This is a genomic window from Pedobacter sp. KBW06 (assembly GCF_003852525.1).
GTDB lineage: Bacteria > Bacteroidota > Bacteroidia > Sphingobacteriales > Sphingobacteriaceae > Pedobacter.
The window spans coordinates 1-57,671 of sequence record NZ_QAJL01000002.1; the positions used below are offsets into that span (position 1 = coordinate 1).

The window sequence follows — 57,671 nt, forward strand, 5'->3', positions numbered from 1 at the left end:
ACCATTATAATTGTATCACACCCATAACTGCATGATTTACAGTAAGAAATACTTAAAACTAAATACACAACAACAAAACCCAGCAATAAACAGCCAGTAAAACGCAAGGACAGGATAGAAATTAACCTATATAAAGCGAAAGACAGGACACAAATCCACCTTTATATAGTATATATAAAGAGCGAAACAATCCCAGCTGATGCAAAACCGGAAAAGGTATACTATAATATACTATATACGTCTTCAACAAAAAAGGGCTGCTAAACCAGCAACCCCAATAGTTCTTAATCCGGTTCAATATCCAAAATCCTATTTATTGATCCCCCTCAGCATTTCTCCACTCAATGTTACCGTTGCACTGTCTGATAGGTTATAATGAGTTTTAACAATTTTCGGATTCAGAAGTTCGATCTTATTCTTCCCCGGAAGACTAAAATCTGCAAAGGCGATCTGATTAGCAGCATCTACTGTCAAAGTTGCGCCTTCAGATCCAGCCTCCCCTACCCGGGCTTTTAAGGTTGCCAGCTTCACCCCGTCCATGTATATAGTTGTGAACTTTCCTATACCAAGGTTCAGCAAATCTCCCGCCAGGCCTTTAACCCTGATTTCTCCACTATTATAGAACCACTTTTTCTCCATTTGCTCTTTGTTAAAATAGGATGTCGTGTTAATGGTATTCAGGCTATTTGAAAAAAGAATAATGTCACCATCACTGGTATTAAAGCCGAGCTCCTTAGCCTCATCAGTCATGTCGATCGTTAGCCTACCTGCTACCTGAGTCACTTTAACCAATTTCCTGACCTTAGCTCTAATCCATAAACCTTCCTTTGGCCCTCTTTCCACGTTGATATTAAACCTGTTTGCGCAATTAACCTGCAGTTCCGTCAATTCTTTTACATTGCTAAACTCAAGTTCATTGAAACGATCCTTGTAACCACCTTTTTGGTAAGATGCTTTCAAAGAAAAGTTATAGGCAGTCAGCATTGCCAATGAGACAATTACCGCCGCAATAATAAATATAGTACTCAATTTCATCTTTTCTAATTTTATGTTTAGTAATTATTGCTGATAATGTTCCGACTTAAACTCCTCAAAGCGTTCTTCTATTTCTTTCATACTGATGTTCAGAAGAAATATGTTTCTAAAAAATTCCGGAAGTTCATTCTTAAGGAAGCGTTCTTTACTGTATGCCTTTATTTTTTCCTCAGCGTCGGCCGAAATAAAGAAACCTATCCCACGCTTATTCAGAATTACATCTTTATTCTGCAGGAATTCATAAGCCCTGACCACCGTATTCGGATTTACCTGTAAGTCCATTGCCAGCTCTCTAACAGAGGGAATCTTCTCATTAACCGGCCACTTACCCAGCATAATATTTTCTCCAACATACGCCGCAATCTGCAGGTATATCGCTTCATTCTCTCTAAATTCCATCTTAAACCTCTTTTTCTTTTAATTTAAAATAAGCTCCAATCCACAGCAACACCACAATAGTAAAAGATAAGCTCAACATCACCGGTCTAATGGAAGGCAATGGATCAACGTTATAATACCGACCTCCTTCTATAATACCTAGGCCTACAAAAGGCACAACTTTTTCCAGTTTTACATCAAATAATGCAAGTGCTATAGGTTGGTTAACTAAAAAGATCAACGCACTCAGCAAGAATACCACAAAGGCAGTTTTCATAAAATGAATCTTTTCGAAGAAGATAGCCCCCAGAAAAGCCAGGCTATGGAAAAGCATATAGAATAAAAAGCCGAACCTATACTCCCCTCTTGGCGAAAACACATTCAACAGCCTAAATTCCTGATCTCTCCAGGACTTACCAATCGTCAAAACAAGAAAGTCTACTACATAAAAACTCAGTAAAAAAACCAGCTGAAAGATTACAAAAGAGTAAAGCCAGGCCACCAGATACTTTTCAAAAGTAGAAACCGGCAGTGTAAGCATAGAAATTGATTTCCTTTTATCTCCAAAGTCTGCGAAAATTATACTGGTAAAAATAGAACCTGCGCCCAAAAAGGCAAGCAAAAAAACGGCAAACTGGCCTTTCTCCGAAATGCTCCCTCCGCTTTTATAACAAACAAATCCAAGACCCAAAGTGAGCAGAAAAAACAGCACTACTGCAGACAGCAAATAGGTCTTATAATATTCAGTAGTATGTTTACTAAAAAGAAGCGAAAATCTTCGAAAGCTAAATATATTGTTCATGGGGCGTTAGTTTAAAATGTCAGTTACTGATTTTTGACCGCTAATGATGGCATTGAAAAGCATTTCCATATCCACCTTACTAAAAGTTTCATTATGGTTTTCGCTAATGGTATTGATGCCTATCGCATTTGATTCCTCGTACAGGACCGCAGCTTTGTTGGCCTGCGCAGCCGTAGTAAACTGAAGGCGTTCGGCAATTTCATCCAGACTACGGTTCAGCACAATCTCCTGCTCGTGTAAAACCAGTACACTGTCGATCAGGCTATCCAGGTCACGGATCTGATGTGTAGAAATAATGATGCAGCGTTCATCGGTAAGTGCTCCTGCAATGATTTTTCTGAATTTAACCTTGGAAGGGATGTCCAGGCCATTGGTCGGCTCATCCATAATCAGCAAAGCTGTATTTGTAGCCAAACCAAAAGCAATCATTACCTTTTTCTGCTGGCCAAAAGACAGTTTACCCAATACGCTGGAAACCGGAACATCAAACTCCGCCAGCATTTTAATATACTGTTCTTCATTAAACTTAGGATAGAAATGTCCCGTGCTTCCCGCAAACTGACTGGCAGTAATGGATGGCAAGTGCATTTCCTCAGGAATAAAGAATAATTCCTGCAAAAAACCTGGTAAACGGTCTGCAGAATGATATCCTTTCAGAGAACAAAGTCCTTCCTGAGGAAAGACCAGGCCTGCAAGATTTTTAAGGAGGGTTGATTTTCCCGCTCCATTCTTACCCAGAAGACCATAGATATGGCCCATCTGAAGCTTCAGGTTTAGGTTTTTGAACAACAGGTTCTTTTTGCTGTATCCAAAAGTTAAGTTGGAGATTTCTATCATAGCGTTACAAGTTTAGTGTACCACATTACTAGTACACTACAAATGTATACAATAGAATTACTTCTCCAAATATTTTATGCTTTTTTTATTTTCCAGCCACCCAATTGCTGCTGAATTCCCCACAGGTGATGATATAAACCTTGCTTTTCCATCAGGTGCAAATGGGTTCCCTGTTCCGCTAAAGCACCCTCTTTAAGGACAAGAATCTGATCTGCGTTTCTGATAGTCGCCAGTTTATGTGCCACAACGATCACTGTTTTATTCTTTACCAGCTCCTGAATCGCCTTCTGAATGTGAATTTCATTTTCAGGATCCAGAGAAGCGGTTGCCTCATCCAGCAAAACAATTGGCGCATCCTTTAATAAGGCCCTTGCTATGCTGATGCGTTGCTTCTGTCCGCCTGAAAGTTGATTTCCCCCCTCGCCGGTTCTCGCCTGAAGCCCACCGGGCAATTCCCAGGCAAAATCAAGCACCTGCGCTAAATCTGCAGCCCGGATCACCTCTTCTTCAGTGGCATCCATTTTTCCAAAACGAATGTTGTTATAGATACTGTCGTCAAATAAATAAACGTCCTGAAAGACCTCACTGATGAGTTTATAAACCTCGCCCGGCTCCATATCCTTCACATCTACCCCACCAATTTTTACGGTTCCTTTTTGGCTGTCCCAGAAACGGGCGATCAGGGCCGTCACAGTGGTCTTCCCGGAACCGGAAGGCCCAACCAGTGCCATCATGCTATTTTCTTCTACACGGAAGGAAACCTGACGAAGGACCTCCTTACCTTCCTGATAAGCAAAAGAAACATCCTCAAAAGAGATCTCATATCCATCAGGCCTGCGTTTTGTTCCTGCACTTTGCTCCGGAATCTGAAGCACTTCTATTACCCTGCTCAAACTAATGTTCATATAACGGAGGACCACATAATCGACCAAAACGATTTTCAAAGGCTCATATAACCGGTAACCAATAATCAAAAAGGTAATCAGTGCAGGCGCAGCCAGACTTCCATGTGCAAAAAAGGTAACCGCAATTCCCAACATCAAGAGGAAGAACAGCTCCAGTACCAAACCACCGGTCAAAACAAAAGGCCCCGGAATGGCTTCTGTACGGATACTCGCTTTTCGAAAATCGTTGAGCGCTTTATCCAGACTACCAAAACGGACACCGGTCATTCCAAATGATTTGATGTGACGGATGCCTTGTACATACTCCAGGAAACGGGCACCAATTGCATTCCTCGCTTCTACATGTTTCCCACCCTCCTGAACGATCAGGTAATTAGAAATCCTGATCATTAACCAGCAAAGCGGAAGTGCGGCCAGTAAAACAAGCGCCAACCGCCAGTCCGTTAGAAATAAGAATACCGAAATGATGACTGTAGCAAAAAATGCGGCCGCCATATTCCCTATGGTATGTCCAAAAATCATCTCAAAATTAGCCACATCCTGAAGCACCACCGATGCCAGATCGCCAGGATCACGCTGTTTAAATGTCCCCATAGACAAACGCTGAAGGTGGTTGCCCAAACGGATGCGCAGGTTCGTCGACAAAGTATAGGTCATGGTATTCGTTCCCACAATTGTTTTTACCGAAACAAACAATTGCAGCAGCAGCAGGACCAGCATGATCCATATATAAGTCCACAGTCTCCCCTGATTTATTTCAGCCGAAAACAACTCCTGGACAATCAGCAACAAAAAGCCCGTAGGAACCGCAATAAACAGGCTGTGCAATAGCTCCAGCAGAATGTTCTTACGAACCATGGCCGGTGCCGTCTTAAAGACGAAGAAAATATTTTTTATCATTTTATTTTAGACTAGATACTTGTTCTGTAATCGTAAATTCTTTAGCGCGGGTATGCGCATTCCACATGTTAAGGTACAGCGGACAATCTTCCAGCAGGTCTTCATGTTTCCCGATCCCAACGGCCCTCCCTTGTTTCATCACCACAATCTGATCACAGCTCGTGATCGTGCTTAGCCTGTGGGCGATGACGATCACCGTTTTATTCCCGATCAGTTGATTAAAAGCCTGCTGGATGAGGTATTCATTTTCGGGATCACTAAAAGCAGTGGCTTCATCCAGAATAAGAATCGGCGAATCCTTGAGGATCGCCCTGGCCAGCTGAATCCGTTGCTGCTCTCCACCACTCAAATGCACTCCGTTTTCACCCCAAAGGGTCTCATAACCTTGTGGCATATTTTCAATAAAGCCATGACACCGGGCTGCAATGGCCGCATCCATGATTTCCTGTTTCGTCTTCTCCATTCCCATCCTGATGTTTTCATAAATTGTTTGCTGAAACATAAAACTATCCTGGAAGACAAACGAGACCTGTTTCATCAGTTCTTCGGGTTTCAGCGTTCTGATGTCCGTTCCCCCAATGAAAATACAACCATCCTGAGCATCCCAAAAACGGGCAACCAGTTGTGCCGCTGTAGATTTCCCCGAGCCCGAGGGGCCAACCAAGGCCGTAATACTTCCCTGCGGAACACAGAAACTGAGCCGGTCTACTGCTTTCCCCTGACCCTCATAGCTGAAGGAAACTTCATTAAATTCGATGTTAAAGTCGCCGGCCAGTTTTTCATTTCCCGGAGTTTCCTGTTCCTGACTAAACAGGATTTCATCAAGACGTTTCACGCCATGGTTAATCATCGACAATTGAGAACCCAGATTGCTCAATGCAAACAAAGGACGGATATAGCCCACGCCAAGGATCAGAAATAAAAACAAAACGGAAAGACTTACACCCCCTGCAAAATACAGGTAGAAGCCCAATGCCAGAACTGGCAGGGAAGCATTGCTGATAAAACTGATAAACACCCCAAAAGCCGGGGAAGAGCTCCGGATATAAGCCATTACCATTTCCCTGAAGCGATAAACAGAACCACTATATTTACCAAAGCTATCCGCGGTATGTCCGAAAATTTTAATCACCGGCATTGCCCTCACAAATTCCACAATCCCGGAATTCATTCCTTCCAGGGAATAGTGATAGTCAGACAGGACTTTGTTTCTTTTCTTATTGAACATGATGGGCATAATGATGGCCAGCAGCACCACAGGCAGACAACTGCTTAAAGCCAGAAGCCAGTTTACGCTAAACAAATAGATCAGTGTAACCAGGGGCAATGCAATGCCTTTTACAAAATCAGGAATGCTGTGTGCGATAAAGTTTTCTATCCGCTCCACGTCGTCGGCCATGATTTTCTTCAATGCCCCGGAATTGTTCTTATTGATAAAGCCCAATGGCAACCGGCCCAGCTTTTCGGCCATCTGCCTGCGCAGTTCATAGAGTATATTGAATGCAGCCACATGCGAGGCCATTCCTGAAGCATACAACAAAGCATAAGCAGCAATCAATGCGAACACCGCCTTCTGTAAATAGGAAATAACCAGCGCCGTATTTACCGGAGGGGCTAACATCGCCTGAATAATATAATATATCAATACATAAGGTATTACTGCCAATAAAACATGGATGACCGCAAGTACTGCGGATAACATCAGGAGTCTCTTTTCTTTCCCGGCAATTTGCAATAACCTGCCAATGCCGCTTTTAGGTGTTTTCGTTTTCATTCCAATCCTTTTAAACCTGTCAGCATTAAAGATTATTTATACTTCTTCTAAATAATACTAACTTTGTACAAAGATGGGCTCATCTTTAAAAGAACTTTTACACCAGGAGGATAACTTTTAACACAAAAAGGATTAATTATGGGAATGAGCGTATGTGATGAACATGGAAGATGGACTGACTTTGGCGGCACCATCCAGAACTTCGACCCCAGCACCCCTTCGATAACAGAATTAAGGGAGAAATACCAGCTTCCTTTCGGGGATGTGGAATTGGTTCATTTGTCTTTACCACACATTCATATTATATATGGCGACATGTCACTGAAGAAGCATCAGGTCCGTTTTCGTTCGGTAGACATGCCGGAGTATGTAGAACTACACTTTTCATTATCCGGCGGAAGCCTGATTGAAAACCATGCGAACGGCCGCAAATATGAATTCAGTGCCCTGCAACACAACATCGTCTATACCCAGGATTTTGACGGGGTCGGTCAGTATAAAAACAATCAACCCTATAAATTCTTTGAGGTACACTTCGCCCGGGAATACTTCCTACAGCTGGTCAAAGACAGTACCGGCGCTTTAAATGACTTTTGTGAAGATGTAGACCAGCAGAAATGCACCAACCTCTCCGAAAACAACCTGAGCATCACCTTCGCCATGCAGCAATGCATTTCTGACATTATGAACTCCACTGTTCAGGGGAGCCTGAAATTATTATTTCTACAATCCAAATGCATAGAGCTTCTTAGCCTGCAAGTTGAGACCTTTGAAAACGCTTCCACACGTTCGCAGCGGTCGGTACTCCGGTCTTCTTATGAGAAAGATTGTGTTCAGCAGGCAAAGGTTTACCTGAACCAAAATATTGATAAAACGCCAACATTATCGGAACTTTCAAAAATTGCGGGGATCAACGAATTCAAGCTTAAAAACGGATTTAAGGAACTCTTTGACACGACTGTTTTCGGATACCTGAGCGAGATCAGGTTACTCGAAGCAAAAGAACAACTGCGCTCAGGAAAAGCCATTAAAGTAATTTCAGACAACCTCGGCTATTCCTCAGTTCAACATTTCGGTACTGCTTTCCGGAAAAAATTCGGAATTTCACCAGGCAAAATGAAACTGAACTAAGGATGGAATATTCAGATAAAGCCATAGCAGATTTTCTGCAAAACAAATCAGCAGCGAGCATTGCCCTTTTCGAGGCACTGGTTGCTGCTTTCAAAGAAATCGGACCTGTGGAATTCCATGCAGCAAAAACCATGATTGCTTTTTCCGCGAAGATCAATTTCGCCTACGTGATACAAATGGGGAAAGATTTTATAGACATCGTACTCCCGTTTAAGCAGCCTTACGAGGACAACTTATGCTTTCGAAAGATCAAAGCTGTACCGGGCAGTGACGATTACAACCATCACCTGCGCATTTACCTGCCTGAGGACTTAAACGAAGAAGTACTCAGTTACCTCCGGATGGCCTATGAAAAGGGAAAATAAAAAGCCTGCCATCTAAGGCAGGATTTCAAATTCCTGTTTTAACTTAATGTCTTCGGAAGACTGACCGATCATGACCCTGAATTTTCCGGGTTCCACCCTCCAGTTCATGTCTTTATCCAAAATCGAGAGGTCGTCCGGATGGAGTATAAACCTCACTGTTTTCTCTTCTCCCGGGGGCAATGTCACCCGCTCAAATCCCCGAAGGTCGGAATCGTAAGTGGTCACACTGCTCACCAGATCTTTAAGATAAAGCTGCACTACATCATCTCCTTTACGTTTCCCGGTATTCTTCACCGTTACACTGACTTCAATATCAGAGCCAGCTTGCTGTGTTGGCTGTCTGACCTGCAAATTGCTATATTCAAAATCCGTGTAACTCAACCCATAGCCAAAAGGCAACAAGGCCCCGTTTACACTGGTTTTACCATAGCCATTGTTTCCGCTGCTTGGTTGTCCTGCCTGCGAAGCGGGCTTAAACGGAAAGTTATATTCCAGCTGACCAACAGATTTCGGGAAGGTGATTGGAAGTTTACCTCCGGGATTATAATCACCGAATAAAGTTTCCGCAATGATGTTTCCACTTTGCGGGCCGGGGAACCAGGCTTCCAGGATTGCCGGTAAATAGCGGTTTTCCCAATTGATCGTTAGCGGCTGTCCATTGATCATCACCATAACCACCGGTTTCCCCGTGGCATGAAGTGCCATTAACAACTGCAATTGTCTGCCGGGTAAGTTTAATCCGGTACGGGTAAGGCTTTCCCCTACCCTTTTCTCATCTTCTCCAACCACGGCAATGATCACATCGGCCAGTTTAGCCTGTGCAACAGCTTCGTCAATGCCTGCCTGTTCAGCTGCAGAAAGCGGACTGGGGATAATTTCACTTTCCGGCCAGTTGGGGTCGATGATGTCACAGCCTTTTACATAATTCACCTGCGCATTGCCGGCAGTATATTTTTTGATGCCATCCACTACCGAGGTAACCGGGTTGTTCGACGGCCCATACCTGCTCGTGGTATAGTTTACCTCAGCAGCCAAAGGCCCTGTTACCAGAATATTTTTCAATTTCTTCAATTCTAAAGGCAAGAGGTTTTGCTCATTTTTCAAGAGTACCAGCGACTGGCGACTGAGTTCCGCAGAAAAGGCTTCGCTCTTCGCCGTATGCACTACCTGATCCGAGTTTTTCGGATTCGGTACATAGGGCTGGTCAAAAAGCCCCAGCCTGAATTTAACCCGCAGTACATGAGCCACCCTTTCATCGATCGTTTTCATGGAAACTTTCCCTTCCCTGATCAGTTCCCTTAACGGCATAATGTATTGCTCCGGCATGGTAAAATTGGTCCGGACATCCAGTCCGGCTTCTACCACCTGTTTGATCGCGCCTTTATAATCATCCACTACATGGTGCTTGGAATAAAGGTATTCTACGGCCTCACTATCCGAAACAATATATCCTTTAAACCCATATTTTTCTCTCAGCAGTTCTGTCAGAAAGTAATGGCTTCCGGTAACCGGTACGCCGTCGTAATCATTATAGCTGCTCATCACCCCCATCGGTGAAGCCTCCTCAACCACCCTTCTAAACGGATAAAGGTGAATCTGGTGCAATTCTCTTAAGGCCACATGCGGATCAGTACGTGCATCGCCATCTCTTCCACCTTTAGGCACACTATATACCGCAAAATGTTTTAAGGTTGCTGCGACTCCGTTTTCCTGAATTCCCAGGACCATTTGTTTTCCCAGTTCGGCAATATGAAAAGGATTTTCTCCATAACATTCTACCACCCTTCCCCAGCGCTGGTCTCTGGCCGGATCTAAAATAGGGGCATAAACATTGGTATAACCCAATGCTTTGGCTTCGCGGCCAACAATGTCTCCTGCCTGCCTCACCATGGCTTTATTCCAGGTACTTCCAATATTTACAGGTGCAGGTAAAGGTGTTGCCCGGTCATGACAGAGCCCATGGATTCCCTCGTTGGTAAAATCAACCGGAATTCCCATTCTCGTTTCTTCAATAAACCATTTCTGAAGGGTATTGATGGCATCAGCATGTTTACTGAAGGGATAAGAATAAGCGGTTTGTGCTTTTTTATTGTAAGCGAGGCTGTTTAAAGCCTCATCAATATTGGCAATCCCGTCTTTCCAGACTTTCGTTTTCCATTCCGGGGTAGGCATTTCGTCTTTCAGGACTCTTCCATAGCCATACAGCGTTGCCATCTGACAGGTTTTCTCCTCCACTGTCATTTGAGAAAGCAGGTCTGCAATTCTTTTTTCTATTTCCTGTGATGGATCTTCGAAAACATCTTTCTTTCCGTTTTTATTAAAGTCAATCCAGTTCTTTTGATAGATATTTTTATGTTGGGCAAATGCAGCACTCTCCAAAGACAAGAGGGCTGCACAAAGCATCAGCGTCTTTTTCATTCGTATATATTGTTTTATTATGGTGATGAAACGGTCATGATCTTATGTTCACTTTATGATCTCAGCGCTAAGATCATCATGGTTTCATCATGATGGGCAATTGCAATTGTCCCGTTTTCTAAATCCCACTAAAATAAGGTAATTTAATGATTCCGGAATGGCATTTTCCTCAGTGATTTTAGCATTTCTTCTTTTCCCCTAATTGTCGGATTTAAACTTCCGCAGATTTGATCTGCCGGACATTATGAGCGGATAACCGGGCATCAGGAACAAGCTGTCTTTCGCAGGGCGATGCCTATCTCTGAAAAGGTATAAAGAATTGCATTCATATACGCGCATGGAAGTCTCCTAATACGCTCCTATCACGCTCCTAGGTTGAAAGGTAGTTGAGAGGTAGCTAGAAGGTGGTTGAGAGGTAGTTGAAAGGTTATTTAGCCTTTCAACTACCTCTCAACTACCTTTCAATCCCCTTCCAACCTAAGCGCATATACGGAGTATGTAAGGTGCCTTTAGGAATAAGAAAAAAACGACGCCATTTCGTTGTAAAGCTATATCCGGAATAAGCCGTAAAATAACACAGCCGGGACTGCCAAAAGACGGCTTCAGGACTGCTTTTTCCTATACAGGCTCTAACCACGCTCTATACTCGGTGCACACCCGCTTGAAAGCGGGTTAAAGGCGGGTAAGCAACGTATCAAAACCGGGCCAAAAACAAGATTTTCTGCAACCAGGGACCCACTTGCCATTTAGCTGCCGGATTCCGTATCTTTATCCCGCTTTTACGAACGGAAAAACGGGCCCGATAAACCCCGATTTGTTAAATTATGTTAAGGGTTTGACGGGATGAAACGCTTTACATAGCTTAGCGTCCTATTATTTTTAATTGACGTTATCGTATTATTAACTTATCTTTGCAGAATGTTTAAAATTAAACACGTATTACTATTAAGTTTCACCATCATAGCCCTGACGATCGCGGGTTGCAAAAGCCAGTTTGAAAAAATCAGATTGAGCAACGATGTAGCCAAGAAATATCAGGAGGCCATGAAGCTTTACAACAAGAAGAATTATAGCAAAGCTATCATTCTGTTTGAAGACCTTTCTCAAAAGTACAGGGGAAGAGCAGAAGCTGAAGACTTAAACTATTACTATGCCCTAACCTTATATAAATTAAGGGATTACACCACTGCAAGATATCAGTTCAAATCATTTGCTGATACTTATCCAACCAGTAAATATGCAGAAGAATGCAGATACCTGGGCGCTTATTGCTATTACCTGGAATCACCGAAATTTTCTTTAGATCAGGAGAATACTTATAAAGCAATTGATGCTTTACAATTGTTCATCAACTTCTATCCTAAGAGTGAGCGTGTGGCTGATGCCAGTAAATACATTGCCGATCTACGTGCGAAACTGGAAACTAAAGCATTTGAAAATGCGAAGTTATATTTCGACTTAGGCGGATGGGACATCAGCAATTATAAATCGGCAGTTATCGCTTTGAAAAATGCGCAGATTGATTTCCCTGATATTAAATATGCAGAAGAGATGGATCTTTTGATCGTTAAATCTCAATATTCATACGCAAAAAACAGTATTGAATTACGTCAGGAAGACAGGTACAACGAAGCCATCACATATGCTGATGAATTTTTAGAATCTCATCCTCAGAGTAAATTGGTTGATCAGGCTAAAGCTTTAAAGAAAGATAGTGAAGCCGGTATAGAACACGCAAAACGTGTAATTGCCGAATTCCAGAAGGACCAGGAAAAATATAAAGCAATGCTTGAAAAAGAAGCTAAAGCAGATAGTACCAATACCAAAATTAAAACCCCAATCAAATAATGAACACGAACAAACCTGCTGTACCGAATACTACGGTTACTAGAAATGTTAATGATTTAGATCAAAAAACTGAGAATATCTATGAGTCTTTAGTAATTATTTCTAAAAGGGCTAATCAGATTTCAAACAACATTAAAGAAGAATTACACGGTAAATTAGCTGAGTTTGCTTCTTCAAATGACAACCTGGAAGAGATCTTTGAAAACAGAGAACAAATCGAAATCAGTAAGCATTATGAGCGTATGCCTAAGCCTTCACTGATTGCTATCGATGAGTTCCTGAATGATAAAATTTATCACAGAAACCCTGCTAAAGAGCAACAATAAGATCAGGCATAGGTATTCAATTGCATTCTTGCATTAAAAAACCATGCTAGAAAATAAAAACATTATTCTTGGCGTTTGCGGCAGCATTGCAGCATATAAATCAGCGATACTGGTCAGGTTACTGGTAAAGGCTGGCGCAAACGTTAAAGTTATCCTTACGGCCGATGCGGCAAATTTCATTACCCCGCTCACACTGGCTACCCTATCAAAAAATCCTGTTTACACCCAATATTTCGACGCCGAAACCGGTGTCTGGAGTAACCATGTGGAGTTAGGCCTTTGGGCTGATTTTATGGTCATTGCCCCGGCAAGTGCCAACACACTGGCTAAAATGGCAACAGGCATTTGTGATAACCTTTTAACAGCAGTCTACTTATCGGCGAAATGTCCCGTTTTTGTTGCCCCGGCAATGGACCTGGATATGTGGAAGCACGAAAGTACACAGCAAAACATCGAAAAGATCTTATCCTACGAAAACGAGGTGATCCCTCCTGGAAAAGGAGAACTTGCCAGTGGTTTGTACGGGGAAGGCCGAATGGCTGAACCGGAAGAAATTGTTTCTTTCCTGAATGAAGCAGCCAGAAAAGGCCTGCCCTTGTTAGGTAAGAAAGTACTGGTTACTGCCGGCCCTACTTATGAAGCCATAGATCCTGTTCGTTTTATTGGAAATCACTCTTCCGGAAAAATGGGTTTTGCCATTGCCGGAGTCTTTGCTGGTTTAGGTGCAGAAGTAACCCTGATCAGCGGACCAACTGCGGAAAAAACGCTCCCACAAATCAAGAGGATCGACGTGGTCAGTGCAGCAGACATGTTGAAGGCCTGTAAGGCAGAATTCCCACAGTCGGACATCATGGTCATGAGCGCCGCCGTAGCAGACTATACCCCTGTTACCGCAGCCAGTCAGAAGATTAAAAAGACAAATCCGGAATTTAGCCTCGAGCTGAAAAAAACAGAAGATATCCTGGCTACTCTCGGACAAACAAAAACTGCACAGCAAATCCTTGTCGGCTTCGCCCTGGAAACAGAAAATGAAGAAGCTTATGCAAAAGCAAAGCTGAGCAAGAAAAACCTTGACCTGATTGTGCTCAATTCACTCAACGACAAAGGGGCCGGGTTTAAGGGAGATACCAATAAAATCACTATATTTAATAAAGCTGCTGAAAAAGTGGTTTTTGAAACAAAATCAAAAAATGAAGTTGCAAAAGACATTTGCAATGAAATATTAAAATTAGTTTTATAAGCTTCCTGACTGTAAAAAACGCTCCAAATGAAAAAACGCCTCTTTCTCTTTGTCCTCTCTTTCTTTCTTTGCCAGATTGATATTCATGCCCAGGAATTAAATGCAAGGGTTACGGTAATGGCACCAACGGTACCAAATATCAACAAGAGAAACATAGAGGTCTTACAAAATACCATCAGGGAGTTTTTAAATAACAACAAGTGGACCAACGAAACCTATACTCCTCAGGAACGTATAGAAACTAATTTCGTGATCACCGTGACCGCCTGGGATGGCAGTTCCGGCTATAAAGCAGAAGCACAGATCCAATCCAGCAGACCGGTATATGGAACGGCCTATAACAGCACCATTTTAAACATCAGCGACAAAGATTTCGACTTCAATTATAACGAAGGACAATCTTTGGACTACTCCGACCAGAACTTCATTTCCAACCTGAGCTCCCTGCTCGGATTTTATGCAAATACGATTATCGGACTGGATAAAGACAGCTTTAGTAATCTTGGTGGAACCCCTTTTTACAATAAAGCACAGAACATCCTCAATCTGGCACAGCAATCCGGCAATAAAGGCTGGAAAGCATCTGATGGTTTAAGAAACAGGTATTGGCTGAATGAAAACCTGCTCAACAAAAGCTTTGAGGACCTGAGGGAATTTATCTTCAGTTATCATTACAATGGCATGGACCGCCTTCAGGAAGATATGGACAAAGGTTCCAAAAAGATCATCTCCCTGCTCTCCGGACTCACAAAGATGGACCGTCAAAAATTAGGCTCGATCTTCCCCAACGTATACTTCGCTACCAAAGCTGATGAAATCGTGAACCTGCTCTCTATCGGAAATCCTCAGGACCGCTTAAAAGCGTTCAACCTCCTGGTAGACATTGACCCGGCAAACATCAACAAGTACGAAAGCTTAAAACCAGCCAAACAAGGCCTGTAATCCCCTTTTAGAAAAAAACAACTGTTTTTCAAACAAAATATTTTGTTTATACGAATAGATTCGTACATTTGATTACGAAACAATTCGTATATAAAGGATATGACAGCAGCGACACCCCTTAAACCTACCGAAAGTGAATTAGAAATCTTGCAGATACTATGGGAGAAAGGAAATTGTACGGTAAGAGAAGTCCATGAGATTTTAGAAAAGAATAAAGATGCAGGTTATACTACCACCCTGAAACTGATGCAGATCATGTCGGAAAAAGGCTTGGTGGTTCGTGATACTTCTTCCAAAACCCATATCTATAAAGCTCTCGTTAATCAACAGAAAACAGAACAACACCTGGTTAGTAAAATGATCGACAATGTGTTTAACGGTTCTGCTGCACGATTGGTGATGCAGGCACTCGGAAACCATAGTGCCAGTGCCGACGAAATAGATTCAATTAAAAAATACCTGGATAACCTAAGCAACAAATAAACCATGGAAGCAATTGTAAACAACCTGATCAAAGCCACGGGCTGGAGTATCTTTCACTCCTTATGGCAAGGCGCCATCATCTATGCCATTTTGTTCTTAACCGTATTGGTACTTCCAAAGCTGCGGTCTCAATTGAAGCACAATCTCGCTTACGGAGCCATGTGCCTGATCTTTGTTTCCTTCTGCGTTACCTTTTTCTCCATCTTTAAGCTCCCCGTAGCCAATGGAAGTACTGCTGGAGCAGAATTACAAATCAGTGCAGTTTATTATGAATACCTGAGAAGCCTGCCCCAGGAAATCAGCAGCAAAACAGAAACGTTGTTTCCTTATATCGTGACGGTCTACGGCATTGGTATCGTCTTCCAGCTCTTTATCCTGATCGCGGGATACCGAAAAATGAGCCAGCTTAAAAATGCCACGCAACTGGCAGTGCCCGCAGAATGGACCGCTGTATTTGAGGAGATGGTTTCCAAATTAAACCTCAAACAACAAATTGGCTTTTACCTGTCGGAAAAAGTAAATATTCCGCTGGTTATCGGATATTTTAAACCGGTAGTTTTATTTCCGGTTGCGCTGGCCACACAGCTTGACCTCAAACAGGTGGAAGCCATCCTGATCCATGAACTTTCACACATCCGTAGAAACGACTACCTCCTAAACCTCATCAAAACGGGGATAGAAACCATTTTGTTCTTTAATCCTTTCATCTGGCTTAGTGGCAGATTCATCAACATAGAACGTGAACATGCCTGCGATGACCTTGTGGTAGAACTGACCGGGACGCCGGTAACTTATGCCCATGCCTTGCTGAAGCTGGAAATCCTGAAAGATAAATCCACCCCTGCCCTTTCTATGGCGGCGACAGGGAAAAATCAACATTTATATCACCGTATTAAAAGAATCACAGACATGAAAACGAATTATATGAATGCAAAACAGCAGATTTTTGCAATCACACTCACGATTGCTACGGTAATTTCCTTAGCATGGGTTAAACCCTCTAAAGCGGAAAAAGTGACCGCTCCCGCTGTGCCACTGACTGAAGACATGGAAATTGCCGGTGTTGGCTTAAAATTCAAAGTGCAGGACTTAAAAGCGCTTAAATTAATCCAAAACACCCCATACAAGTATGCAGATACCACGAAGAAGAAACGCAAGTTTAAAATCATCACTGTGGATGCAAACGGCAACAAACATGAATACAATTCCATTAAAGAGGTTCCGGACAGTCTGAGAAGCGAGGTTTTTGACAAGACTTTCGTCAGCTTCCCAAAATCGGGTGAATTCAACGTTTTTGTAGACAGCGTCACCTCTGCAAGCCTTGCCTTTTTAAAATCCCCTGAGTGGAAAAAAAACATAGCAAACATTCAGAAACAAGGCGAAGTGATGAGCAAACATTTCAATTCTCCGGAATGGAAGAAGAATATAGCCGAAATCCAGAAAAACGGAGAAAAAATGAGCAAACACTTCAATTCTCCGGAATGGAAAAAACAACAGGAAGCCATTCAGAAAAATGCAGAAGAAATCAGCAAATATTACGACTCTCCGGAATGGAAAAAGCAGGAAGAAGGGATTAAGAAAAATGCAGAAGAAATGACCAGACATTTTGACTCTCCGGAATGGAAGAAAAACCTGGCTGAGATCCAAAAAGGCGCAGAGGAAACCGGTAAATATTTTAGCTCTCCGGAATGGAAAAAACAACTGGCCGAGATCCAGAAAGGTGCAGAAGAAACCGGTAAATACTTCAACTCTCCGGAATGGAAAAAGCAATTGGAAGAAATCCGCAAAAACGCTCCTGAAGGTGGGGTCTATTATGACCTGTCCGAACTCAAAAAAATGGGACAGGAAAACAAAGAAGTCCGTAACTCCGCTGAGTATAAAGCACTCAAACAGAAATTCGACCAGGAAGTAGAAGCCCTGAAAAAGAAAAAAGCAGCAGCTGCTGCAACAAAAACGAACAACTAAGGCATTAAAACCACAAATAAACGAAGATGGAGGCAGAGGATTTTTCTTCTGCCTTTTTTGTGGAAAAGTATGAACAGCCATTGATTAAGTTTTCATATTTTAGCAGCGTAATATGCTACAGAAACTTTCTATTCGTAACTACGCTTTAATAGACAGTGTTGAACTAAACCTCGACAAGGGTTTAAACATCATCACTGGAGAAACAGGTGCCGGTAAATCCATTATGCTGGGTGCCCTCTCGCTGATTTTAGGCCAGCGCGCAGAAACCAGATATTTCTTTAATCAGGAAAAGAAGTGCATTATTGAAGGTCAGTTTCTGCTGACAGACCATAACCTGCAGCACTTATTTGAAGACAATGATATTGACTTTAATGAGGAAACGATCTTAAGAAGGGAAATTTCTACCGACGGAAAATCAAGAGCTTTCATCAATGATACCCCTGTAACCCTCGTTGTGATGAAACAGGTTGGCGAGAAACTGATCGATATTCACTCTCAGCATGCGACTTTAGAAATTAATGACCCCGGATTCCAGCTTTCTGTGGTAGATACACTGGCAGACCATCAACTCTTGTTATCAGACTACCGCCAGGGTTACAAACAATATAAAAAACACCTGCAGCATTTATCGGCTCTGCAAACCGCAGCAGACGAAGCAAAAAGCAGACAGGATTACGAACAGTTCTTATTCAATGAGCTGGAAAGTGCCGATCTGAAAACGGATGAACAAACGCTTTTAGAAACAGAGCTCCAAACACTCAACAATGCGGAGAGCATTAAGAGAAGTCTGGTCAATGCCTATAACCTTTTGTCTGAAGAAGAAGCCTCAGCACTCCCGATTCTCAAAGAAGTGATCGTCCAGCTGCAGGGTATAGAACGCTTTAACGCGGACTATGCCAACTTAAATGAGCGCCTGCGCTCCGCATTAATCGAATTAAAAGACATCGCTGCAGAAACCATGAACCTGGAAGAAAGCATCATCTTTAATCCGGTGCGGATCGAAGAGATCAATGGCAGGTTAGATGTGATTTATACGCTTCAGCAAAAACATAAAGTCAACAGTGTAGCCGAATTGATTGGCATTCGTCAGCAATTGTCAGACAACCTGAATAACTTACTTAGCGGCGATGAAGAGATCGACCGCTTGAACAAAGAAATAGCGGCCTTAAAAGCCAGCTTACTGGAGATGGCGGAAACCCTTTCTGCCGACCGGAGTAAATCTATCATCAGTACCGAAAACCAGGTTGCCGCAGTCCTGCAGCAGGTAGGAATGCCTAAGGCCAGGATCAAAATAGAAAAGACAGTTCTCGAAGAACTGAATAAAGACGGAAAAGACAATATTGTATTGCTGTTCTCTGCCAACAGTGGCCAGCCACCTGCCCCGGTAGGAAAGGTCGCTTCGGGAGGAGAGCTTTCCAGACTGATGCTGGCCATCAAGTCCATCATGGCCAAACATACGGCTTTACCTACCCTTATCTTCGATGAAATTGATACTGGTATTTCCGGCGAAACCGCATTACGTGTAGGTGATGTGATCGGAGATCTGGAGAAAAACATGCAGGTGATCTGTATCACCCACCTTCCCCAGATTGCAGCCAAAGGAGAAGCACACTATTTCGTTTATAAAAATGAAAAAGGAGTCCGCCCTACTACGGGGATCCGCAGGTTAATTCCCGCAGAGCGAATCCAGGTGATCGCAGAAATGTTAAGCGGCAAGGATCCGGGTAACCCGGCCATCGCAAATGCAAAAGAACTTCTGGGCTATTAAAGATAGATTTTAGATAGTTATTCTTATCTCAGAAGTAAATAGAATTATCTCAAGAATACCACTAAATCTTACTTATCCTATGATTGGTAAGATTAGAGTCGCATCGATAAATTTTAACAAAAAAACCATTACACAAACAGTTAAGGTTAGTATAACTTATTTTTAATCAATAACCCCACCGAAATAATTAAAGCGGCGGATATTAAACACCCTCACAAGTCTACTTTCCTAAACTAGGAAAAATTCTCATCACAAATTAAACGCAAACATTTGATTTTCATTTATTTGTATTACATTTAATTTAATAACGAAGTTATCCTCGTTTAACAAACTCGCTCCAAACTAACAATAAATTTACGTTCATTTATCAAAATACATGAAGAAAGCTAGCTCTCTCTATTTACGAATATCGATAATTGGATTATTTTGCCTACTACAGTTGCTTACTGTAGTAAGCTGTAAAAAAAATGATCTGCCACAACCAATAACTCAGGGAGAGTTGGAAGACTGGTACAGCAAAAATAGATCAGTGAACGATGTATATTTTAAAGACATGATGCCCTTATGGGATTCAATCTATATAAATGACCAAACTGATCAGTGGGTATATGAATTAAATCTTTCGAATCCTAAAAATGTTCACCAAACATTAGGCTCTGTAAAATACAATAGTAATTCAAAGAACAATATTAGGTTACTCATATTTAAGAATAAAACAACGGGAAAAATTACAACTGGTTGCTACATGTCTGTTTTAAATGAAGAACCTGAATTGCAAAACTTAAAAGATATACATTACAAACATGCTGAGAATCTTAGCGGCAAGGTCATGTTTTTTAATATGAGGGGAAAGCTTGAGAATGGCTGGGAATATATTAAAGGTAGTATTGTAAAGAGAATCAATGGCAGTCTTGAAGGATATAATTATGGAACCAGAATCTATTATTCGCATTTAAAAAATGTGGGTAATACAAGACGTTTAGGCAATAGTAATACATTGATGATCTATCAAGATCCTCCATGCATATCGATGCAGCCTGACTACAAGACATCTTGTGTTGGAGTTGAGGGATATATGGAATGTACAACCTATGTATCTGGATATAGTTGTATGGTATACGCCCCGGGGGCCGGCTCTGGTGGTGGTGGCGGCGGTGATGGTGATGGTGGCGGATACACTCCATATCCTGGAGGAGGAGGTTCAGGCACTATTGATCCAGATCCAATCATTCCCGTCTGGGACATCATTGATTCATTAGTAAATTATCCATGTGCGCAAGACTTGTTAGCTCAAATGCCTTATTTGAAAAATGATATCGCGGAAAAGATAAACTCGACTTTTAACGGAAATTGCGATTTTCATATTAAATTTGTATCCTCGCCTTTTTCTTCGACTCCTAATATAGATGGAGATCATCAGGTCACTAATCTCGTAATGAAAAATGGATACAATTGGGATGCAGGATTTTCCATGGAATCACGCATTCGTATTAATGAAGAAGTGCTGAACCATGCGACTAAAGAATATATATTAGTTACGATGTACCACGAAGCTTTACATGCATATTTAAACGTCGAAAAAAGCAGACTGGGAGACCAGTTTACTACTGTTTATCCGGAAATCAATCCTGCGTATGCCAATAGTTTAACTGGAGGTATTGATGTAACAAAAGCTGTTTTTGTGAACCAACACACGGTAATGGGAAATAATTTTGTTAAGGAGTTATCTGCAGCTATCTGCAGCTTTAATACGAAACTACCAAAAATTACTGCAGACGCCCTTGCTTCATCGGGCATCCTTGCCATGGGCGCAGACGCAAAGCTTTTAAATCAAAATGAGCGTGATGTAAGAAAGAATAAGTTCACAGGGTCAAAATGTCCATAAAATGTCCCAATTACTATAATATAAGGTATTACAACAATTTGACAGATGAAAAAAACAACAATACTCTTTATACTTACCATCATATCTACAGCCTTGCTAGCTCATGATAAATATTTTGTCCTCGATTTGGATAGTAAGGATTATAAAGTCGTTGATATTAGTCTCCATGCAAATAAGGCTTATGGAAAATCTATAGACATTGAGCTCTATAACCTTAGGTACGACAAAAATACATTGATTTTGTTTTCTATTCTTCCCACAGTATCAAAAGAAAATTGGTCTGCAGTGAATGTTAAAGACCTAAAAGCCCAGATTATCGATTTTAGACAATTAAAACTGCTGTTTGAAGATGGCTTTAAGATGTTCCTGAACTCTAGTGGTTATGATTCCGATCACTTAAAAAGACAGGATATTATTTTAATTATCAAAAAGGGGGATAAATATTTCAGGTCCGAAAACTGTATTACCGAGTACTTTAAGATGATTGAACAACCAGTATTATTCCCAAATCTAATGGGCAATATATACATCAATACCAAATCACCCGACTTATCTGTTAAAGCATTTGAAACAAGACACAAAGAGATCTATAAGGACTTTTCTGTAAATGCTATTACCTCTAAAAATCAAACCGGTAGCTCAAGTTTAAAGAGACCTTTAGAACGGCCTTTAACTTTCTTTTCCGGTTCATTAGAGATACTGGGATATAAGTGTTATAAGTTTTGGCAATTCACAGACTGGCGGGTTGCAGACGGATTAAATCTGAGAAGGGGAATTGACCGCTTTTTGTATGTTCCAGAGTTAGGTATTATAGGTGGATCATTTGATTCTTGGTTTGAACCAATGGTTTCACAAACCGTCATTTTTGATCACTATATGAATGAAGTATTAATCATTCCTGAATCAGCAACTGATATTCATATTCACTAGATAACACAGCCCATTAGAAGCCCGGATCAAAAGCTTTATTGATGCCATACATTTTGCCCCACTGGCTCAAGGCCTTAATAAGGCTAACTAATTACAATTTTTATATGACCACTCAGAAAAAAGCTGCGTCTGACTAAATCCAAAAATATGTTAATTTTTATTACTTTCGACACGAAGTAATGTATAACAAAACAAGAAATTATGTACAACTTATTAAAAGGTAAACGCGGCATCATCACCGGTGCACTGGATCAGAATTCCATTGCATGGAAAGTGGCTGAAAAAGCGCATGAAGAAGGTGCCGAATTTGTTTTAACCAATGCCCCTATCGCCATGCGAATGGGAGAAATCAATGCTTTAGCCGAAAAAACAGGCTCAAAGATCATCCCTGCTGACGCAACCAGCGTGGAAGACCTCACTAACCTTTATACCCAATCACAAGAGATATTAGGTGGAAAAATAGATTTTGTACTCCACTCGATCGGAATGAGCGTAAACATTCGCAAAAAGATCCCTTATACAGAGTCTAACTACGATTATTTCATGAAAGGAATTGACGTGTCCGCGCTTTCTTTTCATAAAATGTTAGCAGTAGCTAAAAAATTAGATGCCATTAGTGAAGGTGGTAGTGTGGTCGCCCTGACCTACATGGCCGCACAAAGAACCTATCCTTTCTATACCGATATGGCAGACATTAAAGCCATGCTGGAATCTATTGCCAGAAGCTTTGGTTATCATTATGGCCTGGAGAAAAAAGTCCGTATCAATACGGTTTCACAATCTCCGACAAAAACAACCGCAGGTTCAGGAGTTAAAGGCTTCGGCGACTTCTTTGATTTTGCCAATTCTGTTGCCCCACTGGGCAATGCAGATGCAGAATCCTGCGCAGATTATTGCATCACCCTGTTCTCAGACCTTACCAGAATGGTAACAATGCAGAACCTGTTCCATGATGGAGGTTACTCTTCTACAGGAGTAAGTGACGATGTAATGAAAAGACTGGGAATTGAATCAGAATCCTGATCAACCACAGACAAGTAGTAAAAGCCCTGAAAAGGGCTTTTTTTATGCTTTTAAATCTATAAATGATTGGCTACATTAGCCAGATGATGAAATGGTACTCCTGTTGTGTTTTGCTTTTATTTTTCTCTTTTAACGGCTTCGGGCAAAATCTATTCAGTATTTCCGGAACGGTGAAGGATGGAGAAGGGAAACCTCTTCCGGGAGCAGGCATCTATCTGGCCGGATATAAAGCGGCCACGGTATCCGATGGCAACGGACAGTTTATATTGAGCAATGTGGCCGTGGGCAATTACGATGTCCTGATCCAGATGATGGGCTACCTTCCCCTGAGTAAAAACGTGCTGATCTCGGATAAATCCGTTAAAATTGAGGCTGTGTTAAAGGAAAACACGATTCAGCTGAAAGAGGTCGTCATCAAAGCGGACCCAAACCGGGCGCGTTACCTGGAAATGTTCAAAGACCATTTCATCGGGAAAACACCCAATTCCGAGAAATGTAAAATCCTCAATCCTCAGGTGATTCAAACGGAGTACGACAAAGAAAGAAAAATATTGAGGGTCACAGCCAATGAATTCCTCCTCATCGAAAATAAATCACTGGGTTACCGCATCAAATACCTTTTGGAGTATTTTGAAAGAGATTTCGTAGACAATGTGGTTTTCTATGCCGGCCACCCTTCTTTTGAAGAATTGCCTGCCTCCTCCTCAAAAAGAAAAAGCTGGCTGAAGAAAAGAGAAATCGCCTATGCAGGTTCTTCTCAGCATTTTTTCCGCTCCCTCTATCAGAATACGACGAAAACGGAAGGTTTTATCATTCATAAGATGAGGAGTGTTGCCAACCGCAACAGGCTTCCCGACAGCCTCATTAATGCCAGCATTAAGCGCTTGTACAAACCTGGAAATACCATTGTCCGCATTGGCCCGGGTTTTACCTCTCCGCTAAACGATTCCATCAGCTATTGGCTCAAACAAAGGGCAGTCGCAAAATCATTGAACGTCCTGGACAGGTCGGAAATCCTGACCGATACCCTGGCTACCCAATTGTATAAGGATGTCAAAACAATGAATTTCGACGGAGACCTGTATGTGATCAACACCAATGAACGCGAAACCGAAGATTATACCGCTTTTTCCGGTCATGCGGTTGCCAGACCACTCGATATCCCCAATTATCAGATTTCTACCCTTCACATCCTGAAAGGCCCTATCCATTTTTACCCTAACGGAGGGATTTTCAATCCGAAATCTGTCCTTCTGGGTGGATTCTGGGCTTATGAGAAAATCGCCGACATGGTTCCTATGGATTATATCCCCAATGTAAAAGAAGAATAATCATTTGCAAATTGCTAATATTATTAGTAATTTTAACTAATGATATTAGACGAAGAACCTAAGGACAATTACTTTAAAGGCAGGGGGGCACAGCTCAACCCGCACAACAGGTTTGCGAAGGATGATTATGTAAAAGAACATTCGGAAGGAATAGACGATTGGGAAGAAGCCGATCAAAAGACAACTTTCATCATCGGAAAAAGTAAATCTATTGTCAATAAGGTGGACAGTCCGGATGTAGGAATGGACTATTCCCTCAACCCTTATCAGGGATGTGAACATGGTTGTACCTATTGTTATGCCCGGAATGCCCATGAATATTGGGGATTTAGTGCAGGGCTTGATTTTGAAAGGAAGATCATCGTCAAGAAAGATGCACCACATTTGTTCAAAAAATTCCTGGAGCGTAAGGGCTGGGATGCGGCCGTCATTTCACTTTCCGGCAATACCGATTGTTATCAACCCGCAGAAAGGCAATTCAGGCTCACCCGTCAGCTGTTGGAAATCGCCCTGGAATACCGTCAACCGATAGGCCTGATCACCAAAAATGCATTGATCCTCCGGGACCTCGACCTGTTAACTGAGCTGGCAAAGCTAAATCTGTGTATGGTATATGTTTCGATTAACAGCCTGAATGAAAAGCTCAGACAAAAGATGGAACCCCGGACCACCACTGCCAAACAGCGGTTAAAAGTAGTGGAAGAACTCAGCAAAGCAGGGATTCCCATGGGCGTTATGGTGGCCCCGCTGGTTCCCGGCTTAAGTGATCATGAAATTCCGGCCATTTTAAAAACGGTAGCCAATGCGGGTGCTCAGGCAGCAGGTTATACGATTGTCAGGCTGAACGGCGCAATTTCCGGCATCTTTGAGGACTGGCTTCGCAAGAATTATCCGGACCGTTTTGAAAAAGTATGGCATGCGATCCAGTCCTGCCATGGAGGAAATGTAAACGACAGCAGGTTTGGGGAAAGAATGAGGGGCGATGGCAACATCGCAAAGCTGATCAGAGACAGCTTTAAACTGCATTGCCGGCTAAACCATTTAAATGAAGGGGTAATAAAACTGGACTCTGGCTTATTTAAAGTTCCAAAAGCCCAGTTTAGCTTATTTTAAGCGTTTTTAAGAAAGAAAATCATCCGACTCACGGTAAGCCTGGATCACACGGAGTTCTCCTTCCTTACCCCCTTTAGAATTCCCGTGCTCCATTCCCATCACGCCTTTATATCCTTTATTGTATAAGTGCTTGAATAAGTTCTTGTAATTGATCTCTCCGGTAGTCGGTTCTTTCCTTCCCGGATTGTCGCCGATCTGGATATAGGCAATCTCGTCCCAGCAACGGTCCATGTTCACGATCAGGTTGCCTTCGGTTTTCTGCATGTGATAAATGTCGTACAGAATTTTGCAGGAAGGACTGTTTACGGCCTTACACACGTTAAAGGTTTCATGCGTTTGCTGCAGGAAAAGCTCTGGCGTATCGCTCAGTGTTTCCAATACCATGATCAGGCCATGCGGTTCAAAGATCTCCGCTCCTGCCCTCATGGCATCTACTACATTTGCCATTTGGTTTCCATATGGAAGTTTACGCTCATAGAATCCCGGAACAACGGTCATCCATTTTGCATTACATCTTTTTGCTGCTTCTACGGATTGTTTGCAGGTTTCCACAAACTTGTCTTTAAATTCTTTCTTTCCTGTGGTCAGGGAAGTCTTCCAGTTGTCGCCCCCATCTACCACAAACACGCCCATCCTCATGCCCAGTTTGGCCAGTAAATCACCTATTTTCTTTTGTTCTTCTATAGGTCTGCCGAGATATCCGTTGTCTTCGATCGAGCGAAAGCCCTGATCATACATATACTGAATCTGGTCCAGGAAACTTTTACCCGCATGATTGGCAAACATGCCCTGATGTGGTGCATAATCCAGGTTAAAGGTTTTTCCTGCAAGTCCTGTTGCTGCGCTACCCGATGCAGGTGCCGCAGCTGCACTTAGGGAAGATCCGGCCAATGCCGCACCTGTGGCGATAAAGCTATTTCTTAAAAATTCTATTCTTTTCATAAATTATGCTTTGGTTGGTCTGGTTGTAAGTCTATTGTTTATTTTAAAATCATCTTTCTGAAACCGCTCGTCAGGGTATCGGCTACGCTTCCATCTTTACGATGGTAAATCAGGTAAGCCTCCATCCCTTTTTTAGCGTTCACAAAGGCCAGTGCTTCCTCTACCCCCATTGCCATGACCGCATTGTCATAACCATCGGCAGTAATGGCATCTTTGGCATAGATTGTTGCACTGATCAGCTGATTGTCTAAAGGATAACCCGTTTTGGGGTTAATCAGGTGTGCGATCTTTCCTTTGCCCCGCTGCAGGTATTTCCGGTAATTTCCGGAAGTGGTTACGGCACCACTGCTGAAACTTAAGATGTGCCTGATTTCGGGTTCCGATTGTGCAGATAAGGCAGGTCCTTCAATTCCGATCCTCATCACGGAACCGTCTGGTTTTGAACCTGCAACCCGCAGTTCTCCCCCAATTTCGACCACAAAGGAGCGAATTCCTTTCTTTAGCAGGTAATCGGCAACCACATCTACACTGTAGCCCTGAGCGATCCCATTCAGGTCGATCTTTATTCCAGGTTTTTTCTTTTTGAGGTAATTTCCCTTGAGTTCGAGGTAATTCATTCCTACATTTTGCAACAGTTGTTTCACCGTTGCGCTGTCAGGAAAGCTTTCCACAGGTTTCGGCCCAAATCCCCAGGCCTGAACCAGGGGCGCTACCGTGACGTCAAATTTCCCCTGAGTAGCTGCATAGATCTCAAAGGATTTTCTCATTACCGCGGCAAAATGAGCATCCAATAGGATTCCTTTCTCTGCCCTGTTGAACTGGCTGATCAGAGAATAGGATTTGTAAAGGGACATGGAAGAATCGATCTTTAGCAAGATGCTGTCTACTGCACTTTTGGTAACGACACTGTCTTCCGCGAAATATTTAATGGAATAATCTGTCCCCTGAGCATAGCCATGGATACTATACTGCTGCTGATCTTTCTTTTGTAAAAAAAGAGAGATCAGCAACGGTAACAGCAGGATTGCCGACTTAGGAACAATGGCCACAAGCGGAATTCCTGTTTAAATTATTTTTGATTTTCCCGGAGTAGGGATTGGATACAAGCCATTTTCATCCGGCATTAATCTTGGATTTGCCGTCCAGCTCAATTCTGCCGGCATCAGACTGTTGTCTGCTTTAAGGGCCTCATCCCATTTAATTGTTTGTCCTGAATACGTTGCATACCTGCCCACGATTGCGGTGAAGCAGCTTTTTGCACCACGTTCTGCATCGGCGAATTTATACTCACCTTTTGCTATTGCAGCAAAGAGTTCATCATGTTCGGTCTGGTATGGATTTGCATTGCCCTTGGTTGGGTGACTGAAAAGCTCTTTTCCTTTATGGTCCCAAAGTACCCCATTATTGCCCGCAGAAAGGTATACGCGGCCTTTAGTACCCTGGAAAGTTTCATCTACACGGTTTGCAATTCCTTCGAAATGGCGACACTGGCTGTAAATCACAGATCCATCCGCATAAGTCAGCTCTACCGCATGGTTGTCATAGATCTCTCCGTAGTCTTTCCCTGTTCTCCAGGCACGACTTCCGGTTCCCTGAATAGAAACAGGGTAAGCATTTTTAACCCAGTTGGCAATGTCAATATTGTGAACATGCTGCTCTACAATATGATCTCCGCACAACCAGTTGAAGTAATACCAGTTTCTCATTTGATATTCCATCTCCGTTTGTCCTGGCTGGCGTTTTTTCACCCATACCCCACCACTGTTCCAATATACCTGACCACTCACTACGTCGCCTATTGCGCCATCCTGAATGCGTTTTAAGGTTTCTCTATAGTTTGCCTGGTACCTGCGTTGCAGACCCACAACTACGTTTAATTTCTTTTGTTTCGCGAGTTCTGCCGCAGCAAGTACTTTACGGACGCCAGGCGCATCTACTGCAACCGGTTTTTCCATAAATACATGTTTTCCCTGCTTAATCGCTTCTTCGAAATGTGTAGGTCGGAATCCCGGAGGGGTCACCAGCAATACCACATCCGCAAGGGCGATGGCTTTCTGATACCCATCAAAACCTACAAATCTGCGGTCCTGAGGAACATCAACTTTTTCTTTAAATTTATCTGAAAGTACTTTATAGCTGTTGTCCAGTCTGTCCTGGAAAGCATCAGCCATAGCGACCAGTTTAATATTCTGCTTGGTGCTCAATGCCTGAAAAGCAGCCCCGGTTCCACGGTCACCGCATCCGATCAGTGCAATTTTAATGGTATCATCCGTAGAAGAATGACCACCTGCAAAGGCAAATTGATTTAGCATTACGCCACCTGCCACTAATGCAGATGTCTTTAAAAATTCACGGCGCTTATCGCGCAATTCTTCCTTATTCATAGTTTTTGGTTGGTTTATATTTGGTTGTTAGTGTGAGTTCTTTTTTCTAGTAATCTGCGATTACCGGTTTATTGTAATAGGCATCTATGGCTTCTTTTGAAGGAGGTGTAACCGGTCTTACCAGTCGCATTCCAATGAAAGGGGCTTCAGGAAACCACCAGTTGCTTTTTGGAATCTGTGGGTCCAGCTGTTTCCATACCGGATCTGAGGCTAATCTGGCTGCAGAACGTATATCTTTAGGCACATCATCATAAGAGCCTCCACGGATCACATGAGAATACAGTTTATCAGGCACAGAAACCGGGTTCTTCGCTTTTTCGCCTGTAACTCCTTTATAAAAATCAGGAACATACTGGTCATAGGTCCATTCTCCTACATTGCCGTACATATCGTATAATCCCCACTGGTTTGGTTTTTTCTGTCCTACCACATGGGTTTTTCCTGCACTGTTTTCTTTAAACCAGGCATAATCTCCGAGTTTAGCGGCGTCGTTACCAAAGGCATATTCTTCCGTGCTTCCTGCTCTGCTGGCATATTCCCATTCTGCTTCCGTTGGCAAGCGATAAAAAACACCGGTCCTTGCATATAACCATTTACAATACTGAATGGCATTGTAATGGGTCATCGCCAATGCGGGATGGTTTTCTTTCCCCATACCAAAAGTCATGTCGAGGTAGGGCTTCGTTGGCCTGGTTACCGCGTCTACATTGGCTGGAACAGGTCCGGTACTGTGTGTGGTTTCGTAATCTTTATATAAGAAAGGTTCGTAGATGTCCCAGATCACTTCATAGGTACTCATCCAGAAAGGGTCGATGGTTACCTTGTGAACAGGTTGCTCATCTGCTTTTCCTTTTTTACTTCCCATCTGGAATTCTCCACCGGGAATGGCCTTCATTTCAAAGCTTAATTTTGTGCCGTCAATTTGTTGTTTGTAAGCGCTGTTTTTCTCCTGAGCGGAGGCGCAAAAAGCAGAGACAAAGAGTGGGATTGTCAATAATACTTTAACTTTCATCTATAAGATTTTGATTCAACTGATATTTTACCTGACCTATTTAATCTCTAAAATAGAAGCATTTAGCCGAAATCCAAAATCCACAGGTGCATTAATTAACAAAATGTGTTAAAAACACACTAAGTTGTTACTAATATTGACATTAGCCGCCCAACAGAAGCCTTTTTTTGAAAGTATTTTTTTTCCAGACATAAATTAATACCTTGTATCATTCATCACTAAAACTAACCACAAATGAAAGTAACAGACCGTAGAAACTTCATCAGAGATCTGGGCATTTTATCTGCCGCCGCAAGCATCTCTTCTCTCCTTCCTCTGGAAGCCCTTGCCGCAGATAAAAAAGAATTTTTTCAGATCTCTCTTGCGGAGTGGTCATTTCATAAAGCACTCTTTGCCGGAAAGATGACCAACATGGATTTTCCGCTAAAAGCAAAAAATGATTTTGGCATTCATATCGTGGAATATGTAAGTCCTTTTTTCAAAAAGAAGGAAACGGATAAAACTTATTTAAAAGAACTTAAAGACAGAACAGATAGTGAAGGCATCCAAAACCACCTGATCATGATCGATGGAGAAGGCAATCTGGGTGATTTAGATGATAAAGCGAGATTGATCGCGGTAGAAAACCATTACAAATGGGTGGATGCTGCTAAATTTCTGGGCTGTAAAACCATTCGGGTAAATGCGGCAGGAAAAGGAACAGCAGAAGAAATTAAAGCCTCTGCGATTGACGGATTAGGGAAACTGACCGAATACGGTAAGAAAAACAAGATCAATATCATTGTGGAAAACCATGGCGGATATTCTTCGGATGGAAACTGGTTATCTTCGGTGATCAAGGGTGTAAACAGCTCTTATTGCGGAACCCTTCCTGATTTCGGAAACTTCAGAATCAGTGCGGAGAAAGAATATGATAAATATCAGGGGGTAAAAGACCTGATGCCTTTCGCAAAAGGTGTGAGCGCCAAAACCCATAATTTTAAAGAAGACGGTGAGGAAACAGACATCGATTATACCCGTATGTTTGAGATCATCAAAGCGGCAAAATGGACTGGAATTGTTGGCATAGAATACGAAGGGTCGACTTTATCCGAAGAAGAAGGAATCAGAAAAACAAAAGAACTACTGGAACGCGTCAGGAATAAATTCTAAGCCCGTTCTTTATAAGCAAAATGCTTTATATACAAAAATGGCTGCTTCCTTTCGGAGCAGCCATTTTTTGTTTTGCGGTCGTTTAAACCAGTTTTTTATATTTTAAACGGTGTGGAGTGACATCTCCAAGACGTTTTTTACGGTTTTCCTCGTAATCGCTGTAGTTTCCTTCGAAGAAGTAAACCTGCGAATCGCCTTCAAAAGCAAGAATATGCGTACAGATACGGTCTAAGAACCAGCGATCGTGACTGATCACTACTGCACATCCGCCAAAGTTTTCCAGCGCTTCTTCCAATGCCCTTAACGTGTTTACGTCAATATCATTGGTTGGCTCATCGAGTAACAATACGTTGGCACCTTTTTTCAAAGTGATGGCCAGATGGACCCTGTTGCGCTCTCCACCGGAAAGTATCCCCACCTTTTTCTGCTGGTCGCCGCCATTGAAGTTGAATTTAGATACATATGCCCTTCCACTTACTGCTTTATTTCCCAACTGAATGTTATCTAAACCATCAGTAATGTTTTCATAAACAGTTTTATTAGGATCAAGGTCATTGTGCATTTGATCCACATAACCTAAAGCAACGGTTTCTCCAACGCGGAATGTTCCGGTATCCGGTGTTTCCTGCTCCGTAATCAAACGGAATAAAGTGGTTTTACCTGCACCGTTTGGACCGATGATCCCTACAATGCCTGCCGGAGGTAAAGAGAAACTCAGGTTTTCAAACAAGAGTTTATCGCCATAAGCTTTGGTGATGTTATTGGCTTCAATCACCACATTTCCTAATCTTGGTCCTGCAGGGATAAACAGCTCCAGTTTGTCTTCTCTTTCTTTTGAGTCTTCAGAAGCCAGTTTGTCATAGTTTGATAAACGTGCTTTAGATTTGGCATGTCTGGCTTTTGGCGCCATGCGTACCCATTCCAGCTCTCGCTCCAGTGTTTTCTGACGTTTGCTTTCTGTTTTTTCCTCCTGTGCCAGGCGTTTTGCTTTCTGATCTAACCAGGAAGAATAATTTCCTTTCCATGGAATACCTTCACCTCTGTCTAATTCCAGGATCCAGCCTGCTACATTGTCCAGGAAGTACCTATCGTGGGTTACTGCAATTACAGTTCCTTTATAATCTTTCAGGAATTGCTCTAACCAATCGATACTTTCGGCATCCAGGTGATTCGTAGGCTCATCCAGTAACAATACATCCGGTTCCTGTAATAACAAACGGCACATCGCTACGCGGCGACGCTCACCACCCGATAAAACACCAATTTTGGTATCCGGATCAGGGCAACGAAGCGCATCCATGGCACGCTCCAGTTTATTGTCCAGCTCCCAGGCATTTGAGGCATCAATTTTATCTTGTAGTTCACCTTGTTTGGCCATCAGTTTATCCATTGCATCTGCATCTTCATAAACTTCAGGTAAGCCAAACTGCTCATTGATAGACTCGTATTCTTTAAGGATGGCTGTAATCTCAGCAACACCTTCTTCCACTACTTCTCTAACTGTTTTATTTTCATCCAGTTCAGGCTCCTGAGCCAGGTAACCAACGGTATATCCCGGAGAGAAAACCACTTCTCCCTGGAAGGATTTATCTAAACCTGCGATGATTTTTAAAAGAGATGATTTACCAGATCCGTTCAAACCGATAACACCAATTTTGGCACCATAGAAGAAGGAAAGGTAGATGTTTTTTAAAACTTGCTTTTGGGGTGGATAAATCTTATTTACCCCCGCCATTGAAAAGATTATTTTTTCGTCTGACATATTTGCTTATTATATTTTATGCCTTTAGCAGGCTTTATAGAATTAAAATTAATGAAATAAGGTTAGGGGCACAAAGATAAGGATGTAATCCCCATTAAAAAATTGTTTAGCAGATATCACAATAATATTAATTGTGCGCTTCGTCTGGTTCTTCTATATAGGTCTTGAACCGGTTCTCTCCGCCCTGCTCAAACAATATTCTTCCGCAGTGCTCACAATTATAGATGGTGCTGACTTTTACTTTACGCAGCCAAAGGTCATGAATCAGGTCGGCATCGCTCAATTCCAGGGCATAAGGCTCATTACCGAAATTCCGAACCACCCATTCTTCTCTTTTATTTACTTTAAGTGCTTCAATTAAATCTTTGATATGGTCAAATATTTCATATAATTCTTCAACATGCGTATCTTTAATAAAGTATCCTTTATAGGGAAGATCATCTGTTTGGTCTACAATGACATGTCCACACTTGCATAATAACTTCCCCATTGAGTAAATTAAGTGTTAAATATTTAAAACCATGAAAATTCTGACCGATAGGGATTTAGCTTCCGGTGTACAAAAGATGTTCTTTCGTCTGACATATTTGCGCATCGGTTTGTAAATATCACCAATAAAGTCAGAACTTAGTAAGATTTCTGAAATATCGGCAGTCTCAACATCCGTTTCCGCCGCTATGGCGTAATTGTTGATAAAATAATAAAATCAGGGGTGCCTTTTTATAAAACAATTTTTATAGTTTAGAGCATTCCCGATTTAGAAAGGTATATATGGAAGCTAAATTTTCTCCACAAGTAAAAGACGTGATATCTTTTAGCAGGGAAGAAGCCCTGAGATTAGGTCACGATTATATAGGCGCAGAACATCTTTTGTTGGGCCTAATTCGCGAAGGCGACGGTATGGCCATCAAGATCTTAAAATCACTGGGTGTTGATACTTCAAAACTTCGTCGTTCGATAGAAGACTCTGTTAGAGGTACGTCCAGTGTTACGGTTAACCTGGGGAATATCCCCTTGACCAAACAAGCCGAAAAGGTTTTAAAGATCACGTATCTGGAGGCCAAGATCTTCAAAAGCGATTTGATAGGAACAGAACACCTGTTGCTGTCGATCCTGCGCGATGATGATAACATTGCTTCTCAAATCTTACTGCAATACAGCATCAATTACGAGATTTTCAAACAGGAAGTTGAAGTGAATAAAAACGGTTTCAGAGATGAGACTCAAAATAGCGCATCAACTGGTGGTGACGATGATTATCGTGAGGAGGAAAGCTTCAGCAGCCCTAAAAAAGTATCGGACATCAAATCAAAAACTCCGGTTTTAGATAATTTTGGAAGAGACTTAACGAAAGCAGCAGAGGAAAACCGCTTAGATCCTATTGTAGGTCGTGAGAAAGAAATTGAGCGTGTGTCTCAGATCTTATCACGTCGTAAAAAGAACAATCCAATTCTGATTGGTGAGCCGGGTGTAGGTAAATCTGCTATTGCAGAAGGACTGGCATTACGTATTGTTCAGCGCAAGGTTTCCAGGGTATTGTTCAACAAACGTGTGGTGACCTTAGACCTTGCCTCATTGGTGGCAGGTACCAAATACCGCGGTCAGTTTGAAGAACGTATGAAAGCGGTGATGAATGAGCTGGAAAAATCTACAGATGTGATCTTATTTATTGATGAGATTCATACGATTGTAGGTGCCGGTGGTGCTTCAGGTTCACTGGACGCCTCGAATATGTTCAAACCTGCTTTGGCAAGGGGAGAAATTCAATGTATCGGTGCCACTACTTTAGATGAGTACCGTCAGTACATTGAGAAAGATGGTGCATTAGACCGTCGTTTCCAAAAGGTAATGATCGAGCCTGCTACACCGGATGAAACCATTGAGATCTTAAACCGTATCAAAGAAAAATACGAAGATCACCATGGGGTAACCTATACCGACGAAGCAATCAATGCCTGTGTGGCTTTGACTTCAAGGTACATTACCGACAGGTTCTTACCGGATAAAGCGATTGATGCTTTAGATGAAGCTGGTTCAAGGGTGCATTTAACAAACATCCATGTTCCTGAGAACATCATTGAGATTGAAAACAAGATTGAAGAGATCAAGCTTGAAAAGAATAAAGTGGTAAAAAGCCAGAAATACGAAGAGGCTGCGAAACTGAGAGATACTGAAAAGAATCTTTTAGAGGAGCTGGATCGTGCGAAGGCAGCATGGGAAGCAGAAACTAAAACCAAACGTTATACCGTATCGGAAGATAACGTGGCAGAAGTAGTTTCCATGATGACCGGAATTCCATTGCAACGTGTTGGACAAACCGATAGTGCTAAACTATTGAACATGTACGAAACAGTAGCAACGAAAATTATCGGACAGGATGATGCCATTAAGAAGCTGACAAAAGCAATTCAACGTACCAGAGCCGGATTAAAAGATCCTAAGAAACCAATTGGTTCATTTATCTTCTTAGGCCCTACAGGTGTTGGTAAAACAGAGTTGGCAAAAGAACTCGCCCGCTTCATGTTCGACAGTGATGATTCATTGATCCAGATCGATATGAGTGAGTACATGGAGAAATTTGCGGTTTCCCGTTTAGTGGGTGCGCCTCCGGGATACGTAGGTTATGAAGAAGGCGGACAGTTGACAGAAAAAGTTCGTCGCAAGCCTTATGCAGTGATTCTTTTGGATGAGATTGAAAAAGCTCACCCTGATGTATTCAACATCCTGTTACAGGTTTTGGATGAAGGACAGCTTACAGATAGCTTAGGCCGTAAAGTAGATTTTAGAAATACCATCATCATCATGACTTCGAACATTGGCGCACGTCAGTTGAAAGATTTCGGACAAGGCGTTGGTTTCTCTACTACAGCTAAGACAAATCAAGTGGATACACATTCAAGAGGTGTGATTGAAAATGCGCTAAAACGTGCTTTCGCTCCTGAATTCCTGAACCGTGTAGATGATGTAGTGGTCTTCAATACTTTGGGTAAAGAAGAAATCTTCAAAATCATTGACATTGAGTTGAAATCTTTATTCGGTCGTGTACATAACTTAGGTTATGAAGTGAAACTGACCGAAAGAGCTAAGGACTTCATCGCAGATAAAGGTTTCGACATCAACTTTGGTGCAAGGCCACTTAAACGTGCCATCCAGAAATACCTGGAAGATCCAATTGCAGAAGAAATCCTGAAAGGCGAGATCAATGATGGCGATACACTGGAAATTGATTACGACAAAGAGAGCGATCAAATTGTGGTAGAAAACAAAAGCCCGGGCAAGAAAAAGAAAAAAGAAGAAGGAAGTGTAGAATAACTATTCCGGAATAATCATAAAAAATCCCCTTTCAGCTAAACTGGAAGGGGATTTTTTAATTGGATTGCATTTACTTTAAGGCTCCTTTTCCTAAGCTGATGCTGATCAGTTTGTAGCCTTCTTCCGTCCTCAAAAAAGAAAAATGATCCTGAAATGAGTCCTTCCCTTTCCCATAAGAAATGACAATATTTTTTAGGGGATAGATCCATTCCTTTGCTGCCCCACAGTTATCAAAAAAGCGCTGGTATTCCTCTGATTCATAGATAAATTTGTTCAGCCCATCGTCAAAGATCTGGTATTTACAATCCGGACGGTTCAGCTGCAGCAGTTTCGTTTTTATGAGCTCGAAATTCCTGGTCATGAAACTGTGTTTATCTTCCGCCTTCCATCCATCCTGCTCTTCCCAATAGGTCAGCTCTTTATAACTAGCCTCCATTAAACTTTCTTTCGTAAAATGGTTAAGTAATGATTTTTTTAACCAGGTATCGAATTCTTTTCCAAAATCTATGAAGGAATAGTATTTACCCTGGCTGGTCTTAAAATTCTGTCGGACCGGATCTTCGTTCGGCTTATCGGAAACCAACAGGGAGAAGAAATTTAAATTACGCTCCGATTTGAAATCATCAATAAGCAACCGGTTATGGGTATCAATTAACAATTGCTTTCCGCCAACCCAACTGAAATGATAATCCCCGGAATCTTTTCCCCATTCCTCTTTTTTTGCCCCCTGTAATGCGATAACCATTCCATTTCTAACGCTGGTTATCGCGCTATAAATTGCAGGAATAGCGATGTCACCGTTGCGGTCAAACATGCCTTCTTTGTCCGTTTTCTTGTCCCTGAAGCGGATAAATCCCTCACTTTCACAATCTACGCCATTGTCAAATATATGCAGGCTGTCTCTGCCTACTATTCTTCCGGATTTGGTCAGGTAATAACTGGGCCACTTTTCATTTATTCTTTCCGTTACCCCAATAATGTCATCAAACTTACTGGCACTGATAAATCCGGTAAATTTGGGTTCAATCTTTACGTTATTCTTGCTGTCTTTAAAACCGATTAATGTGGTATCCTTATTATAAAACGCAATCCAGGGTTTGTTATCTTGTCCGAATGAACTGAAGCCGATCACCGTGAACAGGCTGGCGAAAATAAAATGTTTCATAGGCGGTTAAATCTTAGTTATATATAACGCAGGACAATCTAAAAAACTATCTTTCTGTAAAAATAATTAATAAAAACATCAATTGGGTTTCGGCTCATGTACTGACAGCGTACATCAGGCTGGAAATTAATCAGGAGATCAGTTGCAAATTACAAAAAAGAGAAGTAAAACGCCTCAATTTTTAATTTCAACTATATGATGTATAATTGCAGCTAAATATTCATTAACGCTAAAGCACCTCTCCTTTCCATGAAACCGTACAGAAAAATTTCATTGTTCGCTATCATTTCCTCTACGATAATCATTATTTGCAACCTGTTTTTCATTTCCTTTGGCAATGATCTGGAAGCACTTTCAGCGTTAGGAATGCTCCCTACAATCATGGGCATATTAAGTGGGACGCTATCAGCTTTCAATCTCAATTTTTTTAGCTATAGCCTTGATTTCACCTATTACCAATGGATCAATCTGGCATTTGATCTGTTATTTTTCTGTGGAGGATTACTTTACCTGAATAAAGGGAAAAGAATGCGCATCCTCAGGTTCACATTTTCTGTGATCCTGCTTTCTAAAGCCTTAACTTTTCTTAGTTCTTTCTTTTATTTGCCAGTCGACGCCGCAAATGAAAATTTAGTCAAAGACCTATTGTTTTTCGGATATTACAGTCTGGTAAACCTGGCCTGGATTTATTTTTCATTCCGCGTACTTAAATACCTGAATGGAACCAGAGAATTAGCAGTGGTACCCACTGAATATAGTACTGGTATTTCGAACTCATATGTCGAATCACCTAATGGCACACGTCTTTTTCATCTGGTGATAGACAGCGTCATGATCATCCTCATATTCAGTGTACCGATGATCACATTATTTCGCAGCAACATTTTTGGGGAGTTCTTTAACAATATGGCAGCAGCCTTTGGACCTAATATTTTTGCCATCTTCTTTCTGTTTTTTGCTACCGCAGTATATTATATCTTTTTTGAAGTTATTTTTCAAGCTTCTCCAGCTAAGTTTTTATCGGAAACAAGGGTACTGACCGTAGATGGCCGGCCAATCGACTTCACTAAATCTTTCGCGAGAACTCTTTCAAGATGGATCCCATTTAACGCCCTTTCTTTTCTATTCAGCCGTAATGGCTGGCATGACCGGTTTTCAGAAACAACTGTTTTAAAGGAAAAAGAAAACTCCGAAGAAAAGGAAGAAATTACCCTTTCTTAGTTGCAGGAAATCGATCTCATCGAATTTAAAGCAGGTTAATACAGCAATATATAGGGTTGAAATATCTACTCGATGGGTGTTTTATTTCTAAATTAAGCCTTATTGAAAAAGTTACTGAAAAACATCAGCTGAAAGCCAACTGCATTTTTCCAGTAATCCCAGTTATGGGCCCCTGGTCTGATCGTAAAATCATGAGGGATATTGTGGTACAATAATTCCTCATGAAGCTTATTGTTCACGTTATAGAAGAAATCATCCCTGCCACAGTCAATGATCAAAGCGAGTTTATTGGGAATGAGCAAATGCGTCATATTTACTACACTGTTCGCTTTCCAGCGTTCAGGTTGCTGTTCATAGCTGCCTAATCTTTTGGCAATGTCCCACTTCAGGGGGAAAGGCGTCATGTCAACTCCCCCACTCATGCTTCCCGCAGCGCCATAGACATCCTGGTGTTTAAAGGAAAGGTATAATGCCCCATGTCCGCCCATGCTCAGCCCGGTAATGGCCCTGCCTTTTCTGTCTTTAATCGTTTTATATTGCTGATCAATCTGGCTCACCAGTTCCGTGACGACATACGTTTCATACTTCCATTCCGGATCTACCGGACTGTCCATATACCAGCTGGAGACATTTCCATCCGGACAAACCAGGATCAATTGAAAATCATCTGCATATTTTTTCAATACGGTAACGGTATTGATCCAGCCATCATAGCTATCTCCATAACCGTGTAGCAGATAGACCGTCGGAAGGCTTTTCAGCTGCTGATAGTTGTCGGGAACGACAACCACCGCCTTTATTTTCTTTTTCATTGCAGCACTATAGGTCTGTATGGTATCTATCTTTGCCGCGAGGGCATTTGAATGATTCAGCAGGAACAATAGTCCTGCAATAAAAAAGTATTTCTTCATCTATCTTATTTTTGAGCCCATGCGCTCGCTGCACCTACCAGAGCTGCATCTTCCCACATTTCGCTTTGTCTGATCGCTACGGATTTATCTGTGATCTTACGCGTCAGTGCATCAATAAAGTGTTCCCATGTTTTGGCAATGTTGCCACCAATCACGACCACCTGTGGCTGCTCCTGAGCAATTAAATCGTTCAGAAAGATACTTAGATTGTCTGAAAATTCTTCAAAAATTTCATCTTTCACAGATTGTGCTGCAGTTGCCAGCATTTCTTCTACGTTTTTAACCTCTGCACCGGTAATTTCCTGATACCTTTTCATAAACCATCGCGTTGAGATATACTCCTCGGCAATACTTTCTTTAAAAGGACGGAATGCCCAGTTCATATCTACAGTGATCCCACTTGCATTACTGGTAGAACCTAATCCTGTCCCCAGGGTTACCCCTATTGCTCTTTCCTTATCTGCTGCTGCACCTGAGGCCAGCTCACCGCGAAGAAAGGCTTCCGCATCATTAATGAATACAATGTCTTCTTCAGGTATTTCCAGGCGCTGAGCCAGGATTTCCTTCACATTGATGTTGTATAAAGCATCGTATTTTTGCATCCCTTTCATCAAAGAGATTCCATGCTCATAATCAAATGGCCCTGGCATAGCGATCCCTATTTTGGAATTTTCACCATTGGTCCTGATGATCAGGGAAGAAAGTACTTTTAACCAGGATTCGATAATCACTTCTGCGGAGTCCATTGACGCGACCCTTTCACGTTTCATCGTGCTGTCGATTACTTTACATGTGGTTGCATCTACATGAGCAGCAGTGATGTGAGAGCCACCTATATCTACTCCTATATAGGGAAGTTTAGAAGATGTTGAATTCATTTTAGCCGTTATCTATATTTAAAATCTCAGCAAATTAATTAATAACTTTTGTATATTCTAATAGTTGTTAAATAGTTTTAGCAATATTTTTAACAAGCTTATTTTAATTTTACTCCGGAACAAAACAAAGCTGTTTTTTTCAAAAGCCAAAAGCGCCTGGCTAATATAAAAAAAGCGGGATCTTTTTAGGAATCCCGCTCTACGTTTTTTGTATTAAACACTATTGTTTGATGACCTTAAATTCCGTCCTTCTGTTGAGCTGATGTTCTGCATGACTACATTTCACACCGTTTCCGCATTTATTCAGCAGCATCGTTTCTCCATAACCTCTGGCCTTGATTCGTTCTTTCTCAATTCCACGATCAATCAGGTATTGTACCGCAGAATTCGCCCTGCGTTGCGACAACCATTGGTTATACTGATCCGCTCCCCTACTGTCTGTATGTGATCCCAGCTCAATCCAGATGGATGGATTTTCTTTTAGAATGGCCAGCAACTTATTCAGCTCCCTGGCTGCATCCGGTCTGATATTCGCTTTATCAAAATCATAATAGATATTTCTCAGCACATAGGTTTTCCCTGGTTCAAACTTATCTTTATCCAGAAAAGCCTCCATGGTTAGGGTATCAGATTTAGTAATTCCTTTTGTACTTACCATTTTCAGCACCGAAGTATAGCCCAGTTTGCTGATTTCGACCTTATAATCCTGGTCTTTTGTTAAACCAAAAAAGAACTTTCCATTCTGCTCCGTTACCTTGCGGTTCAGAACCTGTCCATTTCCGTCTGTTAAGGTCACTAACACCGAGTCTAAGCTCGCTTTACTCTTCTGGTCATAAACTGTACCATCCAGGGCAAGAATCATCACAGCAGGCGTCTGATCGTTGAAACTGTAAATATCGTCATCGCCGGCCCCACCTTCCCTGTTGGAAGAGAAATAACCCGTCTTGCCGTCTCTGCTGATGAAATAAAAATCATCACTCGTAGAATTCACCGGATATTTCAGGTTCTGTGATTTACTCCATTGTGTTTTTTCGCCACGACTGCTATAAATATCATATCCACCCATTCCTATTTTTCCTTTAGAGGAATAATACAATTCTCCGTAAGGGCCTGTAGTTGGAAAAGCTTCTTCTTCTTTAGTGTTGATCTCCGGACCACAGTTTACCGGTTTCCCCCAGCTTCCATCTGCCTGCAATTGGCTATACCAAATGTCTGTTTTCCCTACTCCACCAGGCATGTCTGAAGCAAAGTATAAGACTTGTCCATTTTTTGAAAGCGCCGCATGTCCCAGAGAATATTCTTTTACATTGTTGTAGGCGAAAGGTTTCAATTCCCCCCATTTGCCATCTTTTTTCAAGGCAATCATCAGTTCCAGTCTGCGGGTATACAAACGCTCCCTGATCTTGCCTTCTTTTTTATCCAATGGCAATTCGGAAGCAGAAGCCCTTGTCGCGATCGTCACATAAGCCACCTCTCCTGTCCCGTTCAGCTCCATTGGCCCGACATGGTATTCGGTTTTAGTTGGCGCATTTTGTTTGGTCACTACCGGAAGTTCTTCCTTCAATTGTGCATCCGGACTTGCCAGGTATAATTTCAGCCAGGGATTTCCTGTCCATTTATAAATGTCACTGCTTTTTTCATTCGCTTCGGTGTTCCGTTCTGAGGTAAATACAAAACCATCTTTCCCATAGTAATTCAATCCCCAGTCTGCGGATTTGGTATTTAGAGTCGCTACATTTTTGATCGCAATGTCTTTCGGCCGGCTGGTCCACAGAGCCGCACTATCGCAGGAATTGATCCTTAAGTTTACCTCCTCTTGGTTAACAGGCTCGCTTTCATTTGGCAGATCAGTATGTCTCGCCGAAGGTTTGATGCTCATTTCCTCCGGCTTAAGCAAGCTGCTGTAAGCACGATACTGCTCCTTTGCGAGGTCAAACTTTTTGTTTCGCTGCAAAGCTTCGGCATAATAGTAATGGCTCATCGGCTGTGCTTTCTTATTTTCTACTGCCTTTCCATACCACTTCTCTGCTTCCTCGTAAGCATTCATCATGCGGTAGCAATCGGCCAGTTTTTCTACCAGTTTCACATCGGGGTTCTTTCGTTCCGCAAGTGGAAGGTATAGCCTTGCCGCATTATAATATTCAAAGCGGTTAAAGAGCACATCCGCCTGTTGCTTACGGCTCAGCTGCTCCTGTGCCATTACGGAATTGCTTAGGAATAATGCCATTGTACTGATCAGCAACATGCGCTGCATCAGTAAAGCTGGTCTTTTAAATGCTGTTCTGTTCATATAATTCTGTTCAGCTTAAAAATAACGTGGACTCAATACTCTTGCTCTTTTTCCAGGGAAACTGATGCTCAGTGAAAGCTCATGCGAGCCGCTCTGATAGCTGGAAAGTTTACTCGTCGTATAATCAAAAGAATAACCCAGGCGAAAACGATTGCTCATCTGAAGCTCTATAATCCCGGCAACGGCATCGCTCTGGCTCAAGCCTTTTTGCAGGTTTTTCTTATCCCATAAGGTTACCCCGGTACGGTATGAAGCGCCCAGCCAAACTACCTTACTGATCAGCAGATACGCGTTCAGGTCTAAATTGGTTGGTCCTTTGAAATCTTCTTTCAACATAAAGGTAGGCTTCAGGTCCAGGGATTCCGATAAAGGAATCATCACACCTCCTGTGAGATAAATGTGTCTGACCTGACGTAACACTTTGTAATCCCCTTCTGTCTGGATGTCATCTTTTCTCATGCCCGACAGCAGGTCCATCACCGATGCACCAATGTAAAACTTAGGGGTATAAAAATAAACACCAAAACGAACATCCGGTCTCAGCTTACTCTCATTTCCTATCGGAATTGCCCCATCTCCAGGATCAGTCGCAATAAACTTCGATCCATCCAGGTTGTACTGCGTAAGCCCGGCACCGATACCAAAACTCAAACGTTTGGTATCTTCTGCATCCAATTGCAGACGGTAGGCATAATTCGCGTAAAAGGCAGAGGTATTCTGAGGGCCCAGGCGATCGGTTGTGGCAATAAAACCTAAGCCCATCTTCTTCGCCTGAGGGTCGACTATCCCGTCAAAGGAAGCTGTTGCGGTACGGGGAGCCCCTTCAATTCCCACCCATTGAGAGCGGAAACTGAAGTTGGCCGTCCAATCTTCTTTATAACCGGCGTAGGCTGGATTAACGGCAAGACCATTAAAAACATACTGACTGAACTGGATCGTCTGCTGCGCGTATCCACTGCTCAAACTGAAGATGAGCAGGGATAATAAACTATATTTCTTTAAATCTTTCATGTTTAGCGTGTCTTAATTTGTTTTACCTTTTTATAAACATCCATCCTTTAAATGCAGTTGTGCTGCCCGATTTCTCTTTCCTGAGGATCAGGTAGTAATAAGTACCTTCATTCAGCTGACTACCATCCCAATCGTTCAGGTAATTGGCAGAACGGTAAACTTCATTCCCCCATCTGTTGAAGATCGTTACCTGTGTTCCCGGATAATTTTCCAGTCCCTTGATTTTGAAGGTATCATTACTGCCATCTCCGTTTGGAGTAATGATATTAGGAATGATAAAGTCTGCATTATCTACTGTAGTAGAAACCGTATTACTGCTGACTTCTACCGTACCTGCACCTGAGAATGCCCTGGCCGTATTGTCGATCTTTCCGGTAAATGATTTGGAAATATTACCGGTAATGGTCAGGATCACTTTGTTTCCGGCACCTGCAGGAAGGTCAGCTGTGACGCTTACATTACTGCTGCTTCCCGTTCCTCCGGATATGATTTTCGCAGTTCCGGTGATTGCAGTTGTCCATTTCACATTCTGTATATCACTGCTGATCAAATCGGCGATCACCATATTATCGGCATTGCTGAAAGAAGTATTGCTCACCTCTACCACATAGGTGATCAGGTCGCCTGATTTCAACTGAGCAGGTCCGGTTTTAGTAATGGCAAATGCAGGGGTTTTGCTGACTTCCGTCACTACCGGTGGGGTTACTACCGGTGGAATACCCGGTTCAGCAGGTGTACCCGTTGCCGTGTTACTCAACGGACCAGTGTAGGCAGGATCAACAGTACCTGTAATGGTGATGATCAGCTTGTTGGCTGCACCAGCAGCAATGTCTCCTTTTACAGAAATCGCATTCCCTGATCCGCTGGCTCCGCTTGTAACCGCTGCTGTTCCGGCGGTACTCGTTGTCCAGCTCACATTTTTGATTTGTGAAGGCACATTATCGGTAATCACCAGGTCTTTTGCATTGCTGAATCCAATGTTACCCGCGGTGATCACATAAGTAATCGGAGCACCTGCACTGACCTTGGCAGGCCCGGTTTTCACAATGGTAATTCCCGGCTTCAAGGTCGTCTCGGTTTCTACCGGTGGGGTCACCACTGGTGGATTTCCAGGCTCTACCGGTGTCACCGTTGCCGTGTTACTTAATTTACCTGCAAAAGAGGCATCCACAGTACCGGTAATGTCTATCGTAATGATGTCATTCGATCCCGATGGAAGCGTTGCAGTTACACTCAGGTTATTTCCTGATCCGGTTTGTCCGTTAGAAATGCTGGCATTTCCGGTAACTGCAGCTGTCCAGGTTACTCCTGTTAATTTAGCAGGAACGACATCACTGATGACCGCATTCTGTGCCGTACCAGGTCCGGTATTGTATACTTTGATCTGGTATTTCATCACCTGACCTGCGGCTATTGTTGCAGGACCGGTTTTGCTGATTTTTAAATTTGACACATTGGTAACGGTAGTGCTTACTTCTGAATTGATCACTGGCTTGGCAGGATCTGCAGGTGTAAGTGCCGCTTTATTGAGGATCACTCCTGCAAAAGTTGGATTCACCTTACCATTAATGGTTACGATGATGCTTCCGTTTGCAGGCAGATCTGCGGTAAGGTCAACGTTATTGGCTGCGCCATTTGCACCAGAGCTGATCGTTGCACCGCCGCTCAGTGTGCTCGTCCATGAGACACCGGTTACCTGAGCAGGAACAACATCTTTCACTTTCACACCCAGCGCATCTGATGGTCCGGCATTGCTGATTCTTAAGGTATAACTGATTGATTCTCCAGAGTTCAGTGTGGCAGGACCGCTTTTCAGCAGGCTTAAACTCGCATTGTTCACAATCGCGGTAGTCACCGTGTTAGAAGTTACTGCAGGATTTCCAGGCTCAACAGGGGTCGCAGTAGCGGTATTGCTGATGCTTCCGTTTGCTGCATTTGCAGGAACCAATCCAGTAATGTTGACGATTACCGTACCATTTCCGGCAGGAAGATCAACTTTAAGGGCAACTGCATTTCCGGTACCTGTTGCACCGGACCTGATCACCGCGGCTGAATTGGCCGTAGCGGTCCAGCTGACACCAGTCAACACTGCCGGAACTGCATCGGCAACATCCACATTCATTGCATTTCCAGGACCTGCATTGCTGAGTTCAAGGGTATAATTGACCACTTTACCCGCTTCAATACTTGTAGGTCCGGATTTCAGGATCCTTACACTTGATTTATTACTTACTGTAGTCGTCACATCGCCGGAGGTTACCGGAGGATTTCCTGGTTCTGATGGGGTAACTGTTGCATTATTTAACAGTTGTCCGCTAAATCCAGGATCTATTGTTCCGTTAATCGTGATGTTGATTTCATTGGCTGCACCTGCAGGAATATTTGCAGAAACAGTTACCGTATTTCCGGTTCCGGCTGCTCCTGAATTGATAACCGCAGTTCCTGCTGAGGTTGCCGTCCAGCTCACAGCAGTTACTCCAGCCGGCACCAGATCTTTAATCTGTGCCTGGGCTGCATTACTAGGTCCGCTGTTTTTCACTTTGATCGTATAAGTGATTGCAGAACCTGAAACCCCGGTCTGAGGTCCTGATTTGCTGATGCTCAATCCGGACACAGAACTGATTTGTGTATTTACCTGACTGGTATTGTTTGCCGGGTTGAAATCTGCAACACCATTTGGTGTGCTTACACTTGCCACATTACTGATACTGCCCGATGGCGTATTGGCGTTCACCACTCCATTGACATTGATCAGAATGTAGTTTGCCGCGCCTACCGGAACATTCGCCTGTGTCAGAACAGCGTTTGAAGTGCCAGATGAAGCACCGGTCAGACTTGCCGCCCCGAAGGCCTGTGCAGTCCAGCTGATCTGTCCAACTTCCACAGGAACATTATCGGTAATGATCAGACCAGCGACATCTATTGGTCCCTGATTGCTGACTTTTAGCGTATAGTTAATATCAGAACCTGAAGTCACTGCCTGAGGCCCTGTTTTTTCTATTTTAAGATCAGTAGACTGATTTACGGCAGTGACCACTGAGCTTTTCCTTTCTCCATTTGCCGTTACTGTTACGGTATTGGTGAAGGTTGCGCCGGCTGTGGCTTTAACCGTTCCCTGAATGTCGATGGTGATTGCGGTAAGCGGATCGTTATCGGCAGGGATATCAGCTTTGAAACTGATGTTGTTGCCGGTACCTGTGCCTGTTCCGATAATTGTTGCTCCGCCGGTTTGAGTAGCTACCCAGCTGCTTACTGCGACATCTGCAGGAACCGGATCAGAAATATCGGCATTGGTAATGTTACCTGCACCACCATTTCTGATGATAATTTTATAATTGATCGGATCACCGATATTGACCGTTGAAGGTCCGCTTTTCGATACCCTGAGCACCGGATCATTGTTCACGATGGTTGGTACGGTACTGGTATTTGAGCTCAGTTCCGGATCCGTGATCGGACTTCCGACAGGGAAGAAAGCGGTTGCGGTATTGGTGAAGGCTGTTTTATCCGGATTGTTCGCTTTTACTTTTGCACGGATATCAATACTGATGATGCCTGTTCCGGCAGGAATATTTCCGGTGATATCGATATCTCCCGTACCGTTGGCAGCACTAACCGTTGCAGCACCTGTAAGCGTCGCAGTCCAGGTTGCTCCTGCTTCCAGATTCCCTGGAATCATATCTTTGATCAATACGCCTATGGCATCACTTGGTCCATCATTCACAATACGAAGGTTGTAAGTCATCATCTCTCCCACTGCAATGTCTGCAGGTCCGGATTTGGTAATCCTCACATTCGCCACTCTGGTAATTGTTGTAGTTACTGTGCTTGTTGCAGGCGTTGGATCTGTAATCCCAGCTCCAGGTGTTGCTGTAGCTGTGTTTACAAGACTACTGCCTGCATAAGCAGCATCAACCGTTCCGGTTACCAGAATCTGTACTGTTGCATTACCGGCAGGAATCGATGCATTTAAATTGATGTTCCCTGTTCCGGTATTCGCTCCGGTAATGGCTGCGCCATTCTGAGCGGTAGCCGTCCAGTTGACACCCGTTAAACCAACCGGAATCACATCTGCAATATTTACAGTTCCCGCATTACTTGGCCCTGCATTTTTCACATTGATGGTATAACTGATGGCCGAGCCTGCAACTACGGTTGAAGGTCCGGTTTTCTGAATCTGAATATCCGCTGTTTTCACCACATTGGTGGTCACCTCATCAGATGGTACAGCAGGATTACCTGGTTCCGATGGTGTTGCAGTAAAGCTATTTTTCAATGTTGCTCCGGCATAACCAGGATCAACATCTCCTGTAATCAGTACCGTTACTGAATTTCCGGTACCTGCAGGGATGTTCACCCTTGGATTTACCGCAGTACCGCTACCGGTTCCATTGGCCACAATACTGGCTGTACCAGCGATGCTTGTGGTCCAGCTCACATTGAGAATGCCCGCAGGGATTGCATCATTGATTACCAGATTTGCTGCATCGGCAGGCCCATCATTAAATACCTCAAGGGTATAACTAATACGCTCTCCGGCGGCAATGGAAGTCGGTGCAGATTTCACTGCCCTGATGTTTAATTTATGATCTACGGTAGTAGTTATCGTATTTGACGGTACTGCAGGGATGCCTGGTTCTGATGGCGTTGCAGTGGCAGTATTTGTTAATACTCCAGCTGGTGCTGATCCCGGAACCTTTCCGGTAATCGTGATCAGGATGCGGTTGGCCGCACCGGCATTGATGTCTCCCTTTACAGAAACTGCATTGCCTGTACCCGTAGCACCGCTGATCAGCGTAGCTGCACCTTCAGTTGTTGCAGACCAGCTCACATCGGTTAATCCGGCAGGAACAGGGTCTGTAATAGACAAGTTACGTGCATCAGATGGTCCGTTATTTCCTGCGATTAAAGTATAGGTTACCGTCTGACCGGCAGAAATCTGTGATGGTCCGCTTTTTACCAGGCTTACAGAAGGTTCCAATTTGATGGTCGTCGTTACCGTAGAGCTCGCCGGAACGGTTCCTTGTTCTGAAGGGGTTACCGTTGCTTTATTCACTAAATCTGTGGCTGCAGAAGGGTTCACTTTTCCTTTTACGGTAATCAGAACGGTATTTGCTGAACCGGCAGGGACGTTCACATTGACAGAAAGGTTATTGCCATTTCCGACAGCACCACTCAAGACACTTGCTGCCCCATTTATGGTGGTTGTCCAGGTTACTCCGGTGATGTTCACAGGGATCTGATCTGTAACAGAAGCATTGTCTGCATTGGCCGTTCCTGTATTGCTGACATTGATCGTATAGGTAATGTCCTGACCAGCAGAAATCGTAGCAGGCCCGTTTTTAGCGATGGCTAAAACAGGTGTTTTACTTACCACTGCAGTAGTCGTTGCTTCTACCGGAACAATACCAGGTTCTGATGGGCTTGCGATTGCTTTATTGGTTAGATTTCCATTAAATGAAGGATCAATGGTTCCTTTAACCGTAATGACGATGGTATTGGCGATGCCGGCAGGAATGTTACCCGTTAACTGGATCACATTACCTGTTCCACTTCCTCCACTGTTCACTGCTGCTGTTCCGGTAATACCTGAGGTCCAGCTCACATTGCTTAATAAAGCAGGTACATCATCAGTAATCAACAGGTTCTGTGCATTACTCAATCCCGTATTTCCGGCGGTAATCGTATAGGTAATTTCTGATCCTGCAATTGCAGCAGCAGGACCATCCTTACGAAGAACGATTCCCGGTTTAGATCCTACCTCTGTTTCTACCGGAGGGGTAACTACATTTGGTACATTGATTCCAGGAACCGAAGCGGTAGCGACGTTATTGATTTTTCCTGAGAACCCTGGGTTAACTGTACCTTTTACGGTAATGGTAATTTTATTATTTGCATTTCCGGCAGGTAAATCTCCGCTCACACGAACCTGATTTCCTGTTCCTGAAGCTCCGGTAATCACCGTTGCTACGCCAGACTGAACTGCAGTCCAGCTCACATTGATCAGCTCTGCAGGAACATCATCTACGATAGCTGTACCCGATGCATTACTTAATCCGTTATTCACGACTACAATGGTATAGGTAACCTCTCCTCCGGCGGTAGCTGTCGGCTGTCCGGTTTTAGTCACTACAATAATTGGTTTCTTATCCACATTTGTCTCTACCGGAGGACTGACCACAGGAGGATTACCTGGTTCTGAAGGTGTTCCGGTAACAATATTGGTAATCTTACCTGCAAAATCAGGATTTAATGTTCCATTAACTGTGATGCTGATTTTATTACCGGTACCGGCAGGAATATTACCGTTCAATACGACATTTCCTGTTCCTGTAGCAGCTCCATTGATGGTACTGCTTCCCGAAACCGTGGCAGCCCAGGTTGCCCCTGTAATTGCCGGGTCAAGTATATCTGAGATGGCGAGATTTTTAGCATTACTCAAACCTGTATTGCTGACCTCAATCACATAACTAATGGCTCCCCCTGCAGTTGCAGAAGCAGGACCTGTTTTATTGATGACAATTACCGGTGTCTGCGTCACCACCGTAGTTACAGGCGGGGTAACCACTGGTGGATTACCAGGCTCTGCAGGTGTAGCGGTAGCGGTATTGCTTAATGTTCCGGCAAAAGAAGGATCTACCGTTCCATTCACTGTAATTGTTATTTTATTGCTGGCCCCCGCAGGAATATTTCCATTCAGGCTGACCGCATTTCCTGAGCCCTGATTCAATCCGTTGATTGAGCTGTTTCCGGAAACAACGGCAGTCCAGCTTACATTTTTGATGTCCGCAGGTACAGCATCAGTAATCACCAGGTTATTGGCATCACTTAATCCGGTATTGTTGGCCTCAATCGTATAGGTAATGGCTCCACCTGCAACGGCTGTTGCCGGGCCTGTTTTGCTCATTACAATTACAGGACGCTGAACAACCACCGTTTCTACCGGTGGGGTCACCACTGGCGGGTTGTCCGGATCAGCAGGGGTCACGGTAGCAATATTACTGATCGTTCCAGCATAAGATGCGGCAACCTTACCTGTTACGGTAATGGTAATTTCATGCTGCTGGCCTACCGGGATATTGGCTTTCACACTTAAGGCATTTCCGGTTCCGGTTGTACCTTCAGTAATTACCGATCCGCCGGTTACCTCCGTTGTCCAGCTGACATTTTCCAGTTGAACCGGAACGGCATCTGTGATCAGGGCAGCCAGTGCAGTACTTGGTCCTTCATTAGAGACCTTAATCTGATAAGTCATCACCTGACCCGCGATGGCATTTGCCGTACCGCTTTTGCTGATGAGTAATTTGGTTAATTTTTTAACGGTTGTAGTCGCCACCGCATTGATTGGTGTCTCTCCTGCTTCCGTTGGTGTTAATGTGGCCGTATTGGTCAGTGTTCCCGCAAATAGCGGATCTACAGTACCTTTTACGTTAACCAAGATTGTTCCGTTTACAGGAATGTCTGCGGTTAGGTCCAGGTTATTTCCTGTTCCGGTCGCGCCATTGCTGATCACTACACCTCCGGCAACGGTACTCGTCCATGATACCACTTTGATATCCGCCGGAACCACATCTGTCAGCCTTGTCGCCGTTGCGTTTGAAGGCCCCGTATTTTTTATGGCTAAAGTATAAGTGATCGCCTCTCCTGCATTCAATGTCGCAGGGCCGGACTTGGTTAAACTCAGGGTTACATTTTTAACAATCGCCGTGGTGACTTCATTAGAAGTGACCGGCGGATTGCCCGGTTCTGCCGGAGTTGCCACTGCAGAATTCAGCAGGTTACCCGTTGCACTGTTAGCCGGAACATCTCCGATAATGGTGATCGTTAATTTTCCTGCTCCTGCAAGCAGGTTTGCGGTAACTGAAACTGCGTTGTTATTCGTTCCTGCTGCACCCGCAGTCACGACAGCACCTGCGGTGGTCGCTGTTGTCCAGCGAACATTGGTTAAACCTGCAGGAACCTGGTCAGTGATGACCGCAGCAACTGCATTACCAGGTCCTGAATTGCTGACTTCAACACTGTATTGTACCGTTCCTCCGGCATCTACTACTGAAGGTCCGGATTTGACAATCGTTAAACCTGATTTATTCAATACATTGGTCGTCACATTTTCTGAAGTTACCGGTGGGTTTCCTGGTTCTACAGGTGTAGCCACTGCGTTGTTCAGCAATTGTCCGGCAAATCCGGGATCAATGGTTCCTTTGATCGTGATGGTCACCTCATTTCCTGCACCTGCAGGGATATCAGCAACAAGGCTGACATTGTTATTATTCGTTCCTGTTGCACCAGCCGTAATGTTTGCGGTTCCGGTTTTGGCAGAAGTCCAGCTTACATTTTTAATATTGGAAGGCACCACATCAGTAATCGTGGTCTGTAAGACGTTACTTGGTCCGGCATTGGAAACGAGCACTGTGTAAGTAATTTCAGCACCTGATACCGCATCGGAAGGTCCCATCTTACGAACAGACAATCCTGATTTTGAGGTAACTGCAGTAACTACTGAGCTCGTATTATTGGCGGTATTAAAATCTGATTTGCCCGGAGGTAAAGTAACCGCAGCAGTATTGGTAATGTTTTTACCCGCTGTTGCTGCATCTACTGTTCCCTGAACATTAATCAGGATATAATTGGCTGCACCTGCTGCGATGTTTGCAGTAGTGCTGATGTTATTTGTTGTTCCCTGTGTCGCTCCGGTAAGTGTCGCAGTTCCGAACAGCGTGCTTGTCCAAACGACATTTTTGATATCTGCAGGGATATTATCAGCGATGGTTAGTCCTGTAATATTTACAGGTCCGTCATTTCCGATTTTCAGCTGATAAGTAATGGCCGAACCTGCAATCACCGATTGCGGGCCACTTTTCTCTACATAAACATCGGTCGACTGATTCACCGCGGTGACCACTGCACTCTTTTTCTCTCCATTGGCTTCCACCACCACCTCATTGGTAAAGGTGGCATCAGCAGTCGTTTTCACTGTGCCGGTGATTCTGATGAAAATAAGGGCAGGCATAGAGCCAGGCGCAGTGGCCGGAATATTACCGGTAGTGATAATCGAATTGCCCGTTCCGGATAACATAGCCGAAGAACCGGCCACAGTAGCTCCGTTTGATGGCGTAATTGTCCAGTTCGTAACGTCAACGGAATTCGGAACAATATCTGTAATGGATGCATTGGTAATGTTACTGATTCCTCCGTTTTTAATTTCAATCGTATAATCGATTCTATCCCCGATATCAATCGTAGAAGGTCCGCTTTTCGAAACCAACAGATCAGTTTGCAGCACTACCTGAGTAGGAACTGTACTGGTATTCGAAGAAAGATCAGGATCTGTAACCGGACTTCCCGGAGGGAAATTCGCAGTTGCCGTATTGGTGAAGGTTGCCGGAGTAGCTGCAGGATCTATCGTTCCCGTGATCACTACGTTGACCTCTCCTGTTCCCGCAGGGATTCCTGCGGTAAAGTTCACATTTCCTGATCCGTTTGTGGCACTTACGGTAGCCCCGTTAAGTCCCGTAGCAGTCCAGGTTGCATTCGTCACCCGGGTATTAAGTGCATCTAAGATCACCACTCCCGGTGCGTCACTTGGACCATCGTTAACAATTCTTAGGTTATAAGTGATCACATCTCCTGCAATGACGTTTGCAGGTCCGGATTTAATGATCCTTACATTTGCCACACGACCAACTGTCGTCGTTACGGTACTCGTAGCCGGTGTAGGATCTGTAATACCTGGTTCAGGTGTCGCAGTAGCTGTATTGGTCAATGAGGTCCCTGCAAAATTTGCTGCAATGGTTCCCGAGACATTGATCGTTACGGTACCCGCCCCCGAAGGAATTGCAGCCAGAACAGCAATATTATTTCCTGAACCGGTAGCGTTACCATTGATGGTTGCGCCATTCTGAGCAGTTGCAGTCCAGGTTACGCCGGTAATTCCTGCAGGAACCGCATCTGCGATACTGACGTTGTTCGCATTTGAAGGTCCGGCATTATTTACGGTGATCGTATAATTGATCGCACGGCCGGCAACAACAGTTGAAGGTCCTGTTTTTTGAATCTGCAGGTCTGCTTTTCTACTGATTAAAGTCGTAGTGGTATTGGAAGTTACTGCCGGATTGCCAGGTTCTGAAGGAGTCACGTTAAAGACGTTTACCAGTTGTGTACCTGCAAATGAAGGATCTACTTTACCTGTAACGGTTACCAGAACTGCATTGGCCGCACCTGCCGGAATATTCGCACTTAAACTCAGTGCAGATCCGCTTCCTGTTCCCCCCGAAATCAGCGATGCTGTTCCGGTGGTGCTCGTTGTCCAGCTGACATTAAGGATGCCTGCAGGCAACTGATCGGTCACCAGCAGATTTAAGGCATCACTTGGCCCGCTGTTTTTCACTTCCAGCGTATAGCTGATGTTCTCACCGGCAAATAATGCAGCTGTTGCTGATTTCACTGCCGAGATGTTTACTTTTTTATTGATGGTCGTCGTAATTGTATTTGAATTCACCGGAGGCACCCCAGGCTCTGCAGGTGTAGCCGTGGCAGTATTGGCAAATGAAGTTGAGCCGGTAGATGAAGGCACTTGTCCGCTGATGGTAATCAGGATACGGTTTCCTGCTCCTGCGGCGATGTTTCCTTTCACCAGCACACTATTGTTATTGGTTCCGCTGGCACCTGAAGTGATACTTGCAGTCCCCTCCACAGTTGTGCTCCAGCTGACATTGGTTAACGGAGCTGGCACGATATCGCTGATGCTTAAATTCGTCGCATCAGATGGACCACTGTTACCCGCAATTACCGTATAAGTAACTGTTTGTCCTGCCGAGATTTGAGAAGGGCCGGATTTGGATAAGGTAATACCAGGAGTGGATTTCAAGGTGGTAGTTACGGTAGAGCTGCCAGGTGTAGTACCTGGCTCAGCCGGAGTTACTGTACCCGTATTGCTGATGGTACCAGTGGCTGATGCACTAACTGTTCCCTGAATGTTTACTTTCAGCACATTGGCTGTACCGGCAGGAATATTCGCTTTGACGCTGATGTTATTTCCTGTACCTGATGCTGTGCCCACGATAACAGCGCTCGCATCGGCAACTGCCGACCAGGTCACATTTGAAATTCCCGCAGGAACCACATCGGTAATCGTGGCATTGTCAGCATTCGCTGTTCCGGTATTGTTAATGGTTAAGGTATAATTAATCTGCTGACCCGCGGAGATCGTTGCAGGTCCTGTTTTTTGGATGCTTAATAAAGGTATTTTACTAATACCAGCTGTGCTCGTGGCTGTTTTAGCAACCGTTCCAGGCTCTGCAGGAGTAGCACTTGCCGTATTCGTAATTGTACCGCTAAATGCAGGGGAAACGATTCCGTTTACCGTGACGGTAATCACATTGCCGCTTCCGGCAGGGAGATCACCGGTAATGCTGATTGCATTTCCTGATCCGCTAGGCGTACCGTTAATCACTGCCGTTCCGCTTACTGCGGCAGACCAGGTCACGCCGGTAATTGATGCCGGTACCTGATCGGCTATCACCAATGCCCTGGCATCAGAGCTGCTAAAATTATTAACCGTAATGGTATAGCTGATGTTTTGTCCGGCGATCAATGTTGCAGGACCTGTTTTGCTGATGCTCACATCCGGAGTACGGCTTGCAGTAGCCGTCGTAGTAGAGGTTACTGCCGTAGTGCCAGCCTCTGATGGTGTAGCAGTAGCCGTGTTGACGATGCTTCCGCTAAAGGCCGGATCAACCGTACCTCTAATGGTTAAAGTAACTTTATTTGCTGCACCGGCCGGAATATCGGCAGAAACAGCAAGGTTATTATTTGAGCCGGTGGCTCCGGTATTGATCAGGGCGGTCCCTGATACTGCCGAAGTCCAGGTTACCCCTTTAATACTTGCAGGGATGACATCCGCAATTGCCACTGCAACAGCATTAGAAGTTCCGGTATTTGAAACGGTAACGGTATAAGTGATTTGCTGACCTGCGGTAATCGTTGCAGGGCCTGCTTTGACAATGCTCAGGATTGGTTTTCTGCTAACCGCAGTGGTGGCGGTTGCCGATTTAGGTGTTGTACCCGGCTCCGCAGGTGTTGCGGTGGCGGTGTTTGTCAGCGATCCGTTAAATGAAGCAGCAACTGTTCCGGTCACCGTGATCGTGATTTTATTCGCCGCTCCGGCAGGAAGGTTTCCGGTAATGCTGATCGCATTTCCTGTTCCCGTTCCTGTACCAATCAGTCCCGCCAGACCAGCGGTACTGGCCGTCCAGTTTACATTTCCAATCTCTGCAGGTACCGCATCTGTAATCACCAATGCTTTTGCATCGGCAACACTGGTATTGGTCACCTCTATCGTATAGCTGATGTTTTGTCCGGCGTTTAATGTTGCAGGTCCGGTTTTGGTAATGGTCAGTACCGGAGTCCGGCCCACCTGTGTGGTTACGGTAGAACTTGAAGAAGGACTGCCCACCTCTGATGGATCTGCTGTACCGGTATTACTGATGCTTCCACTGAAGGAAGGATCAACAGTTCCGTTGATCGTTACCAAAATTGCATTTGCAGCACCCGTCGGGATATTGCCATTCAGGCTTACTGAATTTCCTGTTCCGGCTCCCGTACCGATAAGTGTTGCTGTACCCTGTACTGCAGAAGTCCAGCTTACATTTTTAATTTGTGTTGGAACGGCATCTGTGATCGATGCATTCATTGCATCACTCAATCCGTTATTGGTAATTTTTAAAGTATAAGAGATGGCAGTTCCGGCCTGTGCGGTGGAAGGTCCGTTTTTCAACATCACTAATCCGGACTGATTGGAAATCGTAGTGACCACCGTATTCGAATTCACGGTAGGTACCGGCTCCGTCGGGATCACTATGGCCATATTGCTAAAGTTTCCTGTTGCAGAAGGCAGTACTGTTCCGGTTACATCGATAACAATGGTATTTCCGGCTCCGGCAGGAATATTTCCGGTAAAGTTGATGTTGTTTCCTGTATTGGAGGCATTACCGGCAAAACTTGCTGTTCCTGTTTTGCTGACCACCCAGTTGACATTGGTGATCTTCGCAGGAACAGCATCTCTGATCGTGGTACCAATGGCGTCACCGATACCGGTATTGCTAATGATGATTTTATAAGTGATTGCATCGCCGGCAATGACATTTGAAGGTCCGTTTTTCGTTGCCGACAATTGTGGTATTCTGCTAACCGCCGTCGTCGCTGTAGAAGTAGGTGAAAGACTACCAGGCTCAGTTGCAGTTACCGATGCCGTATTTACACTATTTCCATTAAAAGCAGCGCCAACAGTTCCATTAACGGTAAATACAATTTTATTGCCTGTACCGGCCGGAATATTGGCCACCGCCTGAAGGTTATTGCCCGTTCCGGTAGCTCCGGAAGTAATTGTTGCTGCTCCTGTAACGGAAGAACTCCAGGTTACCCCTTGAATCTCCGAAGGAATAACGTCGTTGATATTCGCAGCAGTTGCATTACTTGGTCCGGTATTTCCAACGGTAATGGTATAAGAAATCGCCGCTCCGGAGTTTAGGGTTGCCGGCGCGGTTTTTAAAATAGTTAAACCTGATTTTGCGCTAAGCACGGTATTTACCGGCGTGGAGGTAACCGGTGTTACACCTGGCTCTGCAGGCGTTGCTGTAGCACTGTTTGTGATCGTACCGGTAGCATTTGAATTTATCGTTCCCGAAACAGCGATCTGGATCGTACCGTTTGCACTAAAATCAGCATTAAGGCTGATGGCATTTCCCGTTCCGCTGGCTCCTGAACTGATCACTGCAGTGCCACTGGTTACAGAACTTGTCCAGCTCACATTGCTGATAGCAGATGGAACGGCGTCTGTGATGACTGTGCTTAAACTATTGGAAGGCCCGGTATTTTTAACCGTTATCGTATAAGTGATATTATCGCCCGCAATAGCTGTTGCAGGTCCGGTTTTGGCAACCGTAAATACAGGTTGTTTTTTTACCGCAGTAACCACCTGAGAACTCACAGGTGTACTTCCGCTTTCTTTTGGGGTTGCAGTCGCCACATTGGTAATGTTTCCTGCAAAAGCTGGATTAACAGTTCCTGTTACGGTAATCGTAACTTTATTTGCTGCCCCTGCCGCAATATTCGCGGTTACATTTACATTTGACGTATTTCCCGTAGCGCCTGCGGTAATTGTGGATGAACCTGCAATTTGCGTAGTCCAGCTGACATTCGTTAAAGCAGCAGGAACAGGATCTGCAATGACAA

36 protein-coding genes (1 of these 36 running past the window's edge) are annotated in these 57,671 nt (G+C 43.5%); 17 read left to right on the top strand and 19 right to left on the bottom strand.

Features of this window, described 5'->3' with window-relative positions; genetic code table 11:
• Positions 1-309 precede the first annotated feature (309 nt).
• The 6 genes from DBR43_RS10215 to DBR43_RS10240 form a co-directional block, all read right to left on the bottom strand.
• Positions 310-1,035 (bottom strand): hypothetical protein, encoded by a 726-nt coding sequence (locus tag DBR43_RS10215; RefSeq protein WP_124580556.1) that lies wholly within the window; start codon positions 1,033-1,035, stop codon positions 310-312.
• Positions 1,036-1,059: 24 nt separating this feature from the next.
• Positions 1,060-1,434 carry a GntR family transcriptional regulator gene (locus tag DBR43_RS10220; protein WP_124580558.1) on the bottom strand — a complete coding sequence of 125 codons (375 nt, stop codon included), beginning with the start codon at positions 1,432-1,434 and terminating at the stop codon, positions 1,060-1,062.
• A gap of 1 nt (position 1,435) precedes the next feature.
• Positions 1,436-2,215, bottom strand: coding sequence for a hypothetical protein (locus tag DBR43_RS10225; protein ID WP_124580560.1), 780 nt, complete (start codon positions 2,213-2,215; stop codon positions 1,436-1,438).
• 6 nt (positions 2,216-2,221) lie between these two features.
• Complete coding sequence (locus DBR43_RS10230) at positions 2,222-3,052, bottom strand: ABC transporter ATP-binding protein (protein WP_124580562.1); 831 nt, start codon at positions 3,050-3,052, stop codon at positions 2,222-2,224.
• 74 nt (positions 3,053-3,126) lie between these two features.
• On the bottom strand, positions 3,127-4,857 hold the full coding sequence (locus DBR43_RS10235) for an ABC transporter ATP-binding protein (protein WP_124580564.1): 1,731 nt from the start codon (positions 4,855-4,857) through the stop codon (positions 3,127-3,129).
• Position 4,858: 1 nt separating this feature from the next.
• On the bottom strand, positions 4,859-6,631 hold the full coding sequence (locus tag DBR43_RS10240; protein ID WP_233602935.1) for an ABC transporter ATP-binding protein: 1,773 nt from the start codon (positions 6,629-6,631) through the stop codon (positions 4,859-4,861).
• A gap of 138 nt (positions 6,632-6,769) precedes the next feature.
• Between DBR43_RS10240 and DBR43_RS10245 the strand changes: the two genes are divergently transcribed.
• A complete protein-coding gene (locus DBR43_RS10245) occupies positions 6,770-7,762 on the top strand; it encodes a helix-turn-helix domain-containing protein (RefSeq protein WP_124580566.1) in 993 nt (330 codons plus the stop codon).
• 2 nt (positions 7,763-7,764) lie between these two features.
• Complete coding sequence (locus tag DBR43_RS10250; RefSeq protein WP_124580568.1) at positions 7,765-8,127, top strand: DUF5655 domain-containing protein; 363 nt, start codon at positions 7,765-7,767, stop codon at positions 8,125-8,127.
• Between the two features lie 12 nt (positions 8,128-8,139).
• Here the strand turns inward: DBR43_RS10250 and DBR43_RS10255 are convergent, their stop codons facing one another.
• Positions 8,140-10,545 (bottom strand): glycoside hydrolase family 3 N-terminal domain-containing protein, encoded by a 2,406-nt coding sequence (locus DBR43_RS10255; protein WP_124580570.1) that lies wholly within the window; start codon positions 10,543-10,545, stop codon positions 8,140-8,142.
• A 918-nt stretch (positions 10,546-11,463) separates the two neighbouring features.
• On the opposite strand from DBR43_RS10255, the gene DBR43_RS10260 reads away from it, so the two are divergent.
• The 12 genes from DBR43_RS10260 to DBR43_RS10315 all read left to right on the top strand — a co-directional run bounded on the left by DBR43_RS10260 (position 11,464) and on the right by DBR43_RS10315 (position 25,399).
• Positions 11,464-12,393 (top strand): outer membrane protein assembly factor BamD, encoded by a 930-nt coding sequence (locus DBR43_RS10260; RefSeq protein ID WP_124580573.1) that lies wholly within the window; start codon positions 11,464-11,466, stop codon positions 12,391-12,393.
• Positions 12,393-12,719, top strand: coding sequence for a DNA-directed RNA polymerase subunit omega (locus DBR43_RS10265; protein ID WP_069379952.1), 327 nt, complete (start codon positions 12,393-12,395; stop codon positions 12,717-12,719). Before DBR43_RS10260 ends, DBR43_RS10265 begins: the two co-directional genes overlap by 1 nt.
• Before the next feature lie 43 nt (positions 12,720-12,762).
• Positions 12,763-13,959: a bifunctional phosphopantothenoylcysteine decarboxylase/phosphopantothenate--cysteine ligase CoaBC gene (gene coaBC / locus DBR43_RS10270; protein WP_124580575.1), complete on the top strand. Its 1,197-nt coding sequence runs from the start codon at positions 12,763-12,765 to the stop codon at positions 13,957-13,959.
• A 27-nt stretch (positions 13,960-13,986) separates the two neighbouring features.
• A complete protein-coding gene (locus DBR43_RS10275; protein WP_124580577.1) occupies positions 13,987-14,901 on the top strand; it encodes a DUF4835 family protein in 915 nt (304 codons plus the stop codon).
• 99 nt (positions 14,902-15,000) lie between these two features.
• The gene (locus DBR43_RS10280; RefSeq protein WP_124580580.1) at positions 15,001-15,384 is read left to right on the top strand and encodes a BlaI/MecI/CopY family transcriptional regulator; all 384 of its coding nucleotides are present in this window, start codon (positions 15,001-15,003) and stop codon (positions 15,382-15,384) included.
• 3 nt (positions 15,385-15,387) lie between these two features.
• Entirely contained in the window at positions 15,388-17,349 is a 1,962-nt protein-coding gene (locus DBR43_RS10285) for a M56 family metallopeptidase (RefSeq protein ID WP_124580582.1), read from the top strand.
• Positions 17,350-17,461: 112 nt separating this feature from the next.
• A complete protein-coding gene (gene recN, locus DBR43_RS10290; RefSeq protein ID WP_124580584.1) occupies positions 17,462-19,117 on the top strand; it encodes a DNA repair protein RecN in 1,656 nt (551 codons plus the stop codon).
• Between the two features lie 376 nt (positions 19,118-19,493).
• Positions 19,494-21,002, top strand: a complete 1,509-nt coding sequence (locus DBR43_RS10295) for a hypothetical protein (protein ID WP_124580586.1) — start codon at positions 19,494-19,496, stop codon at positions 21,000-21,002.
• A 45-nt stretch (positions 21,003-21,047) separates the two neighbouring features.
• Positions 21,048-21,932 carry a hypothetical protein gene (locus DBR43_RS10300; RefSeq protein ID WP_124580588.1) on the top strand — a complete coding sequence of 295 codons (885 nt, stop codon included), beginning with the start codon at positions 21,048-21,050 and terminating at the stop codon, positions 21,930-21,932.
• Positions 21,933-22,130: 198 nt separating this feature from the next.
• Positions 22,131-22,955, top strand: a complete 825-nt coding sequence (locus tag DBR43_RS10305) for an enoyl-ACP reductase (RefSeq protein ID WP_124580590.1) — start codon at positions 22,131-22,133, stop codon at positions 22,953-22,955.
• 62 nt (positions 22,956-23,017) lie between these two features.
• Positions 23,018-24,286: a carboxypeptidase-like regulatory domain-containing protein gene (locus DBR43_RS10310; protein ID WP_233602936.1), complete on the top strand. Its 1,269-nt coding sequence runs from the start codon at positions 23,018-23,020 to the stop codon at positions 24,284-24,286.
• Positions 24,287-24,325: 39 nt separating this feature from the next.
• Complete coding sequence (locus DBR43_RS10315) at positions 24,326-25,399, top strand: PA0069 family radical SAM protein (protein WP_124580592.1); 1,074 nt, start codon at positions 24,326-24,328, stop codon at positions 25,397-25,399.
• A 6-nt stretch (positions 25,400-25,405) separates the two neighbouring features.
• Here DBR43_RS10315 and DBR43_RS10320 read toward each other — a convergent pair whose 3' ends face one another.
• Genes DBR43_RS10320 through DBR43_RS10335 form a run of 4 tightly spaced genes read right to left on the bottom strand, consistent with a single transcriptional unit; the run spans position 25,406 to position 29,737 of the window.
• Complete coding sequence (locus DBR43_RS10320) at positions 25,406-26,341, bottom strand: hydroxypyruvate isomerase family protein (RefSeq protein WP_124580594.1); 936 nt, start codon at positions 26,339-26,341, stop codon at positions 25,406-25,408.
• 38 nt (positions 26,342-26,379) lie between these two features.
• Positions 26,380-27,390, bottom strand: a complete 1,011-nt coding sequence (locus DBR43_RS10325) for an FAD:protein FMN transferase (protein WP_124580596.1) — start codon at positions 27,388-27,390, stop codon at positions 26,380-26,382.
• 15 nt (positions 27,391-27,405) lie between these two features.
• Positions 27,406-28,725, bottom strand: coding sequence for a Gfo/Idh/MocA family protein (locus tag DBR43_RS10330; RefSeq protein ID WP_124580598.1), 1,320 nt, complete (start codon positions 28,723-28,725; stop codon positions 27,406-27,408).
• A 46-nt stretch (positions 28,726-28,771) separates the two neighbouring features.
• On the bottom strand, positions 28,772-29,737 hold the full coding sequence (locus tag DBR43_RS10335) for a formylglycine-generating enzyme family protein (RefSeq protein ID WP_124580600.1): 966 nt from the start codon (positions 29,735-29,737) through the stop codon (positions 28,772-28,774).
• 234 nt (positions 29,738-29,971) lie between these two features.
• Here DBR43_RS10335 and DBR43_RS10340 point away from each other — a divergent pair, with 234 nt between their 5' ends.
• Positions 29,972-30,889 carry a sugar phosphate isomerase/epimerase family protein gene (locus DBR43_RS10340; protein ID WP_124580602.1) on the top strand — a complete coding sequence of 306 codons (918 nt, stop codon included), beginning with the start codon at positions 29,972-29,974 and terminating at the stop codon, positions 30,887-30,889.
• Positions 30,890-30,971: 82 nt separating this feature from the next.
• On the opposite strand, the gene ettA is transcribed toward DBR43_RS10340, so the two are convergent.
• Together ettA and DBR43_RS10350 are read right to left on the bottom strand one after the other, a co-directional pair.
• Positions 30,972-32,651, bottom strand: a complete 1,680-nt coding sequence (gene ettA, locus DBR43_RS10345; protein ID WP_124580604.1) for an energy-dependent translational throttle protein EttA — start codon at positions 32,649-32,651, stop codon at positions 30,972-30,974.
• Positions 32,652-32,778: 127 nt separating this feature from the next.
• Entirely contained in the window at positions 32,779-33,141 is a 363-nt protein-coding gene (locus DBR43_RS10350; RefSeq protein ID WP_124580606.1) for a hypothetical protein, read from the bottom strand.
• 281 nt (positions 33,142-33,422) lie between these two features.
• On the opposite strand from DBR43_RS10350, the gene DBR43_RS10355 reads away from it, so the two are divergent.
• Complete coding sequence (locus DBR43_RS10355) at positions 33,423-35,963, top strand: ATP-dependent Clp protease ATP-binding subunit (protein WP_124580608.1); 2,541 nt, start codon at positions 33,423-33,425, stop codon at positions 35,961-35,963.
• 70 nt (positions 35,964-36,033) lie between these two features.
• Here DBR43_RS10355 and DBR43_RS10360 read toward each other — a convergent pair whose 3' ends face one another.
• Positions 36,034-37,128, bottom strand: a complete 1,095-nt coding sequence (locus tag DBR43_RS10360; protein ID WP_199757023.1) for a WG repeat-containing protein — start codon at positions 37,126-37,128, stop codon at positions 36,034-36,036.
• A gap of 381 nt (positions 37,129-37,509) precedes the next feature.
• On the opposite strand from DBR43_RS10360, the gene DBR43_RS10365 reads away from it, so the two are divergent.
• Positions 37,510-38,349 (top strand): RDD family protein, encoded by an 840-nt coding sequence (locus DBR43_RS10365; protein WP_158622476.1) that lies wholly within the window; start codon positions 37,510-37,512, stop codon positions 38,347-38,349.
• A gap of 92 nt (positions 38,350-38,441) precedes the next feature.
• On the opposite strand, the gene DBR43_RS10370 is transcribed toward DBR43_RS10365, so the two are convergent.
• The 5 genes from DBR43_RS10370 to DBR43_RS10390 all read right to left on the bottom strand — a co-directional run.
• On the bottom strand, positions 38,442-39,260 hold the full coding sequence (locus DBR43_RS10370; protein ID WP_124580612.1) for an alpha/beta hydrolase: 819 nt from the start codon (positions 39,258-39,260) through the stop codon (positions 38,442-38,444).
• A gap of 5 nt (positions 39,261-39,265) precedes the next feature.
• Entirely contained in the window at positions 39,266-40,138 is an 873-nt protein-coding gene (locus DBR43_RS10375) for an ROK family protein (RefSeq protein WP_124580613.1), read from the bottom strand.
• A 220-nt stretch (positions 40,139-40,358) separates the two neighbouring features.
• Entirely contained in the window at positions 40,359-42,428 is a 2,070-nt protein-coding gene (locus tag DBR43_RS10380) for an OmpA family protein (RefSeq protein WP_124580615.1), read from the bottom strand.
• A 15-nt stretch (positions 42,429-42,443) separates the two neighbouring features.
• Positions 42,444-43,439 (bottom strand): type IX secretion system membrane protein PorP/SprF, encoded by a 996-nt coding sequence (locus DBR43_RS10385; RefSeq protein WP_124580617.1) that lies wholly within the window; start codon positions 43,437-43,439, stop codon positions 42,444-42,446.
• Between the two features lie 22 nt (positions 43,440-43,461).
• Positions 43,462-57,671 carry the 3' portion of a gliding motility-associated C-terminal domain-containing protein gene (locus DBR43_RS10390; RefSeq protein ID WP_124580620.1) on the bottom strand. 3,148 nt of this gene lie beyond the right edge of the window, so 14,210 of the gene's 17,358 nt are visible here — the last part of the coding sequence; its start codon lies beyond the right edge, outside the window; the stop codon is at positions 43,462-43,464.

Excerpts from the sequence above, each read along its gene's own strand:
- ettA (WP_124580604.1), bottom strand. The coding sequence starts at position 32,651 with ATGTCAGACGAAAAAATAATCTTTTCAATGGCGGGGGTAAATAAGATT.
- DBR43_RS10380 (WP_124580615.1), bottom strand. The coding sequence starts at position 42,428 with ATGAACAGAACAGCATTTAAAAGACCAGCTTTACTGATGCAGCGCATG.
- DBR43_RS10275 (WP_124580577.1), top strand. The coding sequence starts at position 13,987 with ATGAAAAAACGCCTCTTTCTCTTTGTCCTCTCTTTCTTTCTTTGCCAG.
- DBR43_RS10375 (WP_124580613.1), bottom strand. The coding sequence starts at position 40,138 with ATGAATTCAACATCTTCTAAACTTCCCTATATAGGAGTAGATATAGGT.
- DBR43_RS10235 (WP_124580564.1), bottom strand. The coding sequence starts at position 4,857 with ATGATAAAAAATATTTTCTTCGTCTTTAAGACGGCACCGGCCATGGTT.
- DBR43_RS10330 (WP_124580598.1), bottom strand. The coding sequence starts at position 28,725 with ATGAATAAGGAAGAATTGCGCGATAAGCGCCGTGAATTTTTAAAGACA.
- DBR43_RS10245 (WP_124580566.1), top strand. The coding sequence starts at position 6,770 with ATGGGAATGAGCGTATGTGATGAACATGGAAGATGGACTGACTTTGGC.
- DBR43_RS10340 (WP_124580602.1), top strand. The coding sequence starts at position 29,972 with ATGAAAGTAACAGACCGTAGAAACTTCATCAGAGATCTGGGCATTTTA.
- DBR43_RS10260 (WP_124580573.1), top strand. The coding sequence starts at position 11,464 with ATGTTTAAAATTAAACACGTATTACTATTAAGTTTCACCATCATAGCC.
- DBR43_RS10355 (WP_124580608.1), top strand. The coding sequence starts at position 33,423 with ATGGAAGCTAAATTTTCTCCACAAGTAAAAGACGTGATATCTTTTAGC.
- DBR43_RS10215 (WP_124580556.1), bottom strand. The coding sequence starts at position 1,035 with ATGAAATTGAGTACTATATTTATTATTGCGGCGGTAATTGTCTCATTG.
- DBR43_RS10285 (WP_124580582.1), top strand. The coding sequence starts at position 15,388 with ATGGAAGCAATTGTAAACAACCTGATCAAAGCCACGGGCTGGAGTATC.
- DBR43_RS10265 (WP_069379952.1), top strand. The coding sequence starts at position 12,393 with ATGAACACGAACAAACCTGCTGTACCGAATACTACGGTTACTAGAAAT.
- DBR43_RS10300 (WP_124580588.1), top strand. The coding sequence starts at position 21,048 with ATGAAAAAAACAACAATACTCTTTATACTTACCATCATATCTACAGCC.
- DBR43_RS10310 (WP_233602936.1), top strand. The coding sequence starts at position 23,018 with ATGATTGGCTACATTAGCCAGATGATGAAATGGTACTCCTGTTGTGTT.
- DBR43_RS10385 (WP_124580617.1), bottom strand. The coding sequence starts at position 43,439 with ATGAAAGATTTAAAGAAATATAGTTTATTATCCCTGCTCATCTTCAGT.
- DBR43_RS10240 (WP_233602935.1), bottom strand. The coding sequence starts at position 6,631 with ATGAAAACGAAAACACCTAAAAGCGGCATTGGCAGGTTATTGCAAATT.
- DBR43_RS10255 (WP_124580570.1), bottom strand. The coding sequence starts at position 10,545 with ATGAAAAAGACGCTGATGCTTTGTGCAGCCCTCTTGTCTTTGGAGAGT.
- DBR43_RS10295 (WP_124580586.1), top strand. The coding sequence starts at position 19,494 with ATGAAGAAAGCTAGCTCTCTCTATTTACGAATATCGATAATTGGATTA.
- DBR43_RS10250 (WP_124580568.1), top strand. The coding sequence starts at position 7,765 with ATGGAATATTCAGATAAAGCCATAGCAGATTTTCTGCAAAACAAATCA.
- DBR43_RS10360 (WP_199757023.1), bottom strand. The coding sequence starts at position 37,128 with ATGAAACATTTTATTTTCGCCAGCCTGTTCACGGTGATCGGCTTCAGT.
- DBR43_RS10370 (WP_124580612.1), bottom strand. The coding sequence starts at position 39,260 with ATGAAGAAATACTTTTTTATTGCAGGACTATTGTTCCTGCTGAATCAT.
- DBR43_RS10230 (WP_124580562.1), bottom strand. The coding sequence starts at position 3,052 with ATGATAGAAATCTCCAACTTAACTTTTGGATACAGCAAAAAGAACCTG.
- DBR43_RS10220 (WP_124580558.1), bottom strand. The coding sequence starts at position 1,434 with ATGGAATTTAGAGAGAATGAAGCGATATACCTGCAGATTGCGGCGTAT.
- DBR43_RS10315 (WP_124580592.1), top strand. The coding sequence starts at position 24,326 with ATGATATTAGACGAAGAACCTAAGGACAATTACTTTAAAGGCAGGGGG.
- recN (WP_124580584.1), top strand. The coding sequence starts at position 17,462 with ATGCTACAGAAACTTTCTATTCGTAACTACGCTTTAATAGACAGTGTT.
- DBR43_RS10320 (WP_124580594.1), bottom strand. The coding sequence starts at position 26,341 with ATGAAAAGAATAGAATTTTTAAGAAATAGCTTTATCGCCACAGGTGCG.
- DBR43_RS10350 (WP_124580606.1), bottom strand. The coding sequence starts at position 33,141 with ATGGGGAAGTTATTATGCAAGTGTGGACATGTCATTGTAGACCAAACA.
- DBR43_RS10225 (WP_124580560.1), bottom strand. The coding sequence starts at position 2,215 with ATGAACAATATATTTAGCTTTCGAAGATTTTCGCTTCTTTTTAGTAAA.
- DBR43_RS10280 (WP_124580580.1), top strand. The coding sequence starts at position 15,001 with ATGACAGCAGCGACACCCCTTAAACCTACCGAAAGTGAATTAGAAATC.
- DBR43_RS10365 (WP_158622476.1), top strand. The coding sequence starts at position 37,510 with ATGGGCATATTAAGTGGGACGCTATCAGCTTTCAATCTCAATTTTTTT.
- coaBC (WP_124580575.1), top strand. The coding sequence starts at position 12,763 with ATGCTAGAAAATAAAAACATTATTCTTGGCGTTTGCGGCAGCATTGCA.
- DBR43_RS10335 (WP_124580600.1), bottom strand. The coding sequence starts at position 29,737 with ATGAAAGTTAAAGTATTATTGACAATCCCACTCTTTGTCTCTGCTTTT.